At 70.8% G+C, this 54,580-nt stretch carries 59 protein-coding genes, 1 tRNA gene and 1 pseudogene (1 of these 61 cut by a window edge); 37 read left to right on the top strand and 24 right to left on the bottom strand.

Annotation, left to right across the window (positions count from 1 at the left end; genetic code table 11):
• The 7 genes from LQ222_RS06715 to LQ222_RS06685 all read left to right on the top strand — a co-directional run.
• Positions 1–174, top strand: partial view of a DUF2933 domain-containing protein gene (locus LQ222_RS06715; RefSeq protein ID WP_230165313.1) — the 3' portion only. Its footprint begins 66 nt before the window's first position; only the last 174 of its 240 coding nucleotides appear in the window; its start codon lies off the left edge, out of view; its stop codon occupies positions 172–174.
• The gene (locus LQ222_RS06710) at positions 171–830 is read left to right on the top strand and encodes an isoprenylcysteine carboxylmethyltransferase family protein (RefSeq protein ID WP_230165312.1); all 660 of its coding nucleotides are present in this window, start codon (positions 171–173) and stop codon (positions 828–830) included. Before LQ222_RS06715 ends, LQ222_RS06710 begins: the two co-directional genes overlap by 4 nt.
• A 38-nt stretch (positions 831–868) precedes the next feature.
• Entirely contained in the window at positions 869–2,971 is a 2,103-nt protein-coding gene (locus LQ222_RS06705; protein WP_230165311.1) for a heavy metal translocating P-type ATPase, read from the top strand.
• Complete coding sequence (locus tag LQ222_RS06700) at positions 2,968–3,468, top strand: hypothetical protein (RefSeq protein WP_230165310.1); 501 nt, start codon at positions 2,968–2,970, stop codon at positions 3,466–3,468. Before LQ222_RS06705 ends, LQ222_RS06700 begins: the two co-directional genes overlap by 4 nt.
• A gap of 151 nt (positions 3,469–3,619) precedes the next feature.
• A complete protein-coding gene (locus LQ222_RS06695; protein WP_230165309.1) occupies positions 3,620–4,420 on the top strand; it encodes a Spy/CpxP family protein refolding chaperone in 801 nt (266 codons plus the stop codon).
• Between the two features lie 57 nt (positions 4,421–4,477).
• Positions 4,478–6,253, top strand: coding sequence for a DUF3141 domain-containing protein (locus LQ222_RS06690; protein WP_230165308.1), 1,776 nt, complete (start codon positions 4,478–4,480; stop codon positions 6,251–6,253).
• Positions 6,254–6,346: 93 nt separating this feature from the next.
• A complete protein-coding gene (locus LQ222_RS06685; RefSeq protein WP_230165307.1) occupies positions 6,347–7,783 on the top strand; it encodes a multicopper oxidase family protein in 1,437 nt (478 codons plus the stop codon).
• 336 nt (positions 7,784–8,119) lie between these two features.
• Here LQ222_RS06685 and LQ222_RS06680 read toward each other — a convergent pair whose 3' ends face one another.
• The 3 genes from LQ222_RS06680 to mntR form a co-directional block, all read right to left on the bottom strand.
• Positions 8,120–8,539: a hypothetical protein gene (locus LQ222_RS06680; RefSeq protein WP_230165305.1), complete on the bottom strand. Its 420-nt coding sequence runs from the start codon at positions 8,537–8,539 to the stop codon at positions 8,120–8,122.
• Positions 8,540–8,718: 179 nt separating this feature from the next.
• On the bottom strand, positions 8,719–9,162 hold the full coding sequence (locus LQ222_RS06675; RefSeq protein ID WP_230165302.1) for a helix-turn-helix domain-containing protein: 444 nt from the start codon (positions 9,160–9,162) through the stop codon (positions 8,719–8,721).
• Entirely contained in the window at positions 9,159–9,614 is a 456-nt protein-coding gene (mntR, locus tag LQ222_RS06670; RefSeq protein WP_256444008.1) for a manganese-binding transcriptional regulator MntR, read from the bottom strand. Before mntR ends, LQ222_RS06675 begins: the two co-directional genes overlap by 4 nt.
• 83 nt (positions 9,615–9,697) lie before the next feature.
• Here mntR and LQ222_RS06665 point away from each other — a divergent pair, with 83 nt between their 5' ends.
• Positions 9,698–11,038 (top strand): Nramp family divalent metal transporter, encoded by a 1,341-nt coding sequence (locus LQ222_RS06665; RefSeq protein ID WP_230165300.1) that lies wholly within the window; start codon positions 9,698–9,700, stop codon positions 11,036–11,038.
• A gap of 24 nt (positions 11,039–11,062) precedes the next feature.
• The gene (locus tag LQ222_RS06660; RefSeq protein WP_230165299.1) at positions 11,063–11,539 is read left to right on the top strand and encodes a hypothetical protein; all 477 of its coding nucleotides are present in this window, start codon (positions 11,063–11,065) and stop codon (positions 11,537–11,539) included.
• A 155-nt stretch (positions 11,540–11,694) separates the two neighbouring features.
• Here LQ222_RS06660 and LQ222_RS26195 read toward each other — a convergent pair whose 3' ends face one another.
• The 7 genes from LQ222_RS26195 to LQ222_RS06630 form a co-directional block, all read right to left on the bottom strand.
• On the bottom strand, positions 11,695–11,829 hold the full coding sequence (locus tag LQ222_RS26195) for a hypothetical protein (RefSeq protein ID WP_256444007.1): 135 nt from the start codon (positions 11,827–11,829) through the stop codon (positions 11,695–11,697).
• Complete coding sequence (locus LQ222_RS06655) at positions 11,826–12,317, bottom strand: hypothetical protein (protein ID WP_230165298.1); 492 nt, start codon at positions 12,315–12,317, stop codon at positions 11,826–11,828. Before LQ222_RS06655 ends, LQ222_RS26195 begins: the two co-directional genes overlap by 4 nt.
• Positions 12,317–15,490, bottom strand: a complete 3,174-nt coding sequence (locus tag LQ222_RS06650; protein WP_230165297.1) for an efflux RND transporter permease subunit — start codon at positions 15,488–15,490, stop codon at positions 12,317–12,319. The genes LQ222_RS06655 and LQ222_RS06650 overlap by 1 nt, the downstream gene beginning before the upstream one ends.
• Complete coding sequence (locus LQ222_RS06645) at positions 15,487–17,133, bottom strand: efflux RND transporter periplasmic adaptor subunit (protein ID WP_230165296.1); 1,647 nt, start codon at positions 17,131–17,133, stop codon at positions 15,487–15,489. Before LQ222_RS06645 ends, LQ222_RS06650 begins: the two co-directional genes overlap by 4 nt.
• 99 nt (positions 17,134–17,232) lie before the next feature.
• Complete coding sequence (locus LQ222_RS06640; protein ID WP_230165295.1) at positions 17,233–17,628, bottom strand: hypothetical protein; 396 nt, start codon at positions 17,626–17,628, stop codon at positions 17,233–17,235.
• Between the two features lie 294 nt (positions 17,629–17,922).
• On the bottom strand, positions 17,923–18,168 hold the full coding sequence (locus tag LQ222_RS06635; protein ID WP_230165293.1) for a GDCCVxC domain-containing (seleno)protein: 246 nt from the start codon (positions 18,166–18,168) through the stop codon (positions 17,923–17,925).
• A gap of 3 nt (positions 18,169–18,171) precedes the next feature.
• On the bottom strand, positions 18,172–18,549 hold the full coding sequence (locus LQ222_RS06630) for a mercuric reductase (RefSeq protein WP_230165291.1): 378 nt from the start codon (positions 18,547–18,549) through the stop codon (positions 18,172–18,174).
• 87 nt (positions 18,550–18,636) lie between these two features.
• On the opposite strand from LQ222_RS06630, the gene LQ222_RS06625 reads away from it, so the two are divergent.
• Together LQ222_RS06625 and LQ222_RS06620 are read left to right on the top strand one after the other, a co-directional pair.
• Positions 18,637–19,062 carry a helix-turn-helix domain-containing protein gene (locus tag LQ222_RS06625; RefSeq protein WP_230165290.1) on the top strand — a complete coding sequence of 142 codons (426 nt, stop codon included), beginning with the start codon at positions 18,637–18,639 and terminating at the stop codon, positions 19,060–19,062.
• Between the two features lie 78 nt (positions 19,063–19,140).
• Positions 19,141–19,605 carry a DUF411 domain-containing protein gene (locus LQ222_RS06620; protein ID WP_230165289.1) on the top strand — a complete coding sequence of 155 codons (465 nt, stop codon included), beginning with the start codon at positions 19,141–19,143 and terminating at the stop codon, positions 19,603–19,605.
• A gap of 52 nt (positions 19,606–19,657) precedes the next feature.
• Here the strand turns inward: LQ222_RS06620 and LQ222_RS06615 are convergent, their stop codons facing one another.
• Positions 19,658–20,626: a YncE family protein gene (locus LQ222_RS06615; protein WP_374202158.1), complete on the bottom strand. Its 969-nt coding sequence runs from the start codon at positions 20,624–20,626 to the stop codon at positions 19,658–19,660.
• A 247-nt stretch (positions 20,627–20,873) separates the two neighbouring features.
• Between LQ222_RS06615 and LQ222_RS06610 the strand changes: the two genes are divergently transcribed.
• From LQ222_RS06610 to ybaK, 12 genes are all read left to right on the top strand, one after another.
• On the top strand, positions 20,874–23,171 hold the full coding sequence (locus tag LQ222_RS06610) for a heavy metal translocating P-type ATPase (RefSeq protein ID WP_230165287.1): 2,298 nt from the start codon (positions 20,874–20,876) through the stop codon (positions 23,169–23,171).
• Complete coding sequence (locus LQ222_RS06605) at positions 23,161–23,691, top strand: copper chaperone PCu(A)C (protein ID WP_230165286.1); 531 nt, start codon at positions 23,161–23,163, stop codon at positions 23,689–23,691. The genes LQ222_RS06610 and LQ222_RS06605 overlap by 11 nt, the downstream gene beginning before the upstream one ends.
• A gap of 131 nt (positions 23,692–23,822) precedes the next feature.
• Positions 23,823–25,337: an apolipoprotein N-acyltransferase gene (gene lnt / locus LQ222_RS06600; RefSeq protein WP_230165285.1), complete on the top strand. Its 1,515-nt coding sequence runs from the start codon at positions 23,823–23,825 to the stop codon at positions 25,335–25,337.
• Positions 25,334–26,056, top strand: a complete 723-nt coding sequence (locus LQ222_RS06595) for a cytochrome c biogenesis CcdA family protein (RefSeq protein WP_230165284.1) — start codon at positions 25,334–25,336, stop codon at positions 26,054–26,056. Before lnt ends, LQ222_RS06595 begins: the two co-directional genes overlap by 4 nt.
• Entirely contained in the window at positions 26,035–26,556 is a 522-nt protein-coding gene (gene lspA, locus LQ222_RS06590) for a signal peptidase II (protein WP_230165283.1), read from the top strand. The genes LQ222_RS06595 and lspA overlap by 22 nt, the downstream gene beginning before the upstream one ends.
• 29 nt (positions 26,557–26,585) lie before the next feature.
• Entirely contained in the window at positions 26,586–27,254 is a 669-nt protein-coding gene (locus LQ222_RS06585; protein ID WP_230165282.1) for a thioredoxin domain-containing protein, read from the top strand.
• A gap of 46 nt (positions 27,255–27,300) precedes the next feature.
• A complete protein-coding gene (locus LQ222_RS06580; protein ID WP_230165281.1) occupies positions 27,301–27,798 on the top strand; it encodes a M23 family metallopeptidase in 498 nt (165 codons plus the stop codon).
• Positions 27,795–28,121, top strand: coding sequence for a YnfA family protein (locus tag LQ222_RS06575; RefSeq protein ID WP_230165280.1), 327 nt, complete (start codon positions 27,795–27,797; stop codon positions 28,119–28,121). Before LQ222_RS06580 ends, LQ222_RS06575 begins: the two co-directional genes overlap by 4 nt.
• Positions 28,118–28,510 (top strand): DUF2946 family protein, encoded by a 393-nt coding sequence (locus tag LQ222_RS06570; RefSeq protein ID WP_230165279.1) that lies wholly within the window; start codon positions 28,118–28,120, stop codon positions 28,508–28,510. The genes LQ222_RS06575 and LQ222_RS06570 overlap by 4 nt, the downstream gene beginning before the upstream one ends.
• Positions 28,511–28,563: 53 nt before the next feature.
• A complete protein-coding gene (locus tag LQ222_RS06565; protein WP_230165278.1) occupies positions 28,564–29,061 on the top strand; it encodes a copper chaperone PCu(A)C in 498 nt (165 codons plus the stop codon).
• Positions 29,062–29,068: 7 nt separating this feature from the next.
• On the top strand, positions 29,069–29,689 hold the full coding sequence (locus LQ222_RS06560; protein ID WP_230165276.1) for an SCO family protein: 621 nt from the start codon (positions 29,069–29,071) through the stop codon (positions 29,687–29,689).
• 190 nt (positions 29,690–29,879) lie between these two features.
• Positions 29,880–30,353, top strand: a complete 474-nt coding sequence (gene ybaK / locus LQ222_RS06555) for a Cys-tRNA(Pro) deacylase (RefSeq protein ID WP_230165274.1) — start codon at positions 29,880–29,882, stop codon at positions 30,351–30,353.
• Positions 30,354–30,485: 132 nt separating this feature from the next.
• On the opposite strand, the gene LQ222_RS06550 is transcribed toward ybaK, so the two are convergent.
• Entirely contained in the window at positions 30,486–31,064 is a 579-nt protein-coding gene (locus tag LQ222_RS06550; RefSeq protein ID WP_230165273.1) for a dihydrofolate reductase family protein, read from the bottom strand.
• 80 nt (positions 31,065–31,144) lie between these two features.
• Here LQ222_RS06550 and LQ222_RS06545 point away from each other — a divergent pair, with 80 nt between their 5' ends.
• On the top strand, positions 31,145–31,507 hold the full coding sequence (locus LQ222_RS06545; protein WP_256444005.1) for an ArsC family reductase: 363 nt from the start codon (positions 31,145–31,147) through the stop codon (positions 31,505–31,507).
• 240 nt (positions 31,508–31,747) lie between these two features.
• Here the strand turns inward: LQ222_RS06545 and LQ222_RS06540 are convergent, their stop codons facing one another.
• The 4 genes from LQ222_RS06540 to LQ222_RS06525 are packed head-to-tail and all read right to left on the bottom strand — an operon-like array spanning position 31,748 to position 33,539.
• Positions 31,748–32,218, bottom strand: coding sequence for an SRPBCC family protein (locus LQ222_RS06540; protein ID WP_230165271.1), 471 nt, complete (start codon positions 32,216–32,218; stop codon positions 31,748–31,750).
• Positions 32,218–32,640 (bottom strand): VOC family protein, encoded by a 423-nt coding sequence (locus tag LQ222_RS06535; RefSeq protein ID WP_230165270.1) that lies wholly within the window; start codon positions 32,638–32,640, stop codon positions 32,218–32,220. Before LQ222_RS06535 ends, LQ222_RS06540 begins: the two co-directional genes overlap by 1 nt.
• Positions 32,641–32,655: 15 nt before the next feature.
• Positions 32,656–33,006, bottom strand: coding sequence for a DUF1428 domain-containing protein (locus tag LQ222_RS06530; RefSeq protein ID WP_230165269.1), 351 nt, complete (start codon positions 33,004–33,006; stop codon positions 32,656–32,658).
• Between the two features lie 59 nt (positions 33,007–33,065).
• Positions 33,066–33,539: a VOC family protein gene (locus LQ222_RS06525; protein WP_230165268.1), complete on the bottom strand. Its 474-nt coding sequence runs from the start codon at positions 33,537–33,539 to the stop codon at positions 33,066–33,068.
• Positions 33,540–33,685: 146 nt separating this feature from the next.
• On the opposite strand from LQ222_RS06525, the gene LQ222_RS06520 reads away from it, so the two are divergent.
• The 6 genes from LQ222_RS06520 to LQ222_RS06495 all read left to right on the top strand — a co-directional run bounded on the left by LQ222_RS06520 (position 33,686) and on the right by LQ222_RS06495 (position 41,036).
• Complete coding sequence (locus LQ222_RS06520; RefSeq protein WP_230165267.1) at positions 33,686–33,898, top strand: hypothetical protein; 213 nt, start codon at positions 33,686–33,688, stop codon at positions 33,896–33,898.
• Between the two features lie 159 nt (positions 33,899–34,057).
• Positions 34,058–35,632 carry an ABC transporter substrate-binding protein gene (locus LQ222_RS06515; protein ID WP_230165266.1) on the top strand — a complete coding sequence of 525 codons (1,575 nt, stop codon included), beginning with the start codon at positions 34,058–34,060 and terminating at the stop codon, positions 35,630–35,632.
• A 155-nt stretch (positions 35,633–35,787) separates the two neighbouring features.
• Complete coding sequence (locus LQ222_RS06510; protein ID WP_230165265.1) at positions 35,788–37,359, top strand: ABC transporter substrate-binding protein; 1,572 nt, start codon at positions 35,788–35,790, stop codon at positions 37,357–37,359.
• A 19-nt stretch (positions 37,360–37,378) separates the two neighbouring features.
• A complete protein-coding gene (locus tag LQ222_RS06505; RefSeq protein WP_230165264.1) occupies positions 37,379–38,659 on the top strand; it encodes an ArgE/DapE family deacylase in 1,281 nt (426 codons plus the stop codon).
• Between the two features lie 125 nt (positions 38,660–38,784).
• Entirely contained in the window at positions 38,785–39,744 is a 960-nt protein-coding gene (locus tag LQ222_RS06500; RefSeq protein ID WP_230165263.1) for a tripartite tricarboxylate transporter substrate-binding protein, read from the top strand.
• 47 nt (positions 39,745–39,791) lie between these two features.
• Positions 39,792–41,036, top strand: coding sequence for a M28 family peptidase (locus tag LQ222_RS06495; RefSeq protein WP_230165262.1), 1,245 nt, complete (start codon positions 39,792–39,794; stop codon positions 41,034–41,036).
• Positions 41,037–41,104: 68 nt separating this feature from the next.
• Here LQ222_RS06495 and LQ222_RS06490 read toward each other — a convergent pair whose 3' ends face one another.
• Complete coding sequence (locus LQ222_RS06490) at positions 41,105–42,130, bottom strand: PHB depolymerase family esterase (protein ID WP_230165261.1); 1,026 nt, start codon at positions 42,128–42,130, stop codon at positions 41,105–41,107.
• Between the two features lie 34 nt (positions 42,131–42,164).
• Positions 42,165–42,353, bottom strand: coding sequence for a hypothetical protein (locus LQ222_RS06485; RefSeq protein ID WP_230165260.1), 189 nt, complete (start codon positions 42,351–42,353; stop codon positions 42,165–42,167).
• A 334-nt stretch (positions 42,354–42,687) separates the two neighbouring features.
• Between LQ222_RS06485 and LQ222_RS06480 the strand changes: the two genes are divergently transcribed.
• Together LQ222_RS06480 and LQ222_RS06475 are read left to right on the top strand one after the other, a co-directional pair.
• The gene (locus tag LQ222_RS06480; RefSeq protein ID WP_230165259.1) at positions 42,688–44,400 is read left to right on the top strand and encodes a GMC family oxidoreductase; all 1,713 of its coding nucleotides are present in this window, start codon (positions 42,688–42,690) and stop codon (positions 44,398–44,400) included.
• Between the two features lie 137 nt (positions 44,401–44,537).
• Positions 44,538–45,575: an amino acid ABC transporter substrate-binding protein gene (locus LQ222_RS06475; RefSeq protein WP_230165258.1), complete on the top strand. Its 1,038-nt coding sequence runs from the start codon at positions 44,538–44,540 to the stop codon at positions 45,573–45,575.
• 66 nt (positions 45,576–45,641) lie between these two features.
• Here LQ222_RS06475 and LQ222_RS06470 read toward each other — a convergent pair whose 3' ends face one another.
• The 5 genes from LQ222_RS06470 to LQ222_RS06450 form a co-directional block, all read right to left on the bottom strand.
• Entirely contained in the window at positions 45,642–45,986 is a 345-nt protein-coding gene (locus LQ222_RS06470) for a cytochrome c family protein (protein ID WP_230165257.1), read from the bottom strand.
• 79 nt (positions 45,987–46,065) lie between these two features.
• Positions 46,066–47,091 (bottom strand): SMP-30/gluconolactonase/LRE family protein, encoded by a 1,026-nt coding sequence (locus LQ222_RS06465; RefSeq protein ID WP_230165255.1) that lies wholly within the window; start codon positions 47,089–47,091, stop codon positions 46,066–46,068.
• Between the two features lie 170 nt (positions 47,092–47,261).
• A complete protein-coding gene (locus tag LQ222_RS06460; protein ID WP_230165254.1) occupies positions 47,262–47,618 on the bottom strand; it encodes a hypothetical protein in 357 nt (118 codons plus the stop codon).
• 118 nt (positions 47,619–47,736) lie between these two features.
• Complete coding sequence (rpoH, locus tag LQ222_RS06455; protein WP_230165251.1) at positions 47,737–48,618, bottom strand: RNA polymerase sigma factor RpoH; 882 nt, start codon at positions 48,616–48,618, stop codon at positions 47,737–47,739.
• Between the two features lie 229 nt (positions 48,619–48,847).
• The gene (locus tag LQ222_RS06450; protein ID WP_374202157.1) at positions 48,848–49,882 is read right to left on the bottom strand and encodes an RluA family pseudouridine synthase; all 1,035 of its coding nucleotides are present in this window, start codon (positions 49,880–49,882) and stop codon (positions 48,848–48,850) included.
• Between LQ222_RS06450 and LQ222_RS06445 the strand changes: the two genes are divergently transcribed.
• From LQ222_RS06445 to LQ222_RS06425, 5 genes are all read left to right on the top strand, one after another.
• Positions 49,869–50,141 carry a hypothetical protein gene (locus tag LQ222_RS06445; RefSeq protein WP_230165249.1) on the top strand — a complete coding sequence of 91 codons (273 nt, stop codon included), beginning with the start codon at positions 49,869–49,871 and terminating at the stop codon, positions 50,139–50,141. The two genes, LQ222_RS06450 and LQ222_RS06445, sit on opposite strands and share 14 nt — an antisense overlap.
• Positions 50,142–50,161: 20 nt before the next feature.
• Complete coding sequence (locus LQ222_RS06440; RefSeq protein ID WP_230165247.1) at positions 50,162–50,341, top strand: DUF2256 domain-containing protein; 180 nt, start codon at positions 50,162–50,164, stop codon at positions 50,339–50,341.
• Between the two features lie 41 nt (positions 50,342–50,382).
• Positions 50,383–50,458, top strand: a tRNA-Glu gene (locus LQ222_RS06435).
• A 366-nt stretch (positions 50,459–50,824) separates the two neighbouring features.
• Positions 50,825–52,663 carry a class I SAM-dependent DNA methyltransferase gene (locus LQ222_RS06430; RefSeq protein ID WP_230165245.1) on the top strand — a complete coding sequence of 613 codons (1,839 nt, stop codon included), beginning with the start codon at positions 50,825–50,827 and terminating at the stop codon, positions 52,661–52,663.
• Positions 52,660–52,917, top strand: coding sequence for a hypothetical protein (locus LQ222_RS06425; RefSeq protein ID WP_230165244.1), 258 nt, complete (start codon positions 52,660–52,662; stop codon positions 52,915–52,917). Before LQ222_RS06430 ends, LQ222_RS06425 begins: the two co-directional genes overlap by 4 nt.
• 23 nt (positions 52,918–52,940) lie before the next feature.
• Here the strand turns inward: LQ222_RS06425 and LQ222_RS06420 are convergent.
• Positions 52,941–54,052, bottom strand: a pseudogene (locus LQ222_RS06420) (IS3 family transposase).
• Positions 54,053–54,580 lie beyond the last annotated feature (528 nt).

The following is a 54,580-nucleotide window of genomic DNA, read 5'->3' as shown; positions in this document are numbered from 1 at the left end:
GGTCTCACCTTCATGATCTTCGCGGCCGCGGTCGCCGCCTACCTTCTCTTCAGCCACACGGCGCATGTCTTCCAGTGGCTGCCCTTCGGGCTGATCCTTCTTTGCCCCCTCATGCACATCTTCATGCATGGCGGGCACGGTGGTCACGGCGGCGATGCGGGCAAGCAGCCATGAGTCCGACCGCCGGTTACGGCTTCTGCCTGCTCGCCGCTGGAAATGCCGCGCTCTTCATTGGCTTCGCGTACAGCTTCGCCCGTCCGCTCAACGGGCGCGACTGGCGCAGCTTCGGCGCTTTCTCGGCGTTCATCGTGGCACTCTTTGCCGAGATGTATGGGTTCCCCCTGACCATCTATCTCCTCGCCGGCTGGCTTCAGACGCGCTGGCCCGGAGTGAACTGGTTCAGCCACGACAGCGGCCACCTGCTCGAGATGGTTGCCAGGCCGGGCATCAACCCGCATTTCGGACCATTCCACCTGCTCAGCACGGTCTTCATTCTTGTGGGGTTCTGGCTGATCGCGGCGGCCTGGCCGGTACTCTACCGGGCCGTGCGGCGCGGTACGCTTGCAACCACCGGCCTCTATGCGCGCATCCGGCATCCGCAATACGCGGGCTTCATGATGATCATGACCGGCTTCCTTCTCCAGTGGCCGACCCTCGTCACGGTGGCGATGTATCCTGTGCTGCTCGTCATGTACCTCCGCCTCGCTGCACGCGAGGACGCCGCCGCGGCGGCGCAGTTCGGCGCCGAGCACGCCGCCTGGGCGAAGCGCGTCCCCGCCTGGATCCCAAGGCTGAGCAGCTCGTCTCGCGGACCGGCGATCTCGCCGTGACCCTTCGCCCCACGAAAACGACCGCAGGGTAGTCCGACATGACCGACCACGCCGCACATCGCCATCACCAACATACTGCGCCCGCGAGCGACGGCGCACCGCACACCGGCCATGGCGAGGCAGGTCACGACCACGGCGCGATGGTCGCCGATTTCCGCCGCCGCTTCTGGATATGCCTCCCGCTGACCATTGCCGTCGTGGTGCTCTCGCGGCACATCCAGATGCTGGTGGGCCTGCCCGGCGTCCTGGCCTTCCCCGGCAGCGCGTTCGTCGAGGCCGCGCTCGCGAGCGTGATCTTCTTCTACGGCGGCTGGCCGTTCCTCGCTGGGCTGTCGGGGGAATTGCGGCGCGGCAAGCCCGGCATGATGACGCTGGTCAGCCTCGCGATCGTCTCCGCCTACGTCTATTCGCTTGCCGTGCTCGCCGGGCTGCCGGGCGACGTGTTCTTCTGGGAAACTGCGACCCTCATCCTGGTCATGCTGCTTGGCCATTGGCTTGAGGCCAAGTCCGTGCTCGGCGCTTCGGGCGCCCTTCAGGCCCTTGTGCGCCTGATGCCGGCAACGGCGACCCGGCTCGGCGAGGGCAGCGCGCAGGAGGAGGTGCCGATCGCCGCGCTGCGGCCCGGCGACCTCGTGCTCGTGCGCCCGGGCGCGAAGGTGCCGACGGATGGCATCGTTACCGAGGGCCGCTCGTCCATGGACGAGAGTATGCTCACCGGCGAATCCCGCCCGGTGGATAAGGCCGTCGGCGCCCGCGTCGTCGGCGGCGCGGTCAATGGGGAAGGCGCGCTGACCGTGCGGATCGAGCGCACCGGCGGCGAGACCTATCTCGCGCAGGTGATCCGCCTCGTGGAACAGGCCCAGGCCACGCGGTCGCGCACGCAGGATCTCGCCAATCGCGCCGCCGCCGTGCTCACCTGGGTCGCGATCGGGGTCGGTGGCGGGACATTCGGCGTCTGGCTGCTCCTGGACGCGCCGCTGGCCTTCGCGCTGGAGCGGATGGTGACCGTCATGGTCATTTCCTGCCCGCATGCGCTCGGCCTCGCCGTGCCCCTGGTGGTAGCCGTCAGCACCGAACTCACCGCCCGCAACGGCCTGCTGATCCGCGATCGCGCAGCCTTTGAACGGGCGCGCGCGCTCCAGGTCGTCGTCTTCGACAAGACCGGGACGCTGACCGAAGGTCGCTTCGGCGTCGCTGCCGTGGTCCCGCTCGGCGTCGGCTTCGACGAGGCCGCGGTGCTGCGTCTGGCCGCCGGTCTCGAATCCTCCTCCGAGCATCCGATCGCCAAGGGAATCCTGCGCGGCGCGGAGGCGCGTGGCATCGTGCCGCCGGCGGCGACCGAATTCCGCAACCTGCCCGGCGAAGGCGCGCGCGCGACAATCGAGGGGGTCGCGGTCGAGGTGGTCAGCCCCGGCACGCTTCGCCGCCGCGGCGTCGAGTTAACGGATGCCCGCGTTGCCGAGGAACAGGCAGCCGGCCGGACGGTCGTGTTCGTCACGGCTGACGGCGCGCTGGCGGGCGCGGTCGCGCTGGCGGATGTCGTGCGGCCCGAGAGCCGGGAAGCCGTCCGCCAGCTCCGCGCGCTCGGGCTGCGCTGCATGATGCTGACGGGCGATGCACGGCCGGTCGCCGAACAGGTCGGCCGCGAACTCGGCCTCGACGAGGTGCGCGCCGAGGTGCTGCCGCACCAGAAATCCGAGGTGGTGCAGTCCATACAGGCGCGCGGCCTGACCGTCGCGATGGTGGGGGACGGCGTGAACGACGCGCCGGCACTCGCCCAATCCGACCTCGGCATCGCGATCGGCGCGGGGACGGACGTCGCAGCCGAGGCCGCCGACATCGTGCTGGTGCGCAACGACCCGCGCGATGTCGTCGCGATCCTCGCGCTCGCGCGTGCGACCTATGCGCGCATGGCCCAGAACCTGGCCTGGGCGACCGGCTACAACGTCGTGGCGATCCCGCTGGCCGCCGGCGTCGGTGTGCCGTGGGGGATTCTGCTCACGCCGGCGGTCGGCGCGGCGCTGATGTCGCTCTCGACCGTCGTCGTCGCGGTCAATGCGCGACTGTTGGGGCGCCAGGGCGAACGCCGGCTCGCGGCGCTTCGCGCCGACGTCGCGCGCAGCGACACGGCTGCAGGATGATCGAAGGCGCCCCCCCGATGCCGACGGGCCACGTCACGCGCCATCCGGCGAACTGGCTGCCGGCGATGCGCGGCACCATGATCCGGCTCGTGCCGGCGATGCTCGCATGGGAGATCGTGCAACTGCCGCTCTATACGCTCTGGCGCGACGGTACGGCGTGGGAGTTGGCTTTCGCCGTTCTGCACTGCACCGCCGGCGATGCGCTGATCGCGCTCGCCGCATTGTCCTGGGCCTTGGTGATCGTCGGCGCGCCGCAGTGGCCCGAGCGGGCCTTCGGACGGGTGCTCGCCGCCACGGTCGTGATCGGTCTCGCCTATACGGTGTACAGCGAATGGCTGAACGTCGAGATCCGCGGCAGTTGGGCCTACGCCGCCGCAATGCCCGTCCTGCCCATTCTCGGCACCGGGGCCGGCCCATTGCTGCAATGGGCAGTGTTGCCGCCGCTTGCACTGGTAGGTGCGCGGCGTGCGCTGCGCGAGCAGGCCGCCAAGCCGTGACCTGCACCTGCATAGCGGAGCCGCCGCGCGCCGCGATCGGACCTGCATCGGGTCCGCAAATCCCGCGCCGGAATTCCTGCGCGGCCCTACCGAGAGGAAACATGCCATGACCAGACACGCACCAGGCGCCGTCGTCGCGATGACGGCATTGTTGCTCAGCCTGCCGGCCGCGGCACAGCAGGCGCCAGCACCGGATCCCCACCACCCGGCGGGCGCGCCGCCGGCCACCCCCGCAGCACCAGCCCAGGCCACGCCCGCGCCGCCTCCCGCGACGCCCGGCGGCATGGGAATGATGAGCGGCCCCGGCGGCATGGGCATGATGGGCATGATGGGCGGCGAGGGCCGACCGGCCGGCATGCCGGCGATGCGCCATCATGGCGCGTACGGCTCGCCGACGAACGTCATCATCAACATCGGCCCGGGGATCCGTCTCGAAGTCGAGGATGCCGACCGGTCGCCTGGATCACCCCGGCCCGGCATGATGCGGGGCATGATGCCCGGAGCCATGCAGGGTGCGTCGCCCATGGGCGGCATGGCGGGGCGTTCCGGCATGGCCGGCAGCTCGCCCATGGCAGGTCCGCTGCATGAGATGCTCGCCGAACGCGTCGAGGGCGGCCTGGCCTTCCTGCGCGCGGAACTGCGCATCCGTCCCGACCAGGAAGCGGCCTGGAGCGCCTTCGCCGGGCGCATCCGTGAAGCCGCGGCGCGCTACCGCGGCGCGGTCGAACGGATGCCGGCACCGGCCGCCGGGCTCGAGGCGCGTCTTGCAATGGCGGAAACCCGCCTTGCCGCCGAGCTCGAGCGCGCGCGGGCCTGCCGCGAGGCGGCCGCCGCGCTCCTGCCGGCGCTCGACGACGCGCAGCGGCGGACCGTGGACGCGTTGGCGTGGCTCGTCATTCCTGGCAGCGGCGCCGGCATGATCGCCGGCGCCTCGAGTGGCACCGGCCGGTGAGGGACCGCCGGCGGGGACACCCACCCCGCCGGCCCTCGCCACATGGAAGGCAGGACGATGGCAGACCTCGGCAGCGCCACACCGACCGATCCCGCAACGCCTGCGGTCCTGCCCGACATGTCCGATGCTGCCGGATACATGATCGACGCGTGGCAGCGCGCAATTCTCTTCTGGGACGTGCAGCGCGAACGCGCCAACGACATCCTGAGCCAGTACAGCGCAGGTGCGCCGGATATCCTCGCGTTTCGGCACGAGACACTGCTCGATGCGCGACGTTTTCCGCGCCCGGCGAACTACGCGCTCCTGCGCATCACGGCGTATGGGGAGGACGAGGCCGACCATTGTCTCGACCCGGCGAAGCCGCCCCTGATCGTCATCGACCCTCGCGCCGGGCACGGACCGGGGATCGGTGGAACCCGACGCGAGTCCGAACTCGGTATTGCGCTGCACGAGGGATACCCCGTCTACTTCGTGACGTTCTTTCCCGCACCATGCCCCGGGCAGACGCTGATCGACGTGCTGCACGCGCTGCGGCGCTTCGTGGATGCCGTCGCCGCGCGGCACGAGGGCAGGCCACCGATTCTCTACGGGAACTGCCAAGGTGGATGGGCGGCTATCCTGTTGGCGTTGCACTGCGAGGGATCGCTCGGCCCCGTCGTGCTGAACGGATCGCCGCTGTCGTACTGGTCGGGGGAGCCGGGCGTGAACCCGATGCGGCTGGCGGGCGGCCTGTCCGGCGGCGTCTGGCCGGTGCGGCTGCTCGCCGATCTCGGCGATGGCCAGTTCGATGGCGCCTGGCTCGTGCAGAACTTCGAGGGCCTGAAGCCCGAGAACGCCTTGTGGGAGAAGTACCTTCCGCTGTTCCTCGACCCGGAAGGAGAGCGGGCCCGGTTCCTTGCCTTCGAGCGCTGGTGGAACACATTCTACGCCCTGAGCCGCGATGAGATCACCACCATCGTCCGGCACCTTTTCGTCGGCAACGAGCTCGAACGCGGCGTGCTCGACCTCGGCGACGGCACCCGCATCGATCTGCGTGAGCTGCGCAGCCCGCTGGTGATTTTCGCGTCGCAGGGCGACAACATCACGCCGCCGCACCAGGCCCTCGGCTGGATCGCGCGGGTGTACCGCGATACCGACGCGCTGAAGCAGGCGGGACAGCGCATCGTCTATCTGCTCAACCCGAAGGTGGGTCACCTCGGGATCTTCGTCTCGGCTTCGGTCGCCCGTTTCGAGCATCGCGCGATCCTCGAGGCGCTCGACGAGGTCTCCCTGCTTGCGCCCGGCCTCTACGAGATGACGATCGACAACCCGACCGGCGATCCGGAATGCCGGCGACCGCAATACAGCGTCGGGTTTGTCGAGCGCCGGGTCGAGGACCTCCGTTTCGAGCCTCCGTCCGCCGCCTTCGAGCGCGTCGGCGAGGTCTCGAAGTGGAACGATGCAGTCTATGGCGCCCTTGTCTCGCCATGGATCCGGGCCGCAGCGAACCCCGCGGCAGCCGCGATGGCGCGCTGGATGCATCCGATGCGCGTCAGCCGTTATCTGCTTTCGGAACGGTTCGCACCTTGGATGGGCGGCGTCGCGGTCATGGCAGATGCGGTGCGCGCCGCACGGGCACCGGGCGGGAACGACAAGTTCCCAACCGTGCGACTTGCCGAGCGCGACGCGCTCGCGGCGGTGACACAAGCCCTGCGCGCGACGCGGGAGATGCGCGACACGTGGCATGAGTTCCTTTTCCGGGCGCTCTACGGCGGGTTCCAGCTGAGCGCGCCGGGCGGCTCCGGCCCGACCATCCGGGAGCGGGATGCGTCGGGAATGCCAACTGCCGGATGAATGATCAGGCGGAAACACTTTGTCGCGCTCCGTTCAATTTCGCGTCGTCTCACGGTGGGCAGACTTGCCCGGTTGTTGATTGGAGCGAAAACCATGAGCCTTTCACGCCGTGTCCTGATGGCAGGCGGCGCAGCACTTCCCCTGTCGATCTGGAGTGCGGCCCGTCAGCCGGCAGAAGCAGCCACCGAGCCCACGGTGATCCGTGCCACGTCACGCACGCTCGACATCGACGGTCGCGCGGCGACGGTCCTGGGCCTTCTTCGCCCGGATGGCGGTCACGGACTGGTGCAACAACCCGGCGAGCGGTTCCGCGTGCGCCTGGAGAACCGGCTGCCTGAGCGGACCATCATCCACTGGCACGGCCAGACCCCGCCCTTCGCGCAGGACGGTGTGCCCGATACGCCGCTGCCGTTGATCGCAGCCGGCGCCGACCGTGCCTTCGACTTCGTGCCCAATGCCGGCACCCACTGGATGCATGCCCATGTGCCCGACCAGGAGATGCGCCTTCTCGCGGCGCCGCACATCGTGCGCAGCGCGGAGGATGCCCGAGCGGATCGGCAGGAGGTCGTGATGATGCTGCACGACTATTCGTTCACGCCGCTCGGCGAGATCCTCGCCCGGCTCGGGGCGGGCGGTGGCGCGCCGCATGCCGCGGCGGGCAATCCGCATGGCGGGATGTCGCCTGCCGCAGCGCCGCACGGTGGCATGCCGATGGGCGCGGCGGACATCAATGACATCGACTTCGACGCCTACCTTGCCAACGACCGGACGCTGGGCGATCCGGAGGTGGTCCGGGTCGAACGCGGCGGCCGCGTGCTGCTGCGCGTCATCAACGGCGCGGCGGCGACGGTGTTCTGGATCGATACGGGGCGACTCGAGGCGTCTGTGGTCGCAGTCGACGGACATCCGGTCGATCCGCTTCGCACGACGCGCTTCGCGCTTGCGATGGGCCAGCGCGCCGATCTCCTTCTCGAGCTGCCAGGTGAAGGCGGCACCTTCCCCATCCTCGCGCTGCGGGAAGGCGCGCGGGAGCGGAGCGGAATCATCCTGGCCACGACCAACGCTCCGGTTGCGCGCATCGCCCCGGAGGCCGACAGCGCCGCGCCTGGCTTCGACGGACGGCAGGAGCTGCGGCTGCATTCGGCGAGCCCGGTGCCGGCGCGGCGCGCTGATCGGAGACTGTCGGTCACGCTCAACGGCGGAATGACGCCCTATGTCTGGTCCATCGATGATCGCCCCTGGGGTCGGCACAGGGTGCTCGAAGCCCGCCGTGGCGAACGCGTAGAGCTGACGATGACGAACGTGTCGATGATGGCGCATCCGATGCATATCCACGGGACGGTGTTTCAGGTCGTGGGATGGGGATCCCAGCGTTTCGTCGGCGCGAGGCGCGACACCGTCCAGGTGCCGCCGATGGAGCGCGTTACCCTGGCCTTAGAGTTCGCAACGCCAGGTCGCTGGATGTTCCATTGCCACCACATGCCGCATCTCGCGACGGGCATGATGACGGAATTCGTCGTGGCGGGCTGACACCCACGGCACGAGCGCTTGACTCGTACCGAGCGCCCGGAAGGGCGCCGCCGGGAGTCCGGCGTCACGCCACGGGCGTGCTCTTCGCACGACGCCAGGGAAACCGGAGGTTTCCGCCCGGCGCCTGCGGGTCGGCAACGGCGGATATCAGCGGTCGAAGAATTCGACCGTTGGTATGGGTGGCTCCTGCGTCGGCAGTGCGCCGGTCAAAAACGCCGCAACACTCTTCAGCGGCATGCTGAAGAGTGTTGCTGCGCGGCGATGACCGGGTTCTTGGAACCCTTGCCTGCAAGGCCGCCACAAGGCCCGGACCTTTGAGGCCCGGGCCCGCTTGGCTTACCGTAGCGACGGCGGCAGCGAGCGCAGGTTCCACAGGCCTGCGTTGTGGCCGCCGCCGACATTCGGCATCGCATGCGGCATGTTCGCGGCCTGCTGATCGTCGTACTCGACGCTGAGGTTCTCGCCGCTGCCCACGATGCGCGCGACCGGACGGGACACGACCATGCGCGGCGGCGCCGAGGTGTCGTATTCGATCTCGACATTCTCGCCGTTCGTGATGACGCGGCGGACCGGCAGGGACGACAGCGACGACGCGCGATCGGAATAGATCATGAAGCCGGTGCGGCCGAGCATCACAGGTTCGAGCGACACCACGGGCTGGCCATCCGCCTTGGCCGCGGTGGCGATCGTGCCGAGGATGACCAGCGCGGTCGCGGCGGAGAGAACGAGGCGCGGATTGCGGATCTGGGTGGGCATGGATGCATTCTCCTTTTCGACCGTTGCTTGGCCGACGAGGTGAACATGCCGAGTGGAGTTTTCCGGCTGACGACAGTCCCGTGACAAAGGATTCCCGCGCTGTAGCACTGTTGCAGCTGCGAAGGACGCGCGCGCGTGGGTGACGGCAACGCGCTGCGCTCAGGTGCCTCCGGGCGTGATCATCCGCGCGCCCGATGGATCGGATCCGCGCAGTGCCCATGCGCGAAATCGGCGAGTGTCTCGATGATCCTGCAGTCGCCGACCACGCCGCCCTCGCAGCTGGTCGCCATCCGCTGCAATTCGGCGCGCAGTGCCGAGAGGCGCCGCAGCCGCGCATCGATCTCGCTGATCTGCGCCGTGGCAAGCGTGTGCGCAGCCCCGCAATCGGCTTCGGGATGATCGGCCAGGTCGAGCAGCGCTCGGATTGCCTCGCTCTCAAACCCCAGTTCGCGCGCATGGCGGATGAAGCCGAGGCGTCGCAGATGCGCCGCACCATAAATCCGATGTCCGCCTTCGGTGCGTGCGGGAGGGGGCATCCAGCCTTCCTGCTCATACCACCGGATCGTCGTCGGCTTGACGCCTGTCTCGCGCGCGAGGTCACCGATCGAGTAGGTATCGGTCATGCGCGATCCTTCTCTGCCTTCGCGACGAACCTTGCAAAGGCCGCAAGCGCCTTCTCGCTCGCGTGGTGCTCCAGTCCCTCCGCATCCTGCTCGGCGGTTTCCGGGTCGAGCCCGACCGCGATGAGGAAGCGTACCACGAGGTCGTGGCGCGCTTTCGCCGCCTCGGCCATCGCCCGGCCGGTATCGGTGAGGAACAGGCCCCGATAGGGCTTCGTCTCGACCAACCCGTCGCGCTGCAGCCGTCCGACCGTGGCCGTCACCGTCGCCTGCGAAACACCCATGCGCCGGGCGATCTCGACGGCCCGCGCTTCGCCTTCCTCGCGCAGCAGGTCGGCGATGAGCTCGACGTAATCCTCCGCGGTCGCCGTGCGGTCGGCCTCACGCTGGCGCGCGAAGCGCACGGCATGGTCATCGACCGGTGGAAGGGATCGCCTGGTAGGGCTGCGTGTCATGACTCGGATATGGAGATGGAAGCGGACCCACTTGATAGTCGTGTTGGCATAACTTAGCCTAGGCTTAACTTCGGAGCCGCGACATGACACCGCCTCCTGATGACGCCGCCGCCACGACGGCCGTATCCGGCCCGCCCAGCCTGCCGGAGGTTCACCGCAGCGTCGCGGTGCCCAATGCCGGCGGCTTCCTGCGCAAGCTGTTTGCCTTCATGGGGCCGGGCTACCTGGTGGCGGTCGGTTACATGGACCCGGGCAATTGGGCGACCTCGCTCGCCGGCGGCTCGGCCTTCGGATACACGCTGCTCGCGGTCGCACTCACCTCTTCGTTGATGGCGATCCTGCTGCAGGCGCTGTGCGTGCGCATCGGCGTCTCGACCGGACGCGACCTGGCCCAGTTGTGCCGGGAGCGGTTCCCCAAGGTCGTCGCCTATCCGCTGTGGCTGTTCGCCGAGATCGCCATCTGCGCCACCGACCTGGCCGAGCTGATCGGCACCGCCATCGCGCTCGAGCTGCTATTCGGCATTCCGCTGCTCTATGGCGTGTTCCTGACCGCGCTCGACGCCTTCCTGATCCTGTGGCTGCAGAACAAGGGCGTGCGCTGGCTGGAGGCGCTGATCTTCGGCTTCATTGCGCTGATCGTGGGCTGTTTCGGCATCCAGATCGTGCTGTCGGACCCGGATTGGGCGGCGGTGCTGAACGGCTACATCCCTGCCGTCTCGATCGTGACGAACCAGACGCAGCTCTACATCGCCATGGGTATCCTCGGCGCCACCGTGATGCCACACAACCTTTACCTGCATACCGCCGTTGTGCAGTCGCGGTCCTGGAACCTCGACGAAGCGGGCAAGCGCGAGGCGATCAAGTTCGCCACCATCGACAGCTCGCTGGCGCTGACGCTCGCGCTCCTGATCAATTCTGCCATCCTGATCACCGCGGCCGCCACCTTCCACGCCAGCGGCAACACCGAGGTCGCCGAGATCGGCGAAGCCTACCAACTGCTGACGCCGCTGCTGGGCGCGGGCATCGCCGCGACCGCCTTCGGCGTGGCGCTGCTGCTGTGCGGGCTGAACGCCACGGTCACCGCGACCCTGGCCGGGCAAGTGGTGATGGAGGGCTTCCTGCGGTTCCGTCTGCCGCCGGTGCTGCGACGGCTGGTCACGCGGCTGATCGCCATCATCCCGGCGGTGATCGTCACCTGGATGTATGGGGCGTCCGGCACCGCGCAGCTGCTTATCCTCAGCCAAGTGATCCTGTCGATCCAACTGCCATTCGCGGTGATCCCGCTGATGCTGTTCGCGCAGGACCGCAAGCGGATGGGGGTCTTCACCGCGCCGGCCTGGCAGCTCGCGCTGGGCTGGGCTACGGCGGCGGTGATCGTCGGGCTGAACATGAAGCTGCTGTTCGATGCCGCGTTTGGGGACTGAACCCCGTTGGAAGGAACGATCGCCATGGTCCGCCGCCGCGCTATCCTTGCCGCGACACTTCTCGGCGCATCAAGCGCCGCGAAGGCCGCGGGCGACCTGACCCGGCAGCCGCCGGTGGTCGTCGTCGTCGAACTCGGGCGGTCCGACGGTAGCCACGCCTTCGAGCCGAACCGGCTGCGCTTCGAGACCGGGCGCCTCTACAATCTCGTGCTGCGCAACGTGAGCCACGACCCGCACTACTTCACCTCCGACGAGTTCGCTGCGCGTATCTTCACCCGCAAGGTGCAGGTCACGCAGCGACAGCCGGATGGTCGTGAAGTGACGCTGGCGGAGTTCAAGGGCGTCATCCGCGAGGTCGAGGTCTATCCCGGCCACGCCGCGGAATGGTGGTTCGTGCCAGTGGCGACGGGTCGCATCACCGACCTGCGCTGCGGCATCGTCGCTGCCGATCGCCGCACCCATGCCGAACATGGCATGGTGGGCGAGATCGTCATCGAATAGGCGCGAGCCAGCTGTGAAACCCCTCAGTCATCGGCGGGTGGGAATGGAGAAAGGCACCGCCGACCTGCTCGCTCCGCCGTGGAGGGCATGGCGCCATGACGAAACCGCCGGCGCTGCTCGTGTGACGCCACTTCCTCTGCGGTCTGCGATACGCGTCAGTCAACGGTGCCGGCCGGACACGAGATATTTCGCGAGTGCCGCGCCGACGAGACCAGGATCGCCATCACGAGGGGGAAGATGATGCCCATCCCGAGCATCATCCAACCGCCGCTCATGATCCCGTCCATCATGCGCCTGCCTCATCGGCTTTACTCCGGCAAGGCGCGCTGCGCCGCGCCCAGGCGAAGGCGAGCAGCGGCACGATGATCCACTGCGCGATCGGGGATAGGCCCAGCTCAAAATCTCCCAGCCGGACCACAGGCATGTGTTCCGAGTAAGCCCAGGAGGCACGTACGACGATGTTCAGCCACTCGCTGAACGCCGTATAGCCGACGCCGAACGCCATCGTGAGCGCGGCGACGGCGCCGAAGCGCCGCGCTGGCCAATCACCGTGCCCCGCAAGCAGCAACGCGAGTGTCAGCGAGGCCGTTGCAATCAACAGGTCGCCGCCGGTGCAATGCACGACGGCAAACGCGTTCTCGCGCCAAGTCCCTGTCCGCCAGATCGTATAGAGCGGCAGGTGCGCCGCCTCCCACAGGAGGTTGCCGGACCCCATGACCAGCAGCCAGGCGCGCAGGGCGGCAAGCCAGCCATGGGATGCCGCGATGCCGCCCGGCATCACGCCACCTCCAGCGCGCGCGGCGCGTCCGGCCCCGCGCCTTCGGCATCCGGTTGCGCCTCGCGCGGCAGGCGCCACCCCTTCGCGATGGCATAGAGCGCTGGGATCACCACGAGGGTCAGCACCACCGACGACGCCATGCCGCCGATCATCGGCACCGCGATGCGGCTCATCACCTCCGAGCCGGTGCCGCTCGCCCAGAGCAGCGGCAGTAGGCTGGCGACAATCGCGGCAACCGTCATCGCCTTCGGCCGTACCCGCTCGACCGCCCCCTCCATCACTGCTGCGGTGAGGTCGGCGCGCGTCGGCGCCCGCCCCTCGGCAGCGCGGCGCGCCCGCACCTCGGCCCAGGCGTGGTCGAGGTAGACCAGCATCACGACGCCGGTCTGAGCCGCGACGCCGGCCAGCGCGATGAAGCCGACCGCGACGGCGACGCTCATGCTGTGGCCGAGCCAGAGCATCAGCCACAGCCCGCCGACCAGCGCGAAGGGCACCGACAGCATGACGATCAGCGTTTCGGTCAGCCGGCCGAAATAGAGGTAGAGCAGCAGGAAGATCAGCGCGAGCGTCGCCGGCACCACTAGCTTCAGCCGCGCCTCGGCGCGTTCGAGGTACTCGAACTGTCCGCTCCACTGCAACTCGTAGCCCGGCGGCAACACGACCCGGTCCGCCACCGCCTGGCGCGCCTCGGCGACATAGCCGCCGAGGTCGCGACCGCGCATGTCCACGAACACGTAGGCGGCGAGCCGCGCGTTCTCAGTGCGGATCGTGGATGGCCCACGCGCCGCCTCGACGCGGGCGACGCTGCCGAGCGGCACGCGAGCGCCGCCATTGCCCTCGACCAGCACCTCGGTGGCGATCGCCGCCGGGTCGTCGCGCAGATCGCGGGGGTAGCGCAGGTTGACACTGTATCGGCGGCGCCCCTCCACCGTCGTGGCCACCGCCTCGCCGCCCAGCGCCGACCGCACCGCGTCCTGCAGTTGCGCGACCGTAAGCCCTTGGCGGGCCAGAGCCTCGCGGTCGGGAATCACGTCAAGGTAGTAGGCGCCGGTGATGCGCTCGGCGAAGGCGCTGGTGGTGCCGGGCACGTCGCGCACCGCAGCCTCGACCTCGCGCGCGACACGCTCGATCACGCCGAGGTCAGGGCCGAGCACCTTGACGCCCACCGGCGTGCGGATGCCGGTCGAGAGCATGTCGATGCGGGCACGGATCGGCATGGTCCAAGCGTTGCTGACGCCGGGCAGGGTCACCGCGCGGTTCATCTCCTCGATCAGCGCGTCCAGCGTCAGTCCGGGCCGCCATTCGGATCGCGGCCGCAGGTTGACCAGCGTCTCCGACATCTCCATCGGTGCCGGGTCGGTCGCCGTCGACGCGCGGCCAGCCTTGCCATACACGGAGGCCACCTCAGGGAAGCCGGCCAGGATGCGGTCCTGCGTCTGCAACAGCTGGGCCGCGGTGGTCACCGAGATGCCCGGCAGCGTCACCGGCATGAACAGCAATGTGCCCTCATCGAGCGCCGGCATGAACTCGCTGCCGAGACGGCGGATCGGTTCGACCGCACTCGCCAGCACCACCAGTGCCAGCACGATGGTGACGGCCTTGAAGCGCAGCACCAGCGCGATGATCGGGCGGTAGACCGCCATGAGCGCGCGGTTGATCGGGTTCCTCGCCTCCGGGACGATGCGCCCGCGGACGAACAGGATCATCAGCACGGGCACCAGCGTCACCGACAGCAGTGCCGCCGCTGCCATGGCGAAGGTCTTGGTGAGCGCGAGCGGATGGAACAGCCGCCCTTCCTGCGCCTCCAGCGCGAAGACCGGCAGGAAGGACACGGTGATCACCAGCAGGCTGACGAAGAGCGCCGGCGCCACCTCGGCCGTGGCATCGAGCAGCACCTTGAGGCGCGGCGCGTCGGGCCCGGCGCGCTCCAGGCGCTTGTGGGCGTTCTCGACCATGACGATGGCGGCGTCCACCATGGCGCCGATCGAGATGGCGATACCGCCGAGGCTCATGATGTTGGAACCGACGCCGGCCAGCTTCATCGCCAGGAAGGCCGCCAACACGCCCACCGGCAGCATCAGGATCGCCACCAGCGCGCTGCGCAGATGCAGCAGGAAGACCGCGGTCACGACGGCGACGATCAGGCTCTCCTCCAGCAGCGTGGCCTTGAGCGTTTCGATGGCGCGCAGGATGAGGTCGGATCGGTCGTAGACCGGCTCGATCACCGTACCGGCTGGCAGCGAGCCGGCGGCCGCTGCGAGGCGCGCCTTCACGCGCTCGATGACCGCCAGCGTGTCCTCGCCGTGCCGCTGCACGACGATGCCGCTCACCGCCTCGCCCTCGCCATCGAGCTCGCCGACGCCACGTCGCTCGTCGGGGCCGAATTCCACCCGTGCCACGTCGCGCAGCAGCACCGGCGTGCCGGCGCGCGAGCGCAGCATCACCTGCTCGAGGTCCTCCGGCGAGCGGACGTAGCCGCGGCCGCGCAGCACGTACTCCGCCTCGGCGAGCTCGACGACGCGGCCGCCGGCCTCGCCGGTCGCGGCGCGGATCGCCTCGCGAAGCTCGGCCAGGCCGATCCCGTAGCCGCGCAGCCGCACCGGGTCGGCCACCACCTGGTACTGGCGGACATAGCCGCCGACGCTCGCCACCTCGGCGACGCCTGGTGTCGCCGCGACGCGGTAGCGCAAGTCCCAGTCCTGCAGCGCCCGCAATTCGACCAGCGGCTCGGTCTCGGAGCGAAGGACGTATTGATACACCCAGCCGACGCCCGATGCGTCGGGGCCGAGCACTGGCGTCACGCTCGTAGGCAACCGCCCGGCGGCGCCATTCAGGTATTCGAGCACGCGGCTGCGCGCCCAGTAGATGTCGGTGCCGTCCTCGAACACCACGTAGAGGAACGAGACACCGAAGTACGAGAAGGCGCGCACCACGCGCGCCCGCGGCACGCTGAGCAGCGCCGTGGCGAGCGGATAGGTGACCTGGTCCTCGACCACCTGCGCCGCCTGGCCCGGCATCTCGGTATAGACGATGACCTGCACGTCCGAGAGGTCGGGGATCGCGTCGAGCGGCGTGTTGCGGACCGCCCAGATCCCTGCGACCGCCAGAAAGGCGGTGGCGAACAGCACCAGGAAGGGGTTGCGCCCCGACCAGCCAACCAGGCGGGCGATCATCGCACGGCCGCCTCGCCGGGCGTCGGCGCGGCGGTGAAGGCCGCGAGCGCCGCGCGCATGTTGCTCTCGGCGTCGATCAGGAAGGTGGCGCCGACCACCACGCGCTCGTCGCCGGCCAGCCCCTCCAGGATCTCGACCGCGCCGCCGGCGCGCGCGCCGGTCCGCACCTCGGCCGGGCGGAAGCGACCGCCGCCGAGCTCGACCAGCACGACCCGCCGGCGACCGCCGTCGAGTACCGCCGACGCCGGCACCGCCACCACTTCGCGCCCGTTGGCGACGGGGGCCGCGATCTCGACGGTCGCCAACATGCCGCCGAGCAGCCGGCCGCCGCGGTTCGGCAGCATCACGCGCACGCGTGCCGTCCGGGTGGCTGGATCGAGCGCCGGGTAGATGCGGTCCACCACGCCCTCGAAGGCCTCGCCGGGAAAGGCGGCGATGCCGACGCTGGCCGGCTGGCCGGCCCGCAGGGCGCCGGCGTCCTGCTCGTACACGTCCGTCATCACCGCGACGACGGACAGGTCGGCCAGCGAGAAGAGCGGATCGCCCGGCCGGAACATCATGCCCTCCAGCGCTGTCTTGGCGAGCACCGTCCCGGCGATGGGGGCCGGGATGATCACGGTGCGCGAGGCGCGGCCGGAGGCGCGGATGCCGTCGATCTGCGCCTCCGACAGACCAAAGTTGAGCAGCCGAACGCGTGCCGTGTCGGGGTCGCCGGGCCGGCGCGAGGCCTGGCTCGCCAGGTAGTCCGCCTGCGCCCGCAGCAGTTCCGGGCTGTACACCTCCATCAGCGCCTCGCCGCGCGCCACGTCGCGGCCGGTCTCGTTGACGTGGAGCCTCTCGATCCAACCCTCGAAGCGCGAGGTCACCGTGGCCTGCCGGCGCTCGTCCGGCGTCACGGTGCCGACGGCGCGGATGGTCCGTGCGAGGACGCGTCGCTCGACCGGCTCGGTCCGCACGCCGAGCGTCTGGATGCGCGCCGGGCTGAGCCCGACCGTGCCGTCCTGCGACGCCTCATCCGCGTAGACGGGGATGTAGGCCATTCCCATCGAGTCCTGCTTCGGTACCGGCGAGACGTCCGGCAGGCCCATCGGATTGCGGTAGTAGAGGATGCGCCGGTCGCCCGGAGGCGTTCCGGTCGGCGCCTCCGCAATCTGGGGGGCGGCCTCCGGCGTATCCGCGTCGCCGCGCCGCTGCGGCAGCGGCGGCAGGACGGGCGCTATCTGCGACGGGTAGATGGGCAGGAAATCCATGCCCATCGAATCCTTCCGCGGCGCGGTGGCCGTGGCCGATCCGCCCATCGGGTCGCGGTAGAACAGCGGTGCCTCGCCGGCGGCCGGCGCGGGCAGCGGGTTGGGCAGGCGCCCGAGAAGCGCCGCGACCTCGGACCGGCGCACCGGCAGGAAGTCCATCCCCATCGAGTCCTGGCGCGGCCGGGCGGACACCACCCGCTCGCCCATCGGGTCGCGGTAGAACACGACCGGGTCATCCTGCGCCGGCCGGCGCTGCGATTGGGCAGCGGCTGGACGGACCCAGTTGAGCAGGCCGTCGGGCAGGGTCGGCGACCCGGTTGCGACGAAGTGGCCGGCCGCGAAGCCGGCGACGCCCAGCGCGAGCGCGCCGAGCACGGCATGATGCTTCTTCATGGAACGCAATCTCCCCCGGCGGTTGATGCCGGGCCATCGGTGACGGGACAGCAGGTGAAGGCACGGGACGGCCATTGGCCGACGCCGCACGACGCGCTGTCAGGAGATTGGAGGACGCTGCTCGGGTGCCGAATCGGCACTTGCCATGGTCCGGGCGGCCGACATCGCCGGCCGGATGACATGGAAGGTGGGCTCGCCCGCGCCCTTGGCGGAAACCGAGATCGCCGGCGGCGCGGTCGGGCACTGGATGATGGCGCAGGCCTTCGCGGGCGTGTCGGGCCGCGGTTGATCAGGCCCGTCCTCGTCCATGATCATGCTGGCACACGGGACGGCAGCGTCGGCCGGCGGCGGGGCGCAGTTCGCCTGCACAGGCCCTGCGAGGGCAAGGGCCAGCATGACGAGCGTCAACAGACCGGCGCGCAGATATTGCATCAGGCGATGAGAGTAGCCATGCGCGTCGTCGCGGACAATGCGGCGCCAAGAGGTTCCGTGCATCGTGCCTATCGCTTCCTGCCCCGGTCTTCGCGCGGGACGCTCGGCAGGTTACGGCCAGGCGCAGGCATGGAACTGGGCGCTGGCACCCGACCCGTCGGCCGGCTTCCACGGTTGCTCAATTTGATCGGCCCCGCGCCCTGCGCCGGGCCGGGGGCGACCACCTCGCAATGGGGACGCAGGCCGTCAGTCCAAGCGGGATCGCGATGTGCTTCGCCATCACCGCCAGCGCGATCCTGCGAGGTGATCGTCGTGGTACCGTCCGACAACGGATCCAGATCGCCCGCCCACGTGTCGTCACGCGCCGCAACCGGGCCCACCCGCGCAATCCGCGCCGACCGCATCGCCGATCTGACTGGCCTGGATGGGCGGGCATGGCACATCGCCATACGAGCAGAAGACACAGCAATCGCCCCGCTTCGGGCGCAGGCGCGTGCCGCAGCCGGTGCACACGTAGAAATACATGCACGCATCGGTCGGCATGGTCTCGGCGCGAGCGTGGCCGCACTCCGGGCAAGTCAGGGTCGAGCGCAGGATCGCCATGGCTCAGGCGATCGCCACGGACAGGACCAGCAGCATGATGCCGGCCGCCAGCCCGACCAGCGTCGTGCGCTGCAGCGCGCCGCCCGGTGCGCAGGCCGTACCCGGTGCGCAGGCCGCCGCGGCGGCACGCCCGCGCCAAAGCAGGATGGCGGCTCCCGCCAGGCTGGCCACGGCCGCCACCAGGAGGACGCCCTGGTACGGACCCGTGATGGCGGCAATCCCGAGCAGGGATGCCGTGCCGACGCCGATCGTCGCGAACATGACGGGCAGCGCGCAGCAGGCTGCTGCCCCCAGGCCGGCGAGGATGCCGCCGGCCGTCAGGGCTGCGGCACCTGCCTGCCGCGCCTGGCCGGCCGAGGGGTTGATTGTCGGTTCGGTCATCGCCTGATGCCTTTCACTTGCGGTGGCTGCGGCACGCTACGATCTGTAGCGACTACAGACTCAAGCCCCATTCTCCGGGAGGCTGCGGTGGCCATCGCGCGCGCCATGACGATAGGCGGCCTGTCCCGGGCGACAGGCTGCAAGATCGAGACCATTCGATATTACGAGCGCGTCGGCGTCCTGCCGCGTGCCGAGCGCCGCGGGCGCTACCGCGTCTTCGACGGCGTGCATGTCGAGCGCCTCGCTTTCGTGCGGCGCGCCAGGGCGCTCGGCTTCACGCTGGAGGAGGTCCGCGCCCTGGTTTCACTGGCCGGCGCGCCGGGCGACAGCTGCGCGCAGAGCCGCGCGCTCGCCGCCGGGCACCTCGCCGACGTGCGCGCACGCATCGCTGCCCTTCAAGCAATGGAATCGATCCTGACCGAAGCGGTGCGACGATGCGATGCCGGGATCGACCAATCCTGCCCACTGATTGTCACGCTCGGGGCAGGGAGACTGGACGTCGATTCCGCTTGACCTTCCTACTGAGGGCAGGACGACCATGTCTGGAGCGGGGCACTCCGCCGCCCAAGCCAAGCCCATGAGGACCGTCCGATGACGTCACGCCGCTCGATCCTCGCCGCCGCCGCGCTCGTTGCGCTGCCGATCCCGGCCTTTGCCCAACGGGCCACGCGCGTCAGCGTCTGGCGCGACCCGAATTGCGGATGCTGCACCGGCTGGGTCGCCCATCTGCGCGCCGAGGGCTTCGCCGTGGTGGACCAGGAGGTGCCCTCGGTCGCCCCGGTCCGGCGTCGCCTCGGGACGCCGGCCGACCTGCTGTCCTGCCATGCCGGCGAGGTCGAGGGCTTCGTGCTCGAAGGCCATGTGCCCGCCACCGCCATCCGCCGCCTGCTGGCAGAACGCCCCGCCGGGGTCCGCGGCCTGGCCGTGCCGGCGATGCCGGTCGGCTCGCCCGGCATGGAAGTGCCCGGCGCGCCGGTCGACAGCTACGACGTGATCGCCTTCGGCAGTGGTCCGCACAGGTCCTTCATGCGGTTCAACGGGTCGCATCCCGCCTGAGGCGACCGGAACGCGGTCCCGCTCGCCATTCGGCGGCGTCCCGGCGCGGCCGTCAGGCGCCGGTCGCCGGCGTGAACAGGATGCCGTGCGGCGACCGCCCGACACGCGACACCCGCGCCACGCCGCTGCGCGGGTCGATGGCGGCGACGCGCCCGGTCCAGCGCAACGTCGCCCAGATCGTGCCGTCCGCGTCGAAGGTCAGGCAATCCGGCCCGCCGCCGATCTCATGGACGCGCTTGATCTCCAGTGTCTGTGGGTCGAGCGCGGTGATCCGGCTGTCGACGCGCGAGGTGACATAGACCAAGCCATCCTGCGGCCCTTCGAACAGCGCGTGCGCGCCGCGCCCGACCGTGATGCGCCGGTCGGCGCGCCGCGTCGCCGGATCGATGACGGAGACGTAGTCGCCGCCCATCACGCCGACCAGGATGCGCCCGCGATGCCACAGGATGCCGGCCGGGTCGCGCCCGACCTCGGCGCGCCAGGCCTCGGTGCGGGTGTCGAGGTCGATGGCGATCGCGGCGGCCTCGCCCTGCAAGGTCACGAAGGCGTAGCGTGAATCCGGCGAGAAGGTGACGTGGCTCGGCTTGCGCCCGGCCTGCAGTCGGCCCTCGAAGGCCAGGGCGGCGCCGTCCCAGCCGTAGATGTCCACCTGGTTGCGCCGCAGGCTGGTCACGACCAGCCGCCTGCCGTCTGGCGTGAAGCCGAGGTTGTAGGGATTGCTGATCGGCTCCCGCCGCCGCACCTCGCCGCTGCGCGGGTCGAGCAGGAACATCTCGTTGGCGCCGGAATCGCCGACCAGGATCAGGTCCCGCGCCGGCGTCAGCACCAGGTGGTGCGGTTCGCGGAGCACCGGTACGCGGCGCAGGTCGCTGCTGCTGGCGGGGTCCAGCACCTGCACATTGGCATCGAGGGAATTGAGCACGAAAAGCGAGCCGGCGGGCGGCGCGGGAGCCTCGGCCATAGGCTGGGCGCTCACGTCGCGGCTCGCGGCGATGAACGGCGCTGCCAGCGCAGCGCGCACAACGAGACGGCGACCGAGGCGCACATCTCGTGAATTGAACGACCGCACGGCAAGGCTCCTGGCCTGGGGGGAGCGATCTATCCCAAACATCGCGGTCAATGCGCAAGCGGCGTGGACCGCGCGCGCCACGTCCGGGGCGCGCGCCCGCGTGCGGGTGATCAGTGATGGCATGAGAGAGAAAAAAGCCCCTTGAACCTCTAGCCACTGGAAGTCCCATACCGGTGCCTGCGACGTTGGAACGGGTGCCATGGGTGATACGACCAGACTGACCTGGCGGGTGGAGGGCATGGACTGCGCCGCCTGTGTCGCCAAGGTGACCAGGGCCGTCGAGCGTCTGCCCGGTGTCTCGGACGTCCAGGTGAACCTGATGGCCGAACGGCTGACCGTCGCGCTCGCGCCGAACACCACGCAGGGCGACGCCATCGCCCGGCAGGTCGAGGCGCTGGGATACACGGTGGCGCCCATCGCGACCGCCGCCACGGCGGCGCGGGCCGAGCCGGCGCATGCCCATGGTCCCGATTGTGGCCACGACCATGGCGCCGATGGTCATAACCATGGCCAAAAGGGCGACCATTCGGGCCACGCGCACGGCGCCGAGCCGGGAGCCGCCGGCCCCGCGGCGCATGGCCACGACCACGACGACCCGGCCGATGCCGGCAAGCCCTGGTGGCGCACCGGCAAGGCGACGCTCGTCTGGCTGCTGGGCGGGCTGGTCGGTGCGGCCTATGCGCTATCGCTGGCGCTGCCGGAACGGCTGACCTACCCGCTGTTCCTGGCCGCGACCGCCGTCGCCCTGGTGCCCTTCGGCCGCCGCGCCATCGCGCTCGTACGCGCCGGCAGCCCCTTCAGCATCGAGACGCTGATGGTCACCGCCGCGGTCGGCGCGGCCATCATCGGCGCGGCCGAGGAAGCCGCCGTCGTCGTGCTGCTCTTCGCCGTCGGCGAGTTGCTGGAGAACGTCGCCGCCGGGCGCGCGCGCGCCGGCATCCGGGCGCTCGCCGACCTCATGCCGCGCACCGCGCTGCGCTTGCGGCCGGACGGTACCGCCGAACAGGTGCCGGCGGACCGGCTCGCAGTTGGCGACCTGGTGCTGATCCGCCCCGGCGACCGCGTGCCCTGCGACGGACTGATCGAGGAAGGCACCTCCGCACTCGACGAAAGTCCCGTGACGGGTGAAAGCGTCCCCGTCTCGCGCGGCCCCGGCGATCCCGTGGTCGCCGGCAGCATCAACGCCGAGGGCGCCATCCGCGTGCGGGTCACGCGCGCCGCATCCGACAACACCATCGCGCGCATCATCCGCATGGTGGAGGACGCGACCGCCTCCCGCGCGCCGACGCAGCGCTTCATCGAGCGGTTCTCCGCCTGGTGGACGCCGGGGGCGATGATCGTCTCGCTGCTGGTGATCCTGCTGCCGCCCTTCCTGTTCGGCTGGGATTGGTGGACCAGCCTGTATCGCGGGCTCGCGGTGCTGCTGATCGCCTGCCCCTGTGCGTTGGTCATTTCGGTGCCGGCGGCGATGGCCTCGGGGCTTTCGGCCGGCGCGCGGCGCGGCCTGCTGATCAAGGGCGGCGCGGCGCTCGAGGCGATCGGCAGCGCGAGGACCGTCGCCTTCGACAAGACCGGCACGCTGACCGAAGGCCGTCCGCGCGTCACCGACGTGCTGCCGGCCGAGGGCCGCACGGCAGAGGCGGTGCTCGCGCTCGCCGCGGCGGTCGAGCAGGGCTCCTCCCACCCGCTCGCCAAGGCGATCCTGGCGGAGGCGGCGGCGCGCGGTGTCGCGGTGTCGGCGGCAGAGGCGCAGTCGGCCATCCCCGGCCGCGCCGTGGCCGGCACGGTCGATGGCGTGCAGGTCAGCATCGGCAGCCCGCGCCATGCGCGGGAGTCGAACGCCACGCTCGGCCCGCTGGAGGCCGAACTCGACCGGCTCCAGGGCGAGGGCAAGACGGTGTCGGTCGTGCTTGCCGGCGGCGCGGTCGCCGCGCTGGTCGCTCTGCGCGACGAGCCGCGCGCGGACGCCGCGGCCGGCATCGCGGCGATCACCGCGCTCGGCGTGCGCCCGGTGATGCTGACCGGCGACAACCGCCGCACCGGGGAGGCGATCGCCATCTCGCTCGGCCTCGACGCCAAGGCGGAACTGCTGCCCGACGACAAGCTGCGCGAAATCGGCAAGCTGCGCGAGCGCGGCGCGGTGGTGATGGTGGGCGACGGCATCAACGACGCGCCGGCGCTGGCGGCGGCCAATGTCGGCGTGGCGATGGGCGGCGGCACCGATGTCGCGCTGGAGACCGCCGATGCCGCCGTGCTGAAGGACCGCGTGACGGGGGTGGCGGAACTCGTCTCCCTGTCGCGCGCGACCATGGCGAATGTGAAGCAGAACGTCGCCGTCGCGGTTGGGCTGAAGGCGGTGTTCCTGGTCACCACAATGCTCGGCATCACCGGGTTGTGGCCGGCGATCATGGCGGATACCGGCGCGACGGTCCTGGTGACGCTGAATGCGCTCAGGCTGCTGCGCTGGACGCCTGCCAGGCCCAAGGATGCTGCCTGATGTCCTTCGTCGTAGATCCCTGGGTGGCGCGGAACAGCACAAGGGCGACCGTATGACGCCCGGCAGCATTCCCGGGCGGCGCTGGCTGATGCCCGCTGTCCTCCTCGCGTGGCGCCTGATCCTGTCGGGCCCGGCTGCGGCCCAGGATGTTCAGGCGGGCGGCCTGCTTCTGACCGGAGCCTGGGCGAAGGCCGCCGACAACGACCAGCGCCTGTCGTTCGGGTTCGTGACGATCCGCAACCGGGGCAGTGAGGCGGACAGGCTGCTCTCCGCCACGTCGTCCGGCGCGGCCGCCGTGGAACTGCGTGAACCAGACCCGTCCGCCTCCGGCGGTGCGCGCGCCGTCACAGAGGGCTTCGTCATCCCTGCCGGTGACGTCGTCGCCCTGGAGCCCGGCGGGCGGCACCTTCTGCTGCGCGACCTGCAGGCACCGCTCGCGCTCGGCGACGAAATCCGCGTCACGTTGCGCTTCGAACGCGCGGGCGCAGTGGTCCTGCCGCTCCGGGCGCATTGGCACTGACAATGGGAAGGCCGGCCCCGAACGACAGCGCTGATCTGCACCGCGCCATGAAGGGCTTCGTGCTGCCGCGGACCCGCCACGACGGCGCGTGCGTGACGCGGTCGCAAGCGGCACGCGGACCAATCCGCCGCGTGACGCACCGCATGGCCTATGGCGCCACCGCGCTCGGGCTCGGAGCGCTCAGTGCCATCGCGCTGGCGCCACTGCACATCGCGCCCGCCGGCGTGGTGGCCTTCGGCGGCCTGTGGTTCCAGCTTGAGCGGACGGCGTCCCTGCGCGGCGCCTTCGTGCTTGGCTGGTTGTTCGGCCTGGGATCGTTCCTGGTCGGCCTGTCCTGGATCACCGAGGCGTTCAGCGCGGATGCGGCGCGCTTTGGCGCGCTGGCGCTGCCGGCCCTGGCCGCGCTCAGCGCCGGCCTCGCGCTGTTCCCCGCATGCTCGGTCGCTGCGGCGCGGCTGCTGGCGGGCCGCGCGGGCGGCGTGCCGCTCGCCCTGGCGTTGGCCGCGTTCTGGGTCGCGGGCGAATGGCTGCGCGGCGCGGTGCTGACCGGCTTTCCGTGGAATATCGCGGGCCATGCCTGGGGCGCCAGCGATGCCGGGCTGCAGGCGGCGGCGCTGGTCGGCATCCATGGCCTCGGGCTGCTCGCCGTGCTTGCCGCGGTGCTGGCCGGCGTGGCGGTGCGGCAGCGGCGCGTCGGGCCCGCGCTTGCCGCGACGGTCATCATTGCCCTGCCCTGGGCCTGGGGCACAACGCGGCTTGCCGATGCGATGCCCGCTGACGCGCCAGGCATCCGGCTGCGCCTGGTGCAGCCGAACATCGCGCAGGACCTGAAATGGGCCGAGGGCGAGCGCGAGCGCATCGTCGGCCGCCTGCTGGCGCTCAGTGCCGCGCCTGCGGCGGATGGCGTGGCACCGACCCACATCATCTGGCCGGAAAGTGCCGTGCCCTACCTCCTCGCCGAATCGCCGGCGATCCGCGCGGAGGTCGCGCGCATCATCCCGCCGGGCGGCGCGCTGCTGACCGGCGCGGTGCGACGGACCATCGCGGACGATGGCGGCCCGGCGCTGCTCAACAGCCTGGTCGCGCTCGACGACACCGGGGCGATCACCGCCGCCTACGACAAGATCCAGCTGGTGCCGTTCGGCGAATACCAGCCGCTCCGCCGGCTGCTCGCGGATCTGCCGAAGATCACCGTCGGGACGGTGGACTTCATCCCCGGCCCGCCTCGCGAGGCGATGCGCGTGGCCGGGCTGCCGCCGCTCTGGCCGCTGATCTGCTACGAGGCAATCTTCCCCACCACGTTGCCGGCGCAAGGTCCGGCGCCGGGCTGGATCCTGACGGTAACCAACGATGCCTGGTTCGGCACCTCCTGGGGCCCCTACCAGCACGCCCTGGCCGCCCGGCTGCGCGCCATCGAACTCGGCCTTCCGCTGATTCGCGTGGCGAACAGCGGCATCTCGCTGGTGACCGACGCGGTGGGGCGCGAGCGCGCGCGGCTGCCGCTGGCGACCGAAGGCGTGCTGGACCTGCCGCTGCCGGCGGCGCTGCCCGGCGGCACGCCCTATGCGCGCTTTGGCGACCTGCCTGTCGCGATCGGCGTCGCGGCGCTCGCGGGAATCGCGCTGGCCGGGAGGCGACGCGCGTGACGATCGACCTCACCCTGTTCGGCATGGTTCTCGCCTTCGGCGGGGGGCTGGTGTCGTTCCTGTCGCCCTGCGTGCTGCCGCTGGTGCCGGGCTACGTCGCCTGGGTGGCGGGGACCGACCTCGCCACGGCGCGCGCCGAGCGTTGGCGGGCGCTGCGCCTGTCCGTCTTTTTCGTGCTGGGCTTCGGGCTGGTGTTCGTGCTGCTGGGCCTCGGCGCGACCGCGATCGGCGGGCTGCTGCGGCGCTGGTCCTACGAGCTCACCGTCGTCTCCGGCCTGCTCATCGCGGCGATGGGGCTCGTGCAGATGGGCCTGCTGCGCGTGGCGCCGCTGATGCGCGACCTGCGCTTCAGGCCGCCGGGCGAGGGCGGCGGCCCGGTCTCCGCCACGCTGATCGGCGTCGCCTTCGGCTTCGGCTGGACGCCCTGCATCGGGCCGGTGCTGGCCGGCGTGTTGACGGCCGCGGCGCTGACACCCGGCGCCGGGGTCGGGCTGCTGGCCGCCTATGCGCTGGGCCTCGGCGTGCCGTTCCTGCTGGCGGCCTTCTACCTGCCGGCAGCGATGGCCCGTGCGCGGCGGCTCGGGCGGCTCGGGCGGATCCTGCAGGTCGCGAGCGGCGTCGTCATGCTCGCGGCCGGCCTGGCCATCGCAACCGGCGAGATGACCCGTCTCGCCATCTGGATCCTGGAGGCATTTCCATGGCTGGCTCGGCTGGGATGACGACGCCCGCCCCCCGCGCGCTGCGCCGCTTCGGCCTGATCGCGGCACCAATCGCAGCGGTCATCGACCAGGCGACCAAGGCCTGGGCGCTGGAAGCGCTCTGGCCGCCCTACAGCGAAGGGATCACGCTGCTGCCGGTGCTGAACCTGCGGCTTGGCTTCAACACCGGCGTCACCTTCGGGATGTTCGCCGACAGCGCGGCCGGCGCGGTGTGGCTGCTGGTCGGCATCAAGCTCGCCGTGGTGGCCTGGCTGCTACATTGGCTGCGGCGCGCGGCCAACCGGACCGAGGCGACGGCGATCGGCCTCATCATCGGCGGGGCGATCGGCAACATCGCCGACCGCCTGCGCATCGGCGCGGTCACCGACTTCATCGACGCGCATTACGGCGGCTGGCACTGGCCGACCTTCAACATGGCCGATGTCGCCATCGTCTGCGGCGTCACGCTGCTGGTGCTGACTAGCTTTCGCGCACCGTCGCCCCAGGTGCAGCCGCAATGACCACTATCCCAGAGCCGGAGGAACCACCCATGTCCCACACCATAACCCGCCGGGCGGCGCTTGCCGCCGCATTCGTCGTTCCGGCGGCGACCGCACTCGCCCAGGCGCCCGGGCCCCAGGCCTTCGAGCCGACGGCACCCGCCCCCGACACCCCGCGACCGCTGCCGGGCGAGCGCATCATCGGCCGCGCCGATGCCCCGGTGGCGGTCATCGAGTACCACTCGCTGACCTGCGGCAATTGCGCGAACTTCCACACCACGATCTTCCCGCGCATTCGCACGACCTTCATCGAGCCGGGGCTGGTGCGCTTCGTGATGCGCGACTTCCCGCTCGACCGCGTGGCGCTCGATGCGGCGGCGATGGTCCATTGCGGCGGGCCGGAGCGATACGAGGCGCTGATCTCGACCCTCTACGCGAACAAGGAGGCCTGGGCGCACAGCCCGGATGCGCGCACCTGGCTGCGCCGCGCCGGCACGCTCGCCGGGATCCCGGCGGCGCGGATCGACGCCTGCATGACCGACCGCGGCTTCACCGACCCGATCATCCTGATGCGGCTGCAGGGCGAGCGCGAGTCGGGCGTCAACGCGACCCCTTCCTTCGTGATCAACGGGCAGCTGCATCGCGGCGTGCAGAGCTTCGAGCGCTTCTCCGCGCTGATCCGCCCACTGCTGCCGCCGGGCGCGGCGCCCCGTGGCTGAGGCTCCGGGGTTGCCTTCCGGAGCGGGTCAAGGCACGGACCGCGCCATGATCCATCGTCCCTCCCTGATCCTCGGTCTCGCCTTCGTTCTCGGCACCGGGTCCGCCGCGCTCGCAGCCCCCTGTCCAGCGACCATGCCGGTCGCGGGCGAGTTCTCCTCGGGCTTCGGCTTGCGCCACGGCAGGCCTCATCCCGGCGTGGACATCCGCGCGCCGGTCGGCACGCCCGTGGTGGCGCCGAGCGACGGCGTGGTGGTCTTCGCCGGCCGCTACGACGATTACGGCCTGACGATCGAGATCGAGCACGCCGACGGCTCCCGCGCTCGATACGCCCACCTGGCACGCTTCGCGCCCGGCGTGGCGGCCGGGCGTCCGGTCGCGGCGGGCCAGGACCTCGGCGTGGTGGGGCGCACCGGCCGCACCACCGGGGCGAACCTGCATGTCGAGCTGCGCCGCGACGGGCGCGCGGAGAATCCCTGGCCCTGGCTGACCCGACAGTCCTGCATCCCCGGCATCGAGGTCGCCGAGGCGCCCGCCCGGCGATGAGGACGGTCGCGATCTACGCCGCGGCCGCGCTGGCGGAGATCGCTGGCTGTTTCGCCTTCTGGGCGTGGCTGCGGCTGGGCCATTCGGCGGTGTGGGCAGCCGCGGGCGTCGCCGCGCTCATCGCCTTCGCGTGGTTGCTGACCCTGGTCGAGGTGGAGCATGCCGGCCGCGCCTATGCGGTCTATGGCGGCGTCTACATCGCGGCGACACTTGTGTGGCTGCGGGTGGTCGAGGGTTTCGAGCACGATCGCTGGGACCTGATCGGCGGTGCCGTTGCCCTGGGTGGCGCGGCGATCATCCTGTGGGGGCCGCGCGCCGCATGAGGCGGGCCTGGGCCGAACTGCGCGTGCCGATCTCCGCCCTGGTGCTGCTGGCCATGGTGGCGCGGCTACTGGCGCCGCTGCCGGCCTTCGCGGCAATGGACAGGGCCGCCTTCGACGCGATGCTGCGGGCAAGCCTGTGCCTGCCGTCCGGCCTGCCCGCGCCGGATGCGCCCGAGCAGGCGCCGGACGCCGAGGCCGCGTCGCATTGTCCGCTGTGCCGTCTGCCCGATGCGGCGGATGCGCCGCCGCCGGCCCCACTCGTGCTGCCGATGCCGGCCTGGACGACGCTGGCCGCGCACCGCGCCGCCTTCGCCGGCGCATCGCCCCTGCCGCCGGCGCGTGCACCGCCGCCGGCCCGCGCACCGCCTGTCGCTCCGACCCTCGGCTGAAGCCCGCCCCGCCTGGCGCGGGGCTGTTCCATCCCTTGTCGGAGCAACCTTCCATGCGTCGCACCCTTCTGCGCGCGGTCCTGATGACCGGCGCCGCCTTCGTCTCCCTGCCCTTCCTTGGCGCCCCGCTCGCCGCGCACGATTTCCGTGCCGGGGACCTGGCCATCGACCATCCCTGGACGCGCGCCGTGGGCGCCGCGGCGCCGACTGCCGCCGGCTACATGGTGATCCGCAACACCGGCTCCGCGCCGGATCGGCTGGTCGCCGCCGAGACGCCGCGCGCGGCGCGCGTCGAGTTGCACGAGATGTCCGTCACCGACGGCATCATGCGCATGCGCCCGATCACCGACGGCATTGCGGTGCCGCCAGGCGGGGAGGTGCGGTTGGCACCTGGCGGCCAGCATCTGATGCTGATCGGGCCACAAGGCGGCTTCCAACAGGGCGCCAGCGTGCCGCTCACCCTCGTGTTCGAGCGCGCGGGGCGTGTTGCGGTCGAACTAGCCGTCGATGCGCCGGGTGCGCGCGGCACCGGGCCGCACCAGGGGCATTGAGGCGACGATGCTGCGCGTCATCCGTTGGGTGGCCTGGGGCGCCGTTGGCGTCGTGGGCTTCCTGCTGCTGGCCACCACCGGCGGGTGGCTGGTCTCCGATGGTCCGCTGGCGCCGCCGCGCGTCGCGACCGGGCCGCAGACGCTGGCGATCGGCGGGCCCTTCAGCCTGACCGACCACCGCGGCCGCGCGGTCACCGAACGCGACTTCCGCGGCCGGCCGATGGCGCTGTTCTTCGGCTTCACCTATTGCCCCGATGTCTGCCCGACCACGCTCACCGAGATGACGGGCTTCATCGAGGCGCTGGGCGCCGATGCGGACCAGCTTCATTGGCTGTTCGTGAGCGTCGACGGCGAGAGCGACACGCCGCAGGCGATGGCCGCCTACCTGGAGGCCTTTGATCGGAAGATCATCGGGCTGACCGGCACCGAGGCGCAGATCGCGGCGGCTGCACGCGGCTTTCGTGTCATCTACCGCCGCGTTCCGCTGGAGGGCGGCGGCTACACGATGGACCATTCCGCCAGCATCTTCCTGCTTGACGCGGCGGGGCGGTTCGCCGGGACGATCGACCACAAGGAAAGCGAGCGTGTAGCGTTGGAGAAGCTCCGCCTTCTGACGCGGCGCGGCTAGAAGTGCGCACTGATTGGCTGTGAGCGGCGATGCTCGGGCTGCCATCCGGGCGGGCTCTCTGAGGCTATCATCTGACGGTATGGATGACGGTATATGACGGCGTTATGGGGCGAATTTCTGAATGAAAACTTGTGCCTAAGACTCTGATTGACCATCGAGTGGGAGTGACGGCGCCAGCGCCGGCCTGAGCATGTCCAGGTCGACGCGCGCGACGACGGCGCTGGCCAAGGCGGGCATCGCCTTCACGCTGCATGCCTACGACTACGACCCCGATGCCGACAGCATCGGCCTGCAGGCGGCGCAGGCGCTGAACGAAGACCCTGCGCGCGTGCTCAAGACGCTGATGGCGCTGGTCGATGGCAAGCCCGCCTGCGTCATCGTGCCGTCGGACCACGAGGTGTCCATGAAGCGCCTGGCGGCGGCCTTCGGGGGCAAGTCGGCGCAGATGATGAAGCCGGCGGATGCCGAGCGCGCCACCGGCTACAAGGTCGGCGGCATCAGCCCCTTCGGCCAGGCGCGCCAGCTGCGCACCGTGATCGAGCAGGCCGCGCTGGAGCACGATCTGGTCTTCATCAACGGCGGCCAGCGCGGGCTGCAGGTGCGGCTTGCGCCGCGCGACGCGATGGCGGTGCTGGGCGCGGTCGCCGCGCCGGTGGTCGCCTGACCCGCGGCAGCGTCACTCGCGCCCAGGATCGCCGTGCCGGGCCATGTGCCTGTCGGGCCGCGGCGGCGCCGTCGCCCGCGCATGGAAGGGCCGCACCGGCTGCCGCGCGCGACAGGTGTGCGGGGCCGTGACTCAGCCCTCCCGCGCGCGGCGGTAGCGCAGCATCACCGAGCCGACATCGAGCGGGCGGCATTCCACCAGCCGCATCGTCGCCGCCGGCCGGCCGGGGCGGAACACCGGCGCGCCGTCGCCGAAGATCTCGGGCGTCACCATCATCCAGAACTCATCCACGAGGTCGAGCGACCACAGCGCCTGCGCCAGCGTCGCGCTGCCGAAGGCGAAGATGTCGCCGGTGGTCTCGCGCTTGAGCCGCGCCACCTCGGCCGCCAGGTCCGGCCCGGCGATGCGCCCGTTCCAGCCGGGGTCGCCGGTCAGGGTGCGCGTCACCACGGTCTTGGGCAGCGCGTTCATCGTCGCGGCGTAGGAGATGCCGGCGGCGGGGCTGTGCGGGTCGGTCGCGGCCGCGCTCCAGAAGGCGCGGTTGAATTCGAAGTTGACCCGCCCGTAGAGCAGGTGCCCCGCACGCGCGAGGGCGGCGGCCGACCAGGCCTGCGCGACCTCGTCCGACCAGGGTGGCGGGGAGAAGATGCCGCCGGGCTTCTCGGCATAGCCATCGAGGCTGGCGCAGATGGTCAGGACCAGGCCGGCCATGGAGGCATCCTTTCGCGTCATCTGGATCGGCGGCGGCGGCGGCGCGTAGGCTGGGGCGGAAGCGGGCAGCGGAGGCGGGCGTGACCATCACCATCCACGGCATCAGGAACTGCGACACGATGAAGAAGGCGCGCGCCTGGCTCGATGCGCGCGGCGTCGCGCATGCCTTCCACGACTACAAGGTGGCCGGCATCGACCGCGCCACGCTGGAGGGCTGGGCGCGGAAGGTCGGCTGGGATCGGCTGCTGAACCGCGCCGGCACCACCTTCCGCAAGCTGCCCGACGACCAGAAGCAGGGGATCACCGAAAGCCGCGCGATCGAGCTGATGCTCGCGCAGCCATCGATGATCCGCCGGCCGGTGCTGGCGCTGGGCGACGAGCTGGTCGTGGGCTTCGACACCGGCGCGTATGAGACCGCGCTGGCGTCCTTGCCGCGTGACTAGCGCAGATCCCGATCGGCCGGCTTCAGCCGATCGGGTGAAGATGCGCGCGAGTGCAAGCGCCGCAGATCCCGATCGGCCGGCTTCAGCCGATCGGGGGAGGATGCGCGCGAGTGCAAGCGCCGCAGATCCCGATCGGCCGGCTTGCGCCGATCGGGGGAGGATGCGCGCGAGTGCAAGCGCCGCAGATCCCGATCGGCCGGCTTGCGCCGATCGGGGGAGGATGCGCGTGCGCACAAGTGGCTAGATCGTACGCGCCAGCGCCGCGAGCTGGTCGGTCGCCTTGCCCCAGCCCTCGTGGAAGCCCATCGCCTCGTGCTTCGCGCGGGTCTCGGCGTCGGCATGCAGCGCCACGGCGCGATACAGCGTGCCGCCGGGGATCGGGTCGAAGGTGATGATGCCGGTCATGAAGGGCTCGGGCTTCGGGCGAAAGCCGCCGGTCAGCGCATCCGTCCACACCAGGCGCCGTTCGCTCAGCACCTCGAGGTAGCAGCCGACATTGGGCATGGCCTCGCCCCCCGGGCCGCGGATCACGCCGCGGAAATGGCCGCCGGGGCGCAGGTCCAGCTCGATGTCGGTCATCTTCCAGGGCACCGGGCAGAACCAGCGTTCCATCAGCTCGGGTCGCGTCCAGCAGGCCCAGAGCGGGCCGGGCGGCACGTCGATCCGGCGTTCGATCACCAGGTCCAGCGTCGGGTCGATGGGGTTCTGCATCACATGCCCTCCTGTGCCACGCCGATCATCCAGAGCACGCCGAAGCGGTCCTTCACCATGCCGAAGGCCGGGCTCCAGAAGGTCGGGCCGATCGGCATCTGCACGGCGCCGCCATCGGCCAGCGCATCGAACCAGGCCTGCGCCTGCGCCGCATCCGCCGCGGGCAGCGAGACACCGAAGCCGCCGAAGGCCGTGACGCCCGCGCAGCCGCCATCGGAGACCATCAGCGGTTCGCCGGCGATGCGCAGTTCGGCATGCATGATGCGGTTCTCCGCACCCGGCGGCAGCATGCCGGGCGGCGGCGGGTCCGGCGCGTCGCTGAAGCGCATCTGCATCGTGACCTCGGCGCCGAGGGAAGTGGCGTAGAAGCCCATCGCCTCCTCGGCGCGGCCTTCGAAGAACAGGTAGGGGGTGATGGGCATGGGCGTCGTCCTTCCTCAGGCCTCGGTCAGGATGGTGAAGCCGCCATGGATCAGGCGCTTGCCGTCGAACGGCACGTCGGCGGCCTGCATCTTCATGCGCGGGTCGGCCATGATGTTCTTCCAGGCCTCGTCGCGCGCCGCCTTCGACGGCCAGGTCATCCAGGAGAAGACCACCGTTTCGTCGGCCTCGCACTTCACCGCCATGGGGAAGGAGGTGAGCTTGCCCTCGGGCACGTCGTCGCCCCAGCATTCGACCATCGACAGCGCGCCATGTTCCTTGAGCAGGGGCGCCATCTCGACCGCATGGCGGCGATAGGCCTCCTTCTTCGCATTGGGCACGGCGAGCACGAAGCCGTCGACATACATGGCAGTGTCTCCTCGGTCCGGTTCAGGCGGGGCGCAACGCCGCCCCGGTGGCGTCGGTGTCAGGCGCCGGCGACGGCGGCGCGCAGCACGGCGATGTCGAGCTTCACCATGGTGCGCATCGCCGCCATGAAGCGGCTGCGGCCGGCCTCATCCGTGCCGGAGAGCAGTTCCATCAGCCCGTCCGGCACGACCTGCCAGGCCACGCCGTAGCGGTCCCTCAGCCAGCCGCACATGTTCGGCGAACCGCCCTCCAGCAGCGCGTCCCACACGCGGTCGATCTCGGCCTGGTCGGCGCAGGTCGCGACCAGCGAGACCGCGGCGGTGAAGGGGTGATCGGCATTGCCGTTCAGCGCCATGAAGGGCTGCCCGCCGATCTCGAACAGCGCGAGCAGCACGCTGCCCTCGGCGCCTGGCCCGCCGGGCGGGGTGCGGACCACCGCGCCCATGCGGCCGCCGGGGATGGTGGCGGCGTAGAAGCGCGCAGCGTCCTCGGCTTCGGTGGCGAACCACAGGCAGGTGGACAGGGCGGGCATGGCGACGGGTCCTTGGCTTCGGAAACACTTAACCAAATTATATAGTGTAAGGCAAGGCCCGGATCGCGTTGCGACCGGCGCGGCACGGGGAAGGCTTGACCCCGGCGGCGGCGGCGGCCGAACCTGCCGCCCCGGAGAACCGCACCATGCCCGATCCCGCTGCCCGACCCCGCACCGAGGTGAGCATCGCCGGCCGCCTCACGAGCATGAGCATCCTGGGCAGCACGGTGGTGTTCATCATCACCCTGGAGAACCTGCGCGCGACGGCGTGGCTGCCCTATGCGCTGCATATCCTGGCGGCCGGCATCGTGCTGGCGGTGCTGGTCCCGATCCTGTTCTTCCGCCGCCCGGTCGCGTAGATCCGTCTTCGCGCGCTGCGACGCCTCCAGATCATCGTTTTCCCGAGTACCTGCACCCGGTCGGATGCCGCCATCCGATCGGGGTTTGCGCCAGCCCCCGCTTGACGCGCGCCGGCATGGCGCGGAGGCTCGCTGCAACGACAAGACAGGGGGTTTTCGATGCCGGGATTCCGTCGGGCCGCGCTGGCGGCCGCCGCCGTGCTCACCATCGCCGCGGGGCCGGCGCTGGCGCAGCGCACGCTCAACATCGGCGCGTCCTCGGCGCCGACCGGGATGGACCCGCACTACCATTCCTCGAACATGAACAACGCGCAGCTGCGCCAGGTGTTCGACCTGCTGATCGACCTCGACAGCGCGGGGCGCTTCGTGCCGCGGCTGGCGGAATCCTGGCGCGCGGTGGATGACCTCACCTGGGAATTCCGCCTGCGCGAGGGCGTGCGCTTCCACGACGGCACGCCCTTCACGGCCGAGGATGTCGCGTTCTCCTACGCGCGCGTGCCGACCGTGCCGAACAGCCCGGGCCCCTTCACGCCGGCGGTGCGGCTGATCTCGCGCGTCGAGGTGGTGGACCCGCGCACCGTGCGCTTCCACACGCGCGAACCGCACCCGTTCCTGGAACACGACATCGCGGCGGTGTTCATCCTGTCGCGCAGCATCCACGCCACGGCCACGCTGCCGGATTTCAACGGCGGGCGCGCCATGGTGGGCACCGGCGCCTATCGCCACGTCTCCTACGCGATCGGCGAGCGGCAGGAAGTGGCGCGCAACCCGGCCTATTGGGGGCCGGCGCAGCCCTGGGACCGCGTGATCACGCGCGTGATCTCGAATGCCGGGGCACGGTCGGCGGCGTTGCTGTCGGGCGATGTGGACGTGATCGATTCCGTGCCCAGCCAGGACGTGCCGCGGCTGGAGCGCGAACCACGCATCGCGGTGTTCGGCGTGGCTGCCAACACCACCTCCTACATCATGCCCGATGCGTCGCGGGAAACCACGCCCTTCATCACCGACAAGCAGGGCCGGCCGCTCGACCGCAACCCGCTGCGCGACCAGCGCGTGCGCCAGGCGCTGTCGATGGGCATCAACCGCCAGGCGGTGGTGGAACGCCTGCTGAACGGCCAGGGCACGCCGGCCGACCAGTTCGCCGCCCCCGCCCTGCAGGGCCGCGCGCCCGGCCTGCCGCCACTGCCCTACGACCCCGCCCGCGCCCGCGCTCTGCTGGCCGAGGCCGGCTACCCGGACGGCTTCCGCATCACCATCCATGGCCCGAACGGCTGGTTCCCCGGCGATGCCGACGTGATGCAGGCGATCGCCCAGGGCTGGACGCGCATCGGCATCGAGACGCGGGTCGAGGTGCTGCCGCCGGCCAACCTGTTCTCGCGCGCGACCGCCCGCGAATTCACCATGTTCATGACCACCTTCACCGCCAACTACGGTGCGAACATGCTGCGCCAGGTGGTGATGACGCGAAACCCGGCGACCGGCACCGGGCCGTTCAACCGGCAGCACTGGTCCTCCCCGCGCATGGACGACCTGGTGGCGCGGGCGATGGTCACGATGGACACCGCGCAGCGCGACGGCGCGACCGCCGAGGCGCTGCGCATCGCCACCGAGGAACTGGGCGTCATCCCGATCCATTTCCTGCGGCTGGTCTGGGCGACGCAGCGCGCACGCGTGCGCTACGAGCCCGATCCGCGCTGGTATACCAATGCGATGTTGTCGCATCCGGTGAACTGACGGCGCCGAGGGGGCGTTGCCCCCCCGAACTCCCCCACCAGGGGGGCGACGGCCCGCTGGACCGCGGGAACCGAAGGGCGTGCTTGACCCCAAGGGCGACGGGGGCGGAGGCTGTCCGCAGGGCCGGCACAAGACCGGGCCGCAGGAGGGACGCCATGGTGAAGGGGATGCTCGGCGCCGCAGTCGCGGCCTGGGTGCTGGCAACCGTGCCGGCGGCGGCGCAACGCACGCTGACCATGGGGGTTCAGACACCGCCCTCGGCGCTCGACCCGCACTACCACAACACCACCAACAACTCGATGATGCTGATGCAGATCTTCGAGCGGTTGTTCGAACTGGACAATCACGCGGTGCCACAGCCGCGCCTGGCCACATCCATGCGCGCCGTCGACGAACTGACCTGGGAGGTCACGCTGCGCGAAGGCGTGCGCTTCCACGACGGCACGCCCTTCGAGGCCGATGACATCGCCTATACCTTCGCGCGCATCCCGACCGTGCCGAACAGCCCGGCGCTGTACACGCCCGCGGTGCGCACCATCAGCGCCATCGAGATCGTCAACCCCACCACCATCCGCATCCGCACGCATGAGCCCAATCCGCTGATGCGCTTCGACATGGCCGCACCCTTCATCCTGTCGCGGCGCATCCATGGGCAGAACCCGGCGACGAGCGACTTCACGTCGGGGCGGCTGGCGATCGGCACCGGGCCGTATCGGCTGGTCTCCTTCGCGCAGAACGAGCGGCTGGAGCTGCGCCGCAACGACACCCACTGGGGGCCGCCCGAACCCTGGGACCGGGTGACCATCCGCTTCATCCCGCAGGCGGCCTCGCGCGCTGCCGCGCTGCTGGCGGGCGAGGTGGACCTGATCGACTACGTGCCGGTGCAGGATGTCGAGAACATCCGCCGCGACCCGCGCTTCGCGCTGTTCCAGGTGGACAGCGTGACCTTCGTCTACCTGTTTCCGGATTCGATGCGCGACACATCGCCCTTCGTGTCGGACCGCGCCGGCAACCCGCTGCCGCGCAACCCGCTGGCCGACCGCCGCGTGCGCGAGGCGCTGTCGCTCGCGATCAACCGCGAGGCGATCGCCACGCGCCTGTACAACGGCCTCGCCACGCCGGCCGACCAGTTCGCCGCCCCCATCGCGGAACACCGCCTGCCCACGCCGGGCCCGCTGCCGCATGACGTGGCGCGCGCCCGCGCATTGCTGGCCGAGGCCGGCTACCCCGACGGCTTCCGCCTGACCATCCATGGGCCGAACGGCTTCTTCCCGTCCGACCAGAACCTGCTGCAGGCGCTGGCCCAGCAATTCACCCGCGCGGGCATCGAGACCACGGTGCAGGCGCTGCCGCCGGCCAACCTGTTCACGCGCGCGACCAACCGCGACTTCTCGATGTTCATGACCTATTTCGCGTCCTACCTGACCATCAACCCGCTGCGCCAGGTGGTGGCCACGCGCAACCCGGACATCGGCTTCGGGCCGTTCAACCGGCAGCGCTATTCCAACCCCGCGATCGACGAACCGCTGCGCCAGGCCATGACCACGATGGACCCGGAACGCCGCCAGGTGCTCACGCATCAGGCGGCGGCTGCGCTGCTGGAGGACAAGGGCGTGCTGCCGGTGATCTTCCTGCGCAACACCTGGGCTGGCAGGCGGGACCGGGTTGTCTACGATCCGTCGCCGGTCAACCATACCTCGGCGGTGCATGCGCGCCCGCCGAACTGACGCAAGGATACCTCCCCGCATGATCGACGCCGAGGCCCGCCAGAAGATCTTCGCCGCCATCGATTCCGGCTTCGACGCACAGGTGGCGTTCCTGCAGGACCTCGTGCGCTTCCCCTCGCTGCGCGGGCGCGAGGCACCCTTGCAGGACTGGTTCGCGCGGCAGATGGCGCAGCGTGGCTACGCTGTGGACCGCTTCTCCATCGCCGACGTGCCGGACCATCCCAAGATGGCGCCGATGGTGGGTGTGGATCCCGCGGGGTCGATCCAGGTGGTCGCGTCGCATCGCGCGCAGAACCCGACCGGGCGGTCGCTGATCCTGCAAGGGCATATCGACGTGGTGCCGGAAGGCCCGCACGAGATGTGGACCCACCCGCCCTACAGCGCGACCATCCGCGACGGCTGGATGTATGGCCGCGGTGCGCATGACATGAAGTCGGGCGTCGCCTGCATGGTCTTCGCGATGGACGCGATCCGCGCCGCCGGCTTCGAACCCGCCGCGGATGTTTACGTGCAGACGGTGACCGAGGAAGAGAGCACCGGCAATGGCGCGCTGGCGGCCCTGCTGCGCGGCTATCGCGCCGAGGCCGCGCTGGTGCCCGAGCCCACCGGCCACGCCATCACGCGCACGCAGACCGGCACCATATGGTTCCGCCTGCGCGTGCGCGGCGTGCCGGTGCATATCGCGGTCGCGCAGGATGGCACCAACGCGATCATGTCGGCCTATGCGCTGATCAACGCGCTGTATGCCCACACGAAAACGCTGAACGAGGCCGCGCGATCGAGCGAGTGGTATGCCGACATCAAGGACCCGATCAAGTTCAACCCGGGCATCATCCGCGGCGGCGACTGGGCCAGTTCCACCCCCGCCTGGTGCGAGGTGGATTGCCGCATCGGCCTGGTGCCCGGCACCACGCCCGAACAGGCGATGGCCGGCATCGAGGCCTGCGTGAAGGCCGCCGCCACGGGCGATTCCTTCATGGCGAACAACCCGCCCGAGATCGTCTGGACCGGCTTCCAGACCGACCCCTATGTGCTCGAACCGGGCAGCGAGGCGGAGGCCGTGCTCGCCGCCGCGCACGCCTCGGTCCATGGCAACGAGATGCCGGCGCGCCGCACCACCGCGGTGAACGATGCGCGCTACTACGGGCTGTATTTCAACACGCCGGGCCTCTGCTACGGGCCGAAGGGCGAAGTGGCGCACGGCTTCGACGAACGCACCTCCATCGAGGATCTCAGGACATGCACGCGGACCATCGCGACCTACATCGCCACCTGGTGCGGCCTGAGGCCGCGCGCATGACGCGCTCGGCACCTGCGCCGGAGGCATCCGCGCACGCGGTTGACGGGCATCCATCGACGCCCGCTTCGATGGGTGCGGGCGTGGCGGCAGCGCACGACGCCACGGCCCTGCCAGCGGCAGCCGGCATGACCCGCCGCGCGCTGCTGGGGGCGGCGGGTGCGGCGCTCGCCGCGCCGGCCTTCGCGCAGGCGGACTGGCCGACGCGGCCGATCCGCCTGATCGTGCCCTTCGCACCGGGCGGGTCGTCGGATGTGCTTGCACGGCTGATCCAGCCAGGGTTGGGCGCGGCGCTGGGGCAATCCGTCATCGTCGAGAACCGCTCCGGCGCAGGTTCCATGCTGGGCACCGAAGCGGTCGCGCGCGCGCCGGCGGATGGCTACACGCTGCTGCTGGCGGACCTGCCCTTCGCCATCGTGCCGGCGCTGCAGGCGCGCATGCCCTATGACGTGGAGCGCGACCTGGTGCCGGTGGTGATGGTCGGCGCCGCACCGCTGCTGATCTTCGGGCATCCGTCCCTGGCGGCGCGCAATGCGGCGGAATTCGCCGCCCTCGCGCGGGCGCGGCCGGGGCACTACACCTACGGTTCGGGCGGCGTGGGGGCCGCTTCGCACATGATGGGCGAACTGTTCCAGATCGCCACCAACACGCAGATCACGCATGTGCCCTATCGCGGCGGCGGGCCGGCGATCCAGGACCTCGCGGCGGGCAACCTCAACACGGTGTTCGTCACCGTGGCCTCGGCGGCGCCGCAGCTGATGTCGGGGCAGATCCGCGGGCTGGGCGTGATGGCCAATGAACGCATGCGCAGCCACCCCGACATCCCGACCTTCCGCGAGCAGGGCATCGACCTGGTGGCGGAACACTGGTGGGGGCTGCTCGCGCCGCGCGGCACGCCGGAGGCGGTGGTGGCGAAGATCGCCGCCGCCATGCCGGGCGTGCTGGGCGGCGCCGGCATGGCCGAGCGGCTCGAGGCGCTGGCGGTGATCCCGAAGCCCGACGGGCCAGGCCCCTTCGGCGAGCGCATCCGCCAGGATATCGCGCGCTACGGGCAGATCGCGCGTTCGCGCGGCATCACCGCGCAGTGACGCGGCGGGTCCGGGATGTGGCGCGGCGATGATGCGCCGGTCCGAGCGTGACTGAGCCGCTCGCGGCGTTCCTCGGGCGCATCGCGGCGGATGCCGCGCTCGCCGCGGATTTCGCCGCCATCTGCGACACCGGCGGGCGGCTGCAGGGCACGGACAGCGCGGCGCGCGGCTTCGCGCTGCTGCACGATCGCATGGCCGCGATCGGCGCGGTGGTGGACGAGCCCGCCCCCTATGCCGGCTGGCGCTGCCACGAGGCGCGCGTGAGCGACCTCGCGAGCGGGCGCGAACTGGCCTGCGCGCCGCTGCTGGGCGCGGCATCGACGCCGGCCGGGGGCGTGGTGCTGGACACGCGCGATTGCGGGCGTGGCGTGGCCGGCGACTATGACGGCGCGGCGGGTTGCGCGGTGCTGGCGCGGCACGAATACCCCTTCGCCGCCTGGACGGTGCATCGGCGCATCAAGCTCGCGGCCGCGCAGGCGGCGGGGGCGGCGGCCTTCCTGGTCGTGCAGCCCGAACCGGGTGTCGGCGCCGTGTCGGGTTCGTCGGGGCGCAATGGCGGGGAGGGGATCCCCGCGCTCGGCATCAGCGCCGAGGCCGGCGCGCTGCTGGCCGAAGGCCGCCGCGTGCGCATCACGCTGGCGGGCGAGGACCACGCCGCCACCACGCCCACGCTGGTGCTGGACCTGCCCGGGCGCGGGCCGGACCGCGTGGTGCTGAGCGCGCATCTGGACGGGCATCCGCTGGGCGAGAGCGCGATCGACAACGCGACCGGGCTGGCCGCCGCGCTGTGCCTGGCGCGCGCGGCCGCACCTTGGGTCGAGCATTGCCCGCGCGGGCTGACGCTGTGCATCTTCGGGGCGGAGGAATGGGCGCTGTCGGGCTCGCGCGCCTGGCTCGCGGGGCTTTCCGACGAACGGCGCGCGCGCATGGCGGTAAACATCAACCTCGATTCCATCGCCGGCGGCGCGCGGCTGACGGCCTTGACCAGCGGCTTCGCGCCGCTTGGGCCGTTCCTGCGCGCCGCGGCGGCGCAGGCGGGGCTGCCGCTGGGCGTGCACGGGCCGCTGATGCGCAATTCGGACCATGCGAATTTCGCCGACCACGGCATCCCGGCCGCACGGCTGGTGGCGGGCTTCGACGAACCCGGCAGCGCGCTGCGCTATCTGCTGACCGCCGCCGATACGCGCGCGCTGGTGCCGATGCAGGAATTGAAGGCGGCGACGATCACCGCCGGAGCCCTGCTGTGGGCGGCGCTGCGTGCGCCGGCGGAGGTCGTCGCGGGGCTGCGATAGACCGTCGCGCGCCCGGCCGCGCGGGCGGGAATGCGCGCGGCCGCGTTGTCCCGCAGCGGCCCGGGGAATCACGCGCGGGAGTCGTCCAGCCGCCAGAACGCCGCGATCCGCAGGGCCGCCGCCACGCCGGCATCCACCACCCATGCGCCCGGCGTGCCGCCGCCGCGCAGGGCGGGGTCCACCGGGAAGCCATGCGCCATGCCCTCGATGGTCCAGAGCTCCACCGCCGTCCGCGCGTCGCGGCCCCAGGCGCGGCGGCGCGCGCCGGGCGCGGCCTCGGCATCGGTGGTGGGCGCGGCGCCGAAGCCGTGCAGCGCCGACCACTGCGCCGCGAGCAGCTCGGCATTGGCGGGGTCCACCGTGCGGTCCAGCGCGCCCTGCCAGATCGACAGCCGCGGCCAGGCGCGTTCGCCGCGCAGCGACGACCGCGCGCGCACCGCGGCCTCGAGCCCCGCGCGCGTGCCGAAGGGGTCGGCGCGGTGCATCCGCAGCAGCGCCAGGTGCGGGGTGTTGGCGCTGCCGACGGGCATGCCCGCGACCACCGCGCCGGCGGCGAAGGTGGCGGGATAGGCCGCCAGCATCCCCGCCGCCATCGCGCCGCCAGCCGACAGGCCCACGATGAAGACGCGGCGCGGGTCGGAATCGTACAGCTGCGTCGCGCTGCGCACCATCTGGCGGATCGACAGCGCCTCGCCCCGGCCGCGCCCGGTATCGCCGGGCTTGAACCAGTTGAAGCAGCGATGGGGATTGTTCTCGGTGCGCTGTTCGGGCAGCAGCAGCGGGATGCCGCGCGCAGCCGCGAGGTCGATCCAGCCCGCGGCGGCGGCGAAGGCCTCCGCCGTCTGGCGGCAGCCATGCAGCACCACGATCAGCGGCGCGCCGGGGCGCGGCCGTCGCGGCGGCGTATAGGCCAGCATGCGCAGCGCGCCCGGATTGGAGCCGAAGCGCGCGACCTCGGTCACGCGGCCGGCGCGCGGTGGTGCCGGCGCGGCGCGCGCGGCGGGCTTCGCGCTGCGCGCGCGTGGCGGCTTGGGCTTGGGGGCGAAGCCGCTCCAGGCGGCCATGCTGCCCGCGCGCAGTGCGGTCCGCATCATGCGCAGCAGCGCCGACCCCGATCGCGCCACGGCCTCAGGACCGCTTGCGGCGCGGCTTGCGCAGCCCGCCCAGCAGGCGCGTCCAGGCGCGGGTGCCATCCTGCGTGCGGGTCGCCTGCTGGCGACGCACGGCCGAGAAGGCGATGCCGCGTCCCGCATTGGCGATGCGGTTGGCCATGCTGAGCCAAAGGCTCAGGGCGGGGTTCCGGGTGGCGCGTGGCATGGCATGATCCTGCGGTGGTGGCCCGGGGGAGAACGGCTGGGGCGGGCCAATGTTGCATCGCAGCAGCGGGGGGCGGGCGCGACGGCGGCGGCATGCGCCGGGGCGCGGGCCGCCTGCGTGCGTGATGCGCGCGGCAGCGCCGCAACCGCGCCGCGGCCACGAACATCGTCACCGGATCAGGGGCTTCCCTCCGCCCTGGAGACGCCAGCGAGCGGCCTGTGTCCGCACCGGTTCGCGGCAGAGCCTCTAGGTCGTTGTTTTTGCGGGCATCTTCGCCCGATCCGATCATTCCATCCCGTCGGGATCCGTTCTAGGTTCCGCCGTCCAGGGGGGAATGCCACGCGTGTACGACTTCATCATCATCGGCGGCGGGTCCGCCGGCTCGGTGCTCGCGCATCGCCTGTCCACGCCATCGGCCAACAAGGTGCTGTTGTGCGAGGCCGGCGTGGACACCCCGCCGGGCCAGGTGCCGGCGACCATCCTCGATACCTATCCGGGCCAGGCCTATTTCGACCCGCGCTTCCACTGGACCGAGCTCAAGGTCCGCACCCAGGTCGTCTCGCACAACAACCCGACCGAGAAGCCGCCGCTGCGCAAATACGAACAGGCGCGGGTGCTGGGCGGGGGGTCGTCGATCAACGGGCAGATGGCGAACCGCGGCGCGCCGCACGACTACGACGAATGGGAACGGCGCGGCGCCGCCGGCTGGAACTGGGACGGCGTGCTGCCGTATTTCAAGAAGGTCGAGCGCGACCTCGACTTCGACAATGAATGGCATGGCCAGGACGGGCGCATCCCGGTGCGCCGCATCCCGCGCGACAAATGGCCGCTGCATTCCAAGGCCACGGCCGAGGCCTTCCGCCAGGCCGGCTTCAAGGAACTGCCCGACCAGAACGGCGCCTTCGAGGACGGCTTCTTCCCGCTGACGGTGAACGTGACCGAGACACGCGTCTCGGCCGCCATCGGCTACCTGGATGCCGACACGCGCGCGCGGTCGAACCTGACCATCAGCACCGAGACGCAGGTGATGGGGCTGGTCTTCGAAGGCACGCGCTGCGTCGGCGTGCGTGCCCTCGTGCGTGGCCAGGAACAGGAATTCCGCGGGCGCGAGGTGATCCTGTCGACCGGGGCCATCCATTCGCCGGCGCATCTGATGCGCGCGGGAATCGGCCCGGCGGGCCACCTGCGCGAGCGCGGGATCGAGGTCCGCGCCGACTTGCCCGGCGTCGGCCAGGGGCTGATGGACCACCCGGCCATCTCGCTGTCCTCCTTCGTGAAGCCGGAGGCGCGGCTCAACCGCACCGACCTGCGCCGGCACATGATGGTCGGGCTGCGGTTCTCCTCGGGCATCGAGGGCGCGCCCGAGGGCGACATGTTCATGTCCGTCGCGTCCAAATCCGCCTGGCATGCGGTGGGCGAGCAGATCGCCTCGATGCTGACCTGGGTGAACAAGACCTACTCGCAGCGCGGCCAGGTGCTGCTGACATCGACCGATTGGCGGGAGCATCCGGAGGTCGAGTTCAACCTGCTGTCGGACCGTCGCGACCTCGAACGGCTGATGATCGGCTTCCGCCTGGCGGCCTCGCTGGCCTTGAGCCCGCCGCTCGCGGCCGTCACCACCGACCCCTTCCCGGCGGCCTATTCGGACCGGGTCCGGCGGATCGGCGTGGTGAACACGAAGAACCGCATCCTGACCTCGATCATCTCGAAGTTCCTGGACGGGCCGGGCTTCCTGCGATCGGCCTTCATCGACCGCTTCGTCATCGAGGGCTTCCGCTTCAACGAGGTGATGACCGACGACGAGGCGCTGGAAGCCTTCATCCGCAAGGCCTGCATCGGCGTCTGGCATGCCTCCTGCTCCTGCCGCATGGGCGCGGACGGCGACCCGATGGCGGTGGTGGACGCCGCCGGGCGGGTGCGCGGCATCGAGGGGTTGCGGGTGGTCGATGCCTCGGTCTTCCCGGTCGTGCCCTCGGCCAATACCAACTTCCCGACCCTGATGACCGCCGAGAAGATGGCCGACGCGATCCTGACCCAGGCCGCCTGACGGACCCGCGCAGCGGCGGCGCCCCCCGGAGCGCCCCGCCAAACGCCCCCTTGGCGCCGGAACCCCGGGACGGGCATGCTGCGTCCAGGCCGTTCAAACTCGGGCGGCTCCAGGGCCTTCAACGGGAGACAATGAACATGACAGGACTTCGCACCCGCATCGCGGGTGTGGCCGCCGCCGCGGTCTTCGCCTTCGCCGGCCAGGCGCTCGCCCAGGGCGCCGCGCCGCCTGACACCGTTGCCGCCATCCGCGCCCGCGGGTCGCTGGTCTGCGGTGTCGCGATCAACGCGCCCGGCTTCGCGCTGCCCGACAGCCGCGGCGAATTCCGCGGGCTGGACGTCGATACCTGCCGTGCCGTTGCCGCCGCCATCCTGGGCGACGCCACCAAGGTGCGCTTCGTGCCGAACACCGCCGTCCAGCGCTTCCCGATGCTGCAGTCGGGCGAACTCGACATCCTCGCGCGCAACACGACCTGGACGCTGGGGCGCGAGACCTCGCTCGGCCTCGCCTTCGCCGGCATCAACTTCTATGACGGCCAGGGCTTCATGGTGCGGCGGTCCGCCAACGTGACCTCGGCCCGCCAGCTCGACGGCGCGACGGTCTGCGTGCAGCCGGGCACCACGACGGAACTCAACCTGGCGGACTACTTCCGCACCAACCGGATGCGCTTCACCCCGGTGGTGATCGAAAGCGTCGAGGAAATCCGCGCCGCCTTCGTCGCGGGGCGCTGCGACGCCTATACCAACGACATCTCCTCGCTGGCGTCGTTCCGTGCCACGCGCACGACCGATGCCGACAGCTTCCTGCTGCTGCCCGAGGTGATCTCGAAGGAGCCGCTGGGGCCGACCGTCCGCAAGGGCGACTGGCGCTTCTTCGACATCGTGCGCTGGAGCCTCTACGCGCAGATCGCCGCCGAGGAGCTGGGCGTGACCAGCGCCAATGTCGAGGAACTGGCGCGCACCAGCACCAATCCCGACATCCAGCGGCTGCTGGGCCGTTCGGGCGATCTGGGCCGCTCGATGGGGCTGAACAACGACTGGGCGGTACAGATCATCCGCCAGGTCGGCAATTACGGCGAGATGTATGAGCGTTCCATCACCCCGATCGGCATTCCGCGCGGGGTGAACAACCTGTGGAACAATGGCGGGCTGCACTACGCGCCGCCGATCCGCTGAACGGCGCGTCCGTTACGTGACGGGGAAGGGGGCCGCGAGGTCCCCTTCTTCGTTTGAGCCGAGCGATCAGCGACCAGTCAGGAAATCCACCACGGCGCGGCGCTGTGCCGCCTGCGCGATGCCGTTGCCGCCCATCCAGAGGCCCGGGAACATCTCCTCCGGGTCGGTCAGGAAGCGGTCGAGACGCGCGGCGTCCCAAGTGCCCTGCGCCTCGCGCAGCGCAGGGGAGTAGTCGAAGGCAGGATCGCCGCCGATGCGCCGTCCTGCCAGGCCTGCCAGGTGCGGTCCCGCGGCGGCCGGCGCGTCGGCGGACAGCGCGTGGCAGGACGCGCAGCGCGCGTCGAACACCGCGCGACCGTCCTGGGCGGCGGCGGGTGCCGCCGCGACGAGCGTAGCCACAAGGCCCAGCATGGCGGCGCGCCAAGCCGGTGTCGGCGACCTTGGCGCGCCCGTCACGCGGGCGTCGCGCCGCACCCGAAGCCGGCGCCCCTCACACCCCGTATTCGATCCGCACGATCCGGTCGGTGCCGCTCTCGCCGCCCCAGGCTTCGCCGTTGATCCCATCCATCTGGCGGACATTCGCGCCCGCGCGGTCGGAGGGGAAGGAGGTGAAGGTCTCGGTCATCGGGTCGAAGCGGACGATGGCGTTGGCCGGGAAATCCGTCAGCCACACCTTGTCGGTCGGATCGACATAGACCGAATAGGCGCGCGGGCGTTCTCCGGGCAGGCGCCAGACGCCCCAGCGGTTGGTCATCGGGTCGTGCACCGAGACATTCCCGCTGTTCCATTCGCTGATCCACAGCCGGCCGCGGCTGTCGGTCCAGACGCGGCGCGCGCCCTGGTTCGCCGTGGGCGGTTCCACGATGCGCGCGCTGAGCGCCTGCGCGGTGGTGGCGTCGATGTCGATCTGCGCCAGGTGATTGCCGGCCAGCGAGACGTACCAGACCGTGCCCTGCGGTGTTTTCGTGATGCCGTAGGGGCCGCGGCCGCGCGGGGCTTCCCAGACATCCATGCGCTCGGTGGCCGGGGTGAAGCGGCCGACCACGCCGTTCTGGCCGGTGAACCAGAACACGCCGCGATCATCGAAGACGCCGGTGTTGAGGTTCGCGTTGGGGAAGCGCTCGGGCAGCTTCCAGACCTGCACGCGGTGGTCGCGCGGGTCGACGCGGGCGATGGCGTTCTGCCCGCCCTCGGTGACCCAGGCGGCGCCGTCGGGGCCGCGCACCACGCCGTGTGGGGCGGCGCGCTCGGCGCCCGGGGCGCGCAGGTCGATCGGGTGGACGTTGCCGGTGCGCGGATCCAGCCGGTTCAGCGTGCCGTTGCGCTGGCCGCAGAACCACATGGTGCCGTCGCCCGCCGCGGTGACATCGCGCGATCCGACGCGGCCCGAGCCCGGCGTGGCGGCGTTGAAATAGGTGACGCGGAAGCCCGGCGGCGTGGTGGCCCCGGCCTGGCCGGGCAGCAGCGGCGCGCCGGCGGCGGCGGCGCCGAGGGCGAGCAGGTGGCGACGGAGCATGGCGATCCTCCCGGTGTTGCTGAAGCGCAGTCGGGCCAGGCGGCGCCTGGCGGCAAGGACACGGCGACCAGCCGAACAAGGGTCGCGCCGCGCAACCATGGCGCGTGGCAGACCCTGCCCGGCATCCGGGATATCGGCGCGGCCGGTGCCCACGCCAAGGGGGGGCGCGATCAGCCGGGCGGCGGGGCCACCGGCAAGGCGGGGGCATAGGGTTCGATGCGGTAGGTCTCCTGCCGCAGGATCGATACGCGCGCGGTGGTTGCATAGCGGGTCGACCCGTCCGGCGCGCGGCCCACCACGTAGCGCCAGGCGCCGAGCTGCCCCTGGGAGGCCAGGGTGCGGCCGATCCGCTCGGCGTCGGGGCCGGTTCCCATCGCCGCCAGCTCGGCGGGGGTCAGGCCGATGATGATGTCGTCGCGCTGCGAGACCACGCGGAACAGGCGCATGGCCGGGGCCTGCGCCGCGGCGGCGCCGGGCAGGGCCAGCAGGGGCAGGGCCAGCGCGATGCGGCGGGTGGGTCGGGCCATGGTCGTGTCTCCTCCGGGCGGCGGGGGATGCTACGCCGGCGGCACGAAAACGCGAGCCCCGAACGCAAGCGGGGCGGCAGGTTGCCCCGCCGCCCCGTGGTTCGCGGTGGTGTGGCGGTCAGCCGACCGTCAGGCGGCGCTCGATGACCTGCTGCTTCATCGACTTCTGCAGCTTCTCGAAGGCGCGCACCTCGATCTGGCGGACCCGCTCGCGGCTGATGCCGTATTGCTGGGAGAGTTCCTCCAGCGTGGTCGGTTCTTCCTTGAGGCGACGCTCGATCAGGATGTGGCGCTCGCGCTCGTTCAGCGTGCGCAGGGCGCCGTTGAGCAGGTCGCGGCGGTTGGACATGTCCTGCCGCTCGGCGAGCTCGTCCTCCTGGCTTTCGCCGTCATCGACCAGCCAGTCCTGCCACTCGCCCTCGCTGTCGGCGCGCACGGGCGCGTTGAGGGACTGGTCGGAGCTGGCGAGGCGGCGGTTCATGCTGACCACGTCCTGCTCGGGCACCGCCAGGGCGTGGGCGATCTTGGCCACCTGCTCGTCCTTCAGGTCGCCTTCCTCGAGCGCGGACATCTGGGCCTTCAGCCGCCGCAGGTTGAAGAACAGCTTCTTCTGCGCCGCCGTGGTGCCCATCTTCACGAGCGACCAGGAGTGCAGGATGTATTCTTGAATGGCCGCGCGAATCCACCACATGGCATAGGTGGCCAGGCGGAAGCCGCGCTCCGGGTCGAAGCGCTTCACCGCCTGCATCATGCCGACATTGCCTTCGGAGATCAGCTCGCCCACCGGCAGGCCGTAGCCGCGGTAGCCCATCGCGATCTTCGCCACCAGGCGCAGGTGCGAGGTCACCAGCTTGTGGGCGGCCTTCTCGTCGCCCTGGTCCTTCCAACGGCGGGCGAGCGACAGCTCCTCCTCCGGGGCGAGCATCGGGAACTTGCGGATGTCCTGCAGATAGCGGGAGAGGTTGCCCTCGGTCGCCATCGGGATCGACATGGAAGCCATGGTCTCATCTGCCTCCTGGACCGGGTGGGCCGCCCCAAGATGGCGGGGCCCGCGCCGGCCGAAAAACTCGGTTGCATCGCCTTCCTCAGGGCCCTCGCCTTGGGCCGCCGGCCCCGTGTGACCGGGGCCGGCCGGATGGGGCGCTTTCGTGGCACCCTTCGGAATCCGACAACGCATTTTTAGCGCCCGCGGTTGCGGTGCGCAAGAAAAACCGAGTGCAATAGTCGGGTTACTGGCTGTTACCGTCCAGCAACGCGAGCAGCGCCTGCATGTCGGTCGGCAGCGGGCTGGCAAAGCTTAGCGGCTGGCCGGTGACCGGATGGTTGAAGCCGAGCGTGGCGGCGTGCAGCGCCTGGCGGGGGAAGGCCAGCAGGTGCGTGCGGGCGGGTTCCGGCAGCAACCGCGCGGCACCCGGCGTGCGGCGCAGGTAGACCGGGTCGCCCACGATGGGATGGCCAAGGTGGGAGAGGTGGACGCGGATCTGGTGGGTGCGCCCGGTCAGCAGGCGGCATTCCACCAGCGACACCGCGGCACCCCAGGCGCGTTGCACGGCGTAGCGCGTGGTGGCGGGCTTGCCGCCGCGATCCACCACCGCCATCCGCTTGCGGTCGCCGGGGTGGCGGCCGATCGGGGCGCTGACCTCGCCGGTGACCGGCGCCGGCAGGCCCCAGGCCAGCGCCAGGTAGGCGCGGTCGAGGTCGCGATTGGCGAAGGCCTCGGACAGCGTGCGATGGGCACGTTCGGACTTGGCGGCGACCATGACGCCGGAGGTGTCCTTGTCGAGGCGGTGCACGATGCCCGGGCGCTTTTCCCCGCCGATTCCCGGCAGGTCGTCCCCGGCATGGGCGAGCAGCGCGTTGACCAGCGTGCCGTCGAGATTGCCGGGCGCGGGATGGACCACCAGGCCGGCGGGCTTGTCGATGACAATGAGGTCGCGGTCCTCGAACAGGATGGTCAGCGGGATCGCCTGGGGCAGCGGCGTGGCGGCGACGGGTGCGGGGATGTCGATGGCGTAGGTGGCGCCGGCGCGCACCGTCTCGGACGGGTCGGCCAGAGGCGCGCCGTCGCGCGAGGCGTGGCCGGCCTCGATCAATGCCTTGACGCGGGAGCGCGAGAGCGAACCTATCGCATCCGCGAGGAAGCGGTCGGCGCGCATGCCGGCGGCCTCGGGCGGGGCGAGGGTTTCCACGCGCCCGGCGGCATTCGGCGAGGGGGTTGGGGTGGCGGCACTCAAGGCATTGGTGATCGGGATGGGGGTGCTCATCGTCGCGGGCACCGTGACGCTGGTGGTGCTGCTCGTCCAGCGGTCCGGCGGTGGTGCGCCGGCGGCGCGCGGACCGACGGCGAGCGAGGCGCGCCCGTTCAACCTGGTGCTGGGCGAGCCCGCGGGCAGCCGCATCGGCGCGATTGCCGCGGCGGGCGGCGCGCTGGCGATCTGGGTGGTGCGCCCGGATGGCGAGCGCGTGGTGCTGGTTGATCCGGCGACCGGGCGGGCGACCGGCGAGGTCCGGCTGCGGGATTGACCGGGCTGCGGGAGTGACCGATGGCGCATCGCAAGCCGACCCTGCCGGAGAAGCCGTGCGCGGCCTGCGGGCGGCCCTTTGCCTGGCGGAAGAAATGGGCGCTGGTCTGGGATGAGGTGCGGTTCTGTTCCGATGCCTGCCGGGACGGCCGTCGGCAGGCGGCGCGCGCGCGGCAGGGGCGCGCGAATAAGGGTGCTTGATCCCGGCGAGCGAGGCGGCTAGAAGCGCGCCTCCGGCCAGGGTCCCCTTCGTCTAGAGGCCTAGGACACCGCCCTCTCACGGCGGTAACAGGGGTTCGAATCCCCTAGGGGACGCCAATCTTTTCAAGGCGTTAGGACCGACGGCTCAGTCGGGGTCCAATACAGGGTCCAATATCGCTGATCCAGGGCTGCCGTCCGGACGGCCACGTGAAACCAGCCGGCGGCGTATCTTCCGGCCGCACAGCGCATTTGCCGGACGCGTCCGGACAGGCAGCGCGGGAGGCGGCACTCCGCTTCACCACCGGGGCCAAAGCGCCCTGCCGGACCCGCCCAAAACACCCCATCCAAGTAAACTGGTCGTCCGGCGTCCGACCGGACGATATCCGCGGTTCAGCGGATCCGGCGTGGCTGCGCGGCAGGGCGGTCTGACCGCCAAACGCCGAATCCGCCCAAGGCCTCCGCGGTTGGTGTATCCAGACCGCAATGAGTCAGACCCAATCCCTCTCCGCCCTCATCTGGTCCGTCGCCGACCTGCTCCGCGGCGACTACAAGCCATCCGAATACGGCAAGGTCATCCTGCCCTTCACGGTGCTCCGCCGCCTCGACTGCGTGTTGGCCCCGACCAAGGCGAAGGTGATGGCCGAGAAGGCCGCCAAGGAAGCCGCGGGCATCAACCCCGAGCCCTTCCTGACCCGCCTCACCGGCGTACCCTTCGCCAACACCTCCGTGCTCGACATGAAGATGCTGATGGGCGACCAGGACCACCTGGCCGCCAACCTCGCCGCCTACATCCAGGGCTTCTCCCCGGCGGTGCGCGACATCTTCGAGCGCTTCCGCTTCGCCGAGCAGACGGACCGCCTGCAGAAGGCCGGCCTGCTCTACCAGGTGACCGAGAAATTCGCCGGCTTCCCCCTGCACCCCGACGCCGTGAACAACCACGACATGGGCCTGGCCTTCGAGGAGCTCATCCGCAAATTCGCGGAGATCTCGAACGAGACCGCCGGCGAGCACTTCACCCCGCGCGAAGTCATCCGCCTCATGGTGAACCTGCTGTTCATCGAGGACAGCGACATCCTCACCCCCGGCAACCCGGTCGTCCGCACCATCTATGACCCCACGGCCGGCACCGGCGGCATGCTATCGGTCGCCGGCGAGCATCTGCTGGGACACAACCCCAAGGCCTCCCTGACCATGTTCGGCCAGGAGCTCAACGACGAGAGCTACGCCATCTGCAAGGCGGACATGCTCATCAAGGGGCAGAACGTCGCCAACATCCTGCCTGGCAACACGCTGTCGGATGACGGGCACGCCGGGCGGAAGTTCGACTACATGCTCTCCAACCCGCCCGTCGGCGTGGAGTGGAAGAAGGTAGAAAAGGAAGTCCGCCGCGAAGCCGAGCAGTTCGGCCATGCCGGCCACTTCGGCCCCGGCCTGCCGCGCATCTCGGACGGCTCGCTGCTGTTCCTGCTGCACCTGATCTCGAAGATGCGCCCGGCCAAGGATGGCGGCAGCCGCATCGGCATCGTGCTCAACGGCTCGCCGCTGTTCACGGGCGGCGCGGGTTCGGGCGAAAGCGAGATCCGCCGCCACGTGCTGGAGAACGACCTGGTCGAGGCGATCATCGCCCTGCCCACCGACATGTTCTTCAACACCGGCATCGCCACTTATGTCTGGATCCTGTCCAACCGGAAGCCCGACGCGCGCCGCGGACTGGTGCAGCTGATCGACGCCTCCGCCCTGTGGCAGAAGATGCGCAAGAGCCTCGGCTCCAAGCGCAAGGAAATGGGCGAGGACGACATCGCCGCCGTCACCCGCCTGTTCGGCGATGGCGTCGAGGCGCAGCTCGCCACCCTCACCACCGGGGACTGCAAGACCAGCCGCGTGGTGGTGCGCGACGGCGAAACCCCGCCGCCCCCGCCCGAGGGCGGCACGGTGAAGCTGGCGCCGCTCTCCCGCCTGTTCCGCAACGAGGCCTTCGGCTACCGCACCATCACCGTGGAACGCCCGCTGAAGGATGAGGCCGGCCGGCCCGTGCTCGGCCAGAAGGGCAAGCAGAAAGGCAAGCTGCAGCCCGACGCGGCGCTGCGCGACACCGAGAACGTGCCGCTGACCGAGGACGCGGGCGCCTATTTCGCGCGGGAGGTGCTGCCCCACGCGCCCGATGCCTGGATCGATGAGGAGAAGACGAAGACGGGCTACGAGATCCCGTTCAACCGGCACTTCTACGTCTTCGAACCACCGCGGCCGCTGGCCGAGATCGACGCCGACCTGAAGCAGGTGACCGACCGTATCCTGGCGATGATCGGCGGGTTGGCGGCGTGAGTGGCGCCGAAGGCCCGCCGGCCTCCTCCCTGCTGCTGTACCAGACCGAGGATGGCCGCACCCGGCTGGAATGCCGCTTCGCCGACGACACGCTGTGGCTGACCCAGGCGCAGATGGCGGAGCTGTTCCAGACCAGCGTGCCCAACATCAACATCCACCTGCCGGAGAAGGCTGGCCCGTGCCACGGCATGCCCTGCTGCAGCGGCCCCAGCCCGAAATCGACTCCGTCTGGCGCGGACACGGTGTCGCGGTGACCCTGCCCCCCAAATTTCCTCGTTCATGAGCAGAGCCTGTTCTCCGTTTGCCCCGATGCGGGGCGCGTTGCAAAGGCTGCTGGGGTGAGCCCCTTCAGGCTCGTGTGCGGGCGGGTCGTGTTTTAGTCGCTCCTCCAGGCTTCGATGATCCGTCGCGCCGCGGGCAGGCTGCCGAACAGGTGCTCGTTCAGGCACTCGTCGCGGAACCGGCCGTTGAAGCTCTCGACGAACCCGTTCTGCTGCGGCTTGCCCGGCGCGATATAGTGCCAGGCGACGCCACGCTCCTGCTGCCAGCGCAGCATCGCGTGCGAGGTCAGCTCGGTGCCGTTGTCGCTGACGATCATCGCCGGGCGGCCGCGCAGCGCCACGATCCGGTCGAGCTCACGCCCGACGCGCAGGCCCGACAGCGAGGTGTCCGCCACCAGCGCCAGGCACTCGCGGGTGAAGTCGTCCACCACGGCGAGGACGCGGAACCACCGCCCGCAGGCCAGCGCATCGGAGACGAAGTCCAGCGACCAGCGCTGGTTCTTCCCCTGCGGAACCGCCATCGGCGCACGCGTGCCGAGCGCGCGCTTGCGCCCGCCACGACGGCGCACCCCGAGGCGTTCCGCCCGATACAGCCGGAACAGCTTCTTATGGTTCAGCCGGTGCCCTTCCCGCGCCAGCAGAATGTGCAGGCGCCGGTAGCCAAGTCGCCGACGTTCATTCGCCAGGGCTCGCAGTCGAACACGAACCTCGCCATCGCCGGCGCGTCGCGAGACATAGAGGAACGTCTTCGGTGCCAGGCCGACGAGCTGGCAGGCGCGCCGCTGCGAGTAGTCCTTCTCCTTGATCGCCCAGGTCACGGCGTTTCTCCGCGAGCCGGGCGTCAGAAGTTTTTTGCCAGCATCTCCCGCAGCGTCGAGACATCGAGCATGGATTCCGCAAGCAGCTTCTTCAGCCGCGCGTTCTCCTCCTCGAGGCCCTTCAGCTTGCGGGCGTCGGACACCTCCATGCCCCCCTATTTCGACCGCCAGGCGTAGAACGTCGCCTCGCTGATGCCGTGCTTCCGGCACAGCTCAGGCGCCGTCGCACCCGCCTGGTGCTCCTTCAGCACCCCAATGATCTGCTCCTGCGTGAACCTCGATCGCTTCATCATCCGTCTCCACTCGACGGACTCTAGCTCAGAATGGGGACATCCCAGGGGGCAGGGTCAGGGGTTGTGGCGCTTCCCTGTCAGCCGGCAGGAGCGGCAGGGACAGAAAACGGAAGGGGGCGTGGCGGCGATGCGCGGGCACGCTGCAGTTCGCGGGCCACGGCCTCTTCGGATGCAGCCGGAAGGCCAATCCGCGGGAGCACGCTGACGATCAGCCTAACGAGGGGGCTGGTCGGGTTTGCTCCAATCTTTGACTGGCCTCCGGCGGTCCAGATCCTCTCGGCATGCCAGGCGATCAGAGCGGCGGCCTTGTGCCAGGGCTCCGTTCGAGGTGTAGGCGTGTTCTCCTTGAAGACATGAGCAGCGGCAACCGCGGCCAAGTGAAGCGCCTCGAGCGCTGCGGTCGCGTCCCCAGTGGTGGTGTAGGACATCCAGAGCCTGGGGCGCGAAGCGAAGCCTGTGGCTGAGCGAAGCGGAGCGCCCCAGGCGGCCATCGCGGTGATCCCTGGCTAGGGTTGGGTTGCTGAG

It is taken from the genome of Roseomonas sp. CECT 9278 (assembly GCF_918698155.1).
Lineage (GTDB): Bacteria > Pseudomonadota > Alphaproteobacteria > Acetobacterales > Acetobacteraceae > Neoroseomonas.
Note: the sequence above shows the minus strand (reverse complement) of the source record. Positions and strands in the feature narration are given on the sequence as shown.

Bases quoted from the DNA above. Each gene is read 5' to 3' on its own strand.
- LQ222_RS06705 (WP_230165311.1), top strand. From the start codon at position 869: ATGACCGACCACGCCGCACATCGCCATCACCAACATACTGCGCCCGCG.
- rpoH (WP_230165251.1), bottom strand. From the start codon at position 48,618: ATGGCTTCCATGTCGATCCCGATGGCGACCGAGGGCAACCTCTCCCGC.
- LQ222_RS06480 (WP_230165259.1), top strand. From the start codon at position 42,688: ATGCCACGCGTGTACGACTTCATCATCATCGGCGGCGGGTCCGCCGGC.
- LQ222_RS06540 (WP_230165271.1), bottom strand. From the start codon at position 32,218: ATGCAGAACCCCATCGACCCGACGCTGGACCTGGTGATCGAACGCCGG.
- LQ222_RS06575 (WP_230165280.1), top strand. From the start codon at position 27,795: ATGAGGACGGTCGCGATCTACGCCGCGGCCGCGCTGGCGGAGATCGCT.
- LQ222_RS06605 (WP_230165286.1), top strand. From the start codon at position 23,161: ATGCTGCCTGATGTCCTTCGTCGTAGATCCCTGGGTGGCGCGGAACAG.
- mntR (WP_256444008.1), bottom strand. From the start codon at position 9,614: ATGACACGCAGCCCTACCAGGCGATCCCTTCCACCGGTCGATGACCAT.
- LQ222_RS06550 (WP_230165273.1), bottom strand. From the start codon at position 31,064: ATGGCCGGCCTGGTCCTGACCATCTGCGCCAGCCTCGATGGCTATGCC.
- LQ222_RS06505 (WP_230165264.1), top strand. From the start codon at position 37,379: ATGATCGACGCCGAGGCCCGCCAGAAGATCTTCGCCGCCATCGATTCC.
- LQ222_RS06485 (WP_230165260.1), bottom strand. From the start codon at position 42,353: ATGCCACGCGCCACCCGGAACCCCGCCCTGAGCCTTTGGCTCAGCATG.
- LQ222_RS06510 (WP_230165265.1), top strand. From the start codon at position 35,788: ATGGTGAAGGGGATGCTCGGCGCCGCAGTCGCGGCCTGGGTGCTGGCA.
- LQ222_RS06460 (WP_230165254.1), bottom strand. From the start codon at position 47,618: ATGGCCCGACCCACCCGCCGCATCGCGCTGGCCCTGCCCCTGCTGGCC.
- LQ222_RS06475 (WP_230165258.1), top strand. From the start codon at position 44,538: ATGACAGGACTTCGCACCCGCATCGCGGGTGTGGCCGCCGCCGCGGTC.
- LQ222_RS06570 (WP_230165279.1), top strand. From the start codon at position 28,118: ATGAGGCGGGCCTGGGCCGAACTGCGCGTGCCGATCTCCGCCCTGGTG.
- LQ222_RS06620 (WP_230165289.1), top strand. From the start codon at position 19,141: ATGACGTCACGCCGCTCGATCCTCGCCGCCGCCGCGCTCGTTGCGCTG.
- lspA (WP_230165283.1), top strand. From the start codon at position 26,035: ATGGCTGGCTCGGCTGGGATGACGACGCCCGCCCCCCGCGCGCTGCGC.
- LQ222_RS06470 (WP_230165257.1), bottom strand. From the start codon at position 45,986: ATGCTGGGCCTTGTGGCTACGCTCGTCGCGGCGGCACCCGCCGCCGCC.
- LQ222_RS06520 (WP_230165267.1), top strand. From the start codon at position 33,686: ATGCCCGATCCCGCTGCCCGACCCCGCACCGAGGTGAGCATCGCCGGC.
- LQ222_RS06445 (WP_230165249.1), top strand. From the start codon at position 49,869: ATGGGGGTGCTCATCGTCGCGGGCACCGTGACGCTGGTGGTGCTGCTC.
- LQ222_RS06630 (WP_230165291.1), bottom strand. From the start codon at position 18,549: ATGACCGAACCGACAATCAACCCCTCGGCCGGCCAGGCGCGGCAGGCA.
- LQ222_RS06500 (WP_230165263.1), top strand. From the start codon at position 38,785: ATGACCCGCCGCGCGCTGCTGGGGGCGGCGGGTGCGGCGCTCGCCGCG.
- LQ222_RS06645 (WP_230165296.1), bottom strand. From the start codon at position 17,133: ATGAAGAAGCATCATGCCGTGCTCGGCGCGCTCGCGCTGGGCGTCGCC.
- LQ222_RS06660 (WP_230165299.1), top strand. From the start codon at position 11,063: ATGGTCCGCCGCCGCGCTATCCTTGCCGCGACACTTCTCGGCGCATCA.
- LQ222_RS06640 (WP_230165295.1), bottom strand. From the start codon at position 17,628: ATGCACGGAACCTCTTGGCGCCGCATTGTCCGCGACGACGCGCATGGC.
- LQ222_RS06430 (WP_230165245.1), top strand. From the start codon at position 50,825: ATGAGTCAGACCCAATCCCTCTCCGCCCTCATCTGGTCCGTCGCCGAC.
- LQ222_RS06655 (WP_230165298.1), bottom strand. From the start codon at position 12,317: ATGCCGGGCGGCATCGCGGCATCCCATGGCTGGCTTGCCGCCCTGCGC.
- LQ222_RS26195 (WP_256444007.1), bottom strand. From the start codon at position 11,829: ATGATGGACGGGATCATGAGCGGCGGTTGGATGATGCTCGGGATGGGC.
- LQ222_RS06690 (WP_230165308.1), top strand. From the start codon at position 4,478: ATGGCAGACCTCGGCAGCGCCACACCGACCGATCCCGCAACGCCTGCG.
- LQ222_RS06580 (WP_230165281.1), top strand. From the start codon at position 27,301: ATGATCCATCGTCCCTCCCTGATCCTCGGTCTCGCCTTCGTTCTCGGC.
- LQ222_RS06450 (WP_374202157.1), bottom strand. From the start codon at position 49,882: ATGAGCACCCCCATCCCGATCACCAATGCCTTGAGTGCCGCCACCCCA.
- LQ222_RS06700 (WP_230165310.1), top strand. From the start codon at position 2,968: ATGATCGAAGGCGCCCCCCCGATGCCGACGGGCCACGTCACGCGCCAT.
- LQ222_RS06675 (WP_230165302.1), bottom strand. From the start codon at position 9,162: ATGACCGATACCTACTCGATCGGTGACCTCGCGCGCGAGACAGGCGTC.
- LQ222_RS06515 (WP_230165266.1), top strand. From the start codon at position 34,058: ATGCCGGGATTCCGTCGGGCCGCGCTGGCGGCCGCCGCCGTGCTCACC.
- LQ222_RS06685 (WP_230165307.1), top strand. From the start codon at position 6,347: ATGAGCCTTTCACGCCGTGTCCTGATGGCAGGCGGCGCAGCACTTCCC.
- LQ222_RS06585 (WP_230165282.1), top strand. From the start codon at position 26,586: ATGTCCCACACCATAACCCGCCGGGCGGCGCTTGCCGCCGCATTCGTC.
- LQ222_RS06490 (WP_230165261.1), bottom strand. From the start codon at position 42,130: ATGATGCGGACCGCACTGCGCGCGGGCAGCATGGCCGCCTGGAGCGGC.
- LQ222_RS06560 (WP_230165276.1), top strand. From the start codon at position 29,069: ATGCTGCGCGTCATCCGTTGGGTGGCCTGGGGCGCCGTTGGCGTCGTG.
- LQ222_RS06610 (WP_230165287.1), top strand. From the start codon at position 20,874: ATGGGTGATACGACCAGACTGACCTGGCGGGTGGAGGGCATGGACTGC.
- LQ222_RS06530 (WP_230165269.1), bottom strand. From the start codon at position 33,006: ATGTATGTCGACGGCTTCGTGCTCGCCGTGCCCAATGCGAAGAAGGAG.
- LQ222_RS06535 (WP_230165270.1), bottom strand. From the start codon at position 32,640: ATGCCCATCACCCCCTACCTGTTCTTCGAAGGCCGCGCCGAGGAGGCG.
- LQ222_RS06665 (WP_230165300.1), top strand. From the start codon at position 9,698: ATGACACCGCCTCCTGATGACGCCGCCGCCACGACGGCCGTATCCGGC.
- LQ222_RS06565 (WP_230165278.1), top strand. From the start codon at position 28,564: ATGCGTCGCACCCTTCTGCGCGCGGTCCTGATGACCGGCGCCGCCTTC.
- ybaK (WP_230165274.1), top strand. From the start codon at position 29,880: ATGTCCAGGTCGACGCGCGCGACGACGGCGCTGGCCAAGGCGGGCATC.
- LQ222_RS06710 (WP_230165312.1), top strand. From the start codon at position 171: ATGAGTCCGACCGCCGGTTACGGCTTCTGCCTGCTCGCCGCTGGAAAT.
- LQ222_RS06680 (WP_230165305.1), bottom strand. From the start codon at position 8,539: ATGCCCACCCAGATCCGCAATCCGCGCCTCGTTCTCTCCGCCGCGACC.
- LQ222_RS06525 (WP_230165268.1), bottom strand. From the start codon at position 33,539: ATGCCCGCCCTGTCCACCTGCCTGTGGTTCGCCACCGAAGCCGAGGAC.
- LQ222_RS06635 (WP_230165293.1), bottom strand. From the start codon at position 18,168: ATGGCGATCCTGCGCTCGACCCTGACTTGCCCGGAGTGCGGCCACGCT.
- LQ222_RS06465 (WP_230165255.1), bottom strand. From the start codon at position 47,091: ATGCTCCGTCGCCACCTGCTCGCCCTCGGCGCCGCCGCCGCCGGCGCG.
- LQ222_RS06440 (WP_230165247.1), top strand. From the start codon at position 50,162: ATGGCGCATCGCAAGCCGACCCTGCCGGAGAAGCCGTGCGCGGCCTGC.
- LQ222_RS06650 (WP_230165297.1), bottom strand. From the start codon at position 15,490: ATGATCGCCCGCCTGGTTGGCTGGTCGGGGCGCAACCCCTTCCTGGTG.